General features: G+C 60.3%; 53 protein-coding genes. 27 read left to right on the plus strand and 26 right to left on the minus strand.

The window, feature by feature from the left end; all coding sequences use genetic code 11:
- Positions 1 to 178: 178 nt before the first annotated feature.
- From pepN to PMI32_RS16600, 6 genes are read right to left on the minus strand one after another with little or no spacing between them, the layout of a single operon-like run.
- On the minus strand, positions 179 to 2,836 hold the full coding sequence (pepN, locus tag PMI32_RS16625) for an aminopeptidase N (RefSeq protein ID WP_008028589.1): 2,658 nt from the start codon (positions 2,834 to 2,836) through the stop codon (positions 179 to 181).
- Between the two features lie 10 nt (positions 2,837 to 2,846).
- A complete protein-coding gene (locus PMI32_RS16620; RefSeq protein WP_008028590.1) occupies positions 2,847 to 3,677 on the minus strand; it encodes a DUF2797 domain-containing protein in 831 nt (276 codons plus the stop codon).
- Positions 3,674 to 3,934: a YeaC family protein gene (locus tag PMI32_RS16615; protein ID WP_008028592.1), complete on the minus strand. Its 261-nt coding sequence runs from the start codon at positions 3,932 to 3,934 to the stop codon at positions 3,674 to 3,676. Before PMI32_RS16615 ends, PMI32_RS16620 begins: the two co-directional genes overlap by 4 nt.
- Before the next feature lie 27 nt (positions 3,935 to 3,961).
- The gene (locus tag PMI32_RS16610; RefSeq protein WP_008028595.1) at positions 3,962 to 4,831 is read right to left on the minus strand and encodes a rhomboid family intramembrane serine protease; all 870 of its coding nucleotides are present in this window, start codon (positions 4,829 to 4,831) and stop codon (positions 3,962 to 3,964) included.
- Complete coding sequence (locus tag PMI32_RS16605; protein ID WP_177318882.1) at positions 4,828 to 5,802, minus strand: metallophosphoesterase; 975 nt, start codon at positions 5,800 to 5,802, stop codon at positions 4,828 to 4,830. Before PMI32_RS16605 ends, PMI32_RS16610 begins: the two co-directional genes overlap by 4 nt.
- Entirely contained in the window at positions 5,799 to 6,689 is an 891-nt protein-coding gene (locus PMI32_RS16600) for an NAD(+) kinase (RefSeq protein ID WP_008028599.1), read from the minus strand. The genes PMI32_RS16605 and PMI32_RS16600 overlap by 4 nt, the downstream gene beginning before the upstream one ends.
- A 112-nt stretch (positions 6,690 to 6,801) precedes the next feature.
- Between PMI32_RS16600 and PMI32_RS16595 the strand changes: the two genes are divergently transcribed.
- Positions 6,802 to 7,752 carry a DUF1853 family protein gene (locus PMI32_RS16595; RefSeq protein WP_008028600.1) on the plus strand — a complete coding sequence of 317 codons (951 nt, stop codon included), beginning with the start codon at positions 6,802 to 6,804 and terminating at the stop codon, positions 7,750 to 7,752.
- A gap of 102 nt (positions 7,753 to 7,854) precedes the next feature.
- Here the strand turns inward: PMI32_RS16595 and PMI32_RS16590 are convergent, their stop codons facing one another.
- From PMI32_RS16590 to PMI32_RS16580, 3 genes are all read right to left on the minus strand, one after another.
- Positions 7,855 to 9,138 carry an arsenic transporter gene (locus PMI32_RS16590; RefSeq protein WP_008028602.1) on the minus strand — a complete coding sequence of 428 codons (1,284 nt, stop codon included), beginning with the start codon at positions 9,136 to 9,138 and terminating at the stop codon, positions 7,855 to 7,857.
- A 29-nt stretch (positions 9,139 to 9,167) separates the two neighbouring features.
- Positions 9,168 to 9,515 (minus strand): metalloregulator ArsR/SmtB family transcription factor, encoded by a 348-nt coding sequence (locus PMI32_RS16585; protein ID WP_008028603.1) that lies wholly within the window; start codon positions 9,513 to 9,515, stop codon positions 9,168 to 9,170.
- Positions 9,516 to 9,649: 134 nt separating this feature from the next.
- A complete protein-coding gene (locus PMI32_RS16580; protein ID WP_008028605.1) occupies positions 9,650 to 10,210 on the minus strand; it encodes an NADPH-dependent FMN reductase in 561 nt (186 codons plus the stop codon).
- Between the two features lie 176 nt (positions 10,211 to 10,386).
- On the opposite strand from PMI32_RS16580, the gene PMI32_RS16575 reads away from it, so the two are divergent.
- Together PMI32_RS16575 and PMI32_RS16570 are read left to right on the plus strand one after the other, a co-directional pair.
- The gene (locus tag PMI32_RS16575; protein WP_008028606.1) at positions 10,387 to 10,614 is read left to right on the plus strand and encodes a hypothetical protein; all 228 of its coding nucleotides are present in this window, start codon (positions 10,387 to 10,389) and stop codon (positions 10,612 to 10,614) included.
- Positions 10,615 to 10,702: 88 nt separating this feature from the next.
- Positions 10,703 to 11,596: a LysR family transcriptional regulator gene (locus tag PMI32_RS16570; RefSeq protein ID WP_008028608.1), complete on the plus strand. Its 894-nt coding sequence runs from the start codon at positions 10,703 to 10,705 to the stop codon at positions 11,594 to 11,596.
- Here PMI32_RS16570 and PMI32_RS16565 read toward each other — a convergent pair.
- The 3 genes from PMI32_RS16565 to dnaQ all read right to left on the minus strand — a co-directional run bounded on the left by PMI32_RS16565 (position 11,562) and on the right by dnaQ (position 15,443).
- Positions 11,562 to 12,176, minus strand: a complete 615-nt coding sequence (locus PMI32_RS16565) for a GNAT family N-acetyltransferase (RefSeq protein WP_008028610.1) — start codon at positions 12,174 to 12,176, stop codon at positions 11,562 to 11,564. The two genes, PMI32_RS16570 and PMI32_RS16565, sit on opposite strands and share 35 nt — an antisense overlap.
- 14 nt (positions 12,177 to 12,190) lie before the next feature.
- Entirely contained in the window at positions 12,191 to 14,446 is a 2,256-nt protein-coding gene (ldcA, locus tag PMI32_RS16560; protein WP_008028612.1) for an Orn/Lys/Arg family decarboxylase, read from the minus strand.
- A 238-nt stretch (positions 14,447 to 14,684) separates the two neighbouring features.
- Complete coding sequence (gene dnaQ / locus PMI32_RS16555; RefSeq protein WP_008028614.1) at positions 14,685 to 15,443, minus strand: DNA polymerase III subunit epsilon; 759 nt, start codon at positions 15,441 to 15,443, stop codon at positions 14,685 to 14,687.
- A gap of 190 nt (positions 15,444 to 15,633) precedes the next feature.
- Here dnaQ and PMI32_RS16550 point away from each other — a divergent pair, with 190 nt between their 5' ends.
- A complete protein-coding gene (locus tag PMI32_RS16550) occupies positions 15,634 to 15,945 on the plus strand; it encodes a DUF2388 domain-containing protein (protein ID WP_008028616.1) in 312 nt (103 codons plus the stop codon).
- Positions 15,946 to 16,051: 106 nt separating this feature from the next.
- Here the strand turns inward: PMI32_RS16550 and rnhA are convergent, their stop codons facing one another.
- Both rnhA and PMI32_RS16540 read right to left on the minus strand, forming a co-directional pair.
- Positions 16,052 to 16,504: a ribonuclease HI gene (gene rnhA / locus PMI32_RS16545; RefSeq protein ID WP_008028618.1), complete on the minus strand. Its 453-nt coding sequence runs from the start codon at positions 16,502 to 16,504 to the stop codon at positions 16,052 to 16,054.
- Between the two features lie 90 nt (positions 16,505 to 16,594).
- On the minus strand, positions 16,595 to 17,353 hold the full coding sequence (locus PMI32_RS16540) for a methyltransferase domain-containing protein (protein WP_008028619.1): 759 nt from the start codon (positions 17,351 to 17,353) through the stop codon (positions 16,595 to 16,597).
- Positions 17,354 to 17,418: 65 nt separating this feature from the next.
- Here PMI32_RS16540 and gloB point away from each other — a divergent pair, with 65 nt between their 5' ends.
- The 8 genes from gloB to fabI all read left to right on the plus strand — a co-directional run bounded on the left by gloB (position 17,419) and on the right by fabI (position 28,263).
- On the plus strand, positions 17,419 to 18,186 hold the full coding sequence (gene gloB, locus PMI32_RS16535; protein ID WP_008028631.1) for a hydroxyacylglutathione hydrolase: 768 nt from the start codon (positions 17,419 to 17,421) through the stop codon (positions 18,184 to 18,186).
- Positions 18,187 to 18,285: 99 nt separating this feature from the next.
- Positions 18,286 to 19,743: a transglycosylase SLT domain-containing protein gene (locus PMI32_RS16530; RefSeq protein WP_008028633.1), complete on the plus strand. Its 1,458-nt coding sequence runs from the start codon at positions 18,286 to 18,288 to the stop codon at positions 19,741 to 19,743.
- Positions 19,744 to 20,084: 341 nt separating this feature from the next.
- A complete protein-coding gene (locus PMI32_RS16525; protein ID WP_443216513.1) occupies positions 20,085 to 21,899 on the plus strand; it encodes an extracellular solute-binding protein in 1,815 nt (604 codons plus the stop codon).
- On the plus strand, positions 21,896 to 23,737 hold the full coding sequence (locus tag PMI32_RS16520; RefSeq protein ID WP_008028635.1) for an extracellular solute-binding protein: 1,842 nt from the start codon (positions 21,896 to 21,898) through the stop codon (positions 23,735 to 23,737). Before PMI32_RS16525 ends, PMI32_RS16520 begins: the two co-directional genes overlap by 4 nt.
- A 3-nt stretch (positions 23,738 to 23,740) precedes the next feature.
- The gene (locus PMI32_RS16515; protein WP_008028636.1) at positions 23,741 to 24,814 is read left to right on the plus strand and encodes a microcin C ABC transporter permease YejB; all 1,074 of its coding nucleotides are present in this window, start codon (positions 23,741 to 23,743) and stop codon (positions 24,812 to 24,814) included.
- 1 nt (position 24,815) lies between these two features.
- Positions 24,816 to 25,835 (plus strand): ABC transporter permease, encoded by a 1,020-nt coding sequence (locus tag PMI32_RS16510; RefSeq protein WP_008028637.1) that lies wholly within the window; start codon positions 24,816 to 24,818, stop codon positions 25,833 to 25,835.
- Position 25,836: 1 nt separating this feature from the next.
- The gene (locus tag PMI32_RS16505) at positions 25,837 to 27,447 is read left to right on the plus strand and encodes an ABC transporter ATP-binding protein (RefSeq protein WP_008028638.1); all 1,611 of its coding nucleotides are present in this window, start codon (positions 25,837 to 25,839) and stop codon (positions 27,445 to 27,447) included.
- A gap of 21 nt (positions 27,448 to 27,468) precedes the next feature.
- Positions 27,469 to 28,263, plus strand: a complete 795-nt coding sequence (fabI, locus tag PMI32_RS16500; protein WP_008028639.1) for an enoyl-ACP reductase FabI — start codon at positions 27,469 to 27,471, stop codon at positions 28,261 to 28,263.
- A 175-nt stretch (positions 28,264 to 28,438) separates the two neighbouring features.
- Here fabI and PMI32_RS16495 read toward each other — a convergent pair whose 3' ends face one another.
- Positions 28,439 to 29,296, minus strand: a complete 858-nt coding sequence (locus PMI32_RS16495) for a LysR family transcriptional regulator (protein ID WP_008028640.1) — start codon at positions 29,294 to 29,296, stop codon at positions 28,439 to 28,441.
- Between the two features lie 114 nt (positions 29,297 to 29,410).
- On the opposite strand from PMI32_RS16495, the gene PMI32_RS16490 reads away from it, so the two are divergent.
- The gene (locus PMI32_RS16490) at positions 29,411 to 29,836 is read left to right on the plus strand and encodes a VOC family protein (RefSeq protein ID WP_008028641.1); all 426 of its coding nucleotides are present in this window, start codon (positions 29,411 to 29,413) and stop codon (positions 29,834 to 29,836) included.
- A 149-nt stretch (positions 29,837 to 29,985) separates the two neighbouring features.
- Here the strand turns inward: PMI32_RS16490 and PMI32_RS16485 are convergent, their stop codons facing one another.
- The 5 genes from PMI32_RS16485 to PMI32_RS16470 form a co-directional block, all read right to left on the minus strand.
- Positions 29,986 to 30,567 carry a GGDEF domain-containing protein gene (locus PMI32_RS16485; RefSeq protein WP_008028642.1) on the minus strand — a complete coding sequence of 194 codons (582 nt, stop codon included), beginning with the start codon at positions 30,565 to 30,567 and terminating at the stop codon, positions 29,986 to 29,988.
- Between the two features lie 74 nt (positions 30,568 to 30,641).
- Positions 30,642 to 31,220 (minus strand): hypothetical protein, encoded by a 579-nt coding sequence (locus PMI32_RS16480; protein WP_008028643.1) that lies wholly within the window; start codon positions 31,218 to 31,220, stop codon positions 30,642 to 30,644.
- 1 nt (position 31,221) lies between these two features.
- Positions 31,222 to 33,390: a xanthine dehydrogenase family protein molybdopterin-binding subunit gene (locus tag PMI32_RS16475; protein WP_008028644.1), complete on the minus strand. Its 2,169-nt coding sequence runs from the start codon at positions 33,388 to 33,390 to the stop codon at positions 31,222 to 31,224.
- Between the two features lie 15 nt (positions 33,391 to 33,405).
- A complete protein-coding gene (locus PMI32_RS0128820; protein WP_008038243.1) occupies positions 33,406 to 33,861 on the minus strand; it encodes a (2Fe-2S)-binding protein in 456 nt (151 codons plus the stop codon).
- Between the two features lie 296 nt (positions 33,862 to 34,157).
- Positions 34,158 to 35,003, minus strand: a complete 846-nt coding sequence (locus PMI32_RS16470) for an oxidoreductase (protein ID WP_008028646.1) — start codon at positions 35,001 to 35,003, stop codon at positions 34,158 to 34,160.
- 113 nt (positions 35,004 to 35,116) lie between these two features.
- On the opposite strand from PMI32_RS16470, the gene PMI32_RS16465 reads away from it, so the two are divergent.
- Positions 35,117 to 36,037: a LysR family transcriptional regulator gene (locus tag PMI32_RS16465; protein WP_032828735.1), complete on the plus strand. Its 921-nt coding sequence runs from the start codon at positions 35,117 to 35,119 to the stop codon at positions 36,035 to 36,037.
- A 34-nt stretch (positions 36,038 to 36,071) separates the two neighbouring features.
- On the opposite strand, the gene PMI32_RS16460 is transcribed toward PMI32_RS16465, so the two are convergent.
- A complete protein-coding gene (locus PMI32_RS16460; protein WP_008028650.1) occupies positions 36,072 to 36,320 on the minus strand; it encodes a hypothetical protein in 249 nt (82 codons plus the stop codon).
- Positions 36,321 to 36,613: 293 nt separating this feature from the next.
- On the opposite strand from PMI32_RS16460, the gene PMI32_RS16455 reads away from it, so the two are divergent.
- From PMI32_RS16455 to PMI32_RS16440, 4 genes are all read left to right on the plus strand, one after another.
- Positions 36,614 to 37,138: a sigma-70 family RNA polymerase sigma factor gene (locus PMI32_RS16455; RefSeq protein WP_008028652.1), complete on the plus strand. Its 525-nt coding sequence runs from the start codon at positions 36,614 to 36,616 to the stop codon at positions 37,136 to 37,138.
- A gap of 4 nt (positions 37,139 to 37,142) precedes the next feature.
- On the plus strand, positions 37,143 to 38,126 hold the full coding sequence (locus PMI32_RS16450; protein ID WP_008028655.1) for a FecR domain-containing protein: 984 nt from the start codon (positions 37,143 to 37,145) through the stop codon (positions 38,124 to 38,126).
- A gap of 103 nt (positions 38,127 to 38,229) precedes the next feature.
- Positions 38,230 to 40,716 (plus strand): TonB-dependent siderophore receptor, encoded by a 2,487-nt coding sequence (locus PMI32_RS16445; RefSeq protein WP_008028656.1) that lies wholly within the window; start codon positions 38,230 to 38,232, stop codon positions 40,714 to 40,716.
- A gap of 155 nt (positions 40,717 to 40,871) precedes the next feature.
- The gene (locus PMI32_RS16440; protein ID WP_008028657.1) at positions 40,872 to 41,705 is read left to right on the plus strand and encodes an AraC family transcriptional regulator; all 834 of its coding nucleotides are present in this window, start codon (positions 40,872 to 40,874) and stop codon (positions 41,703 to 41,705) included.
- Positions 41,706 to 41,713: 8 nt separating this feature from the next.
- On the opposite strand, the gene PMI32_RS16435 is transcribed toward PMI32_RS16440, so the two are convergent.
- Positions 41,714 to 42,301, minus strand: a complete 588-nt coding sequence (locus PMI32_RS16435) for a LysE family translocator (protein ID WP_008028660.1) — start codon at positions 42,299 to 42,301, stop codon at positions 41,714 to 41,716.
- Between the two features lie 223 nt (positions 42,302 to 42,524).
- Complete coding sequence (locus PMI32_RS16430) at positions 42,525 to 43,856, minus strand: aminotransferase-like domain-containing protein (RefSeq protein ID WP_008028662.1); 1,332 nt, start codon at positions 43,854 to 43,856, stop codon at positions 42,525 to 42,527.
- Positions 43,857 to 43,959: 103 nt separating this feature from the next.
- Here PMI32_RS16430 and PMI32_RS16425 point away from each other — a divergent pair, with 103 nt between their 5' ends.
- From PMI32_RS16425 to PMI32_RS16400, 6 genes are all read left to right on the plus strand, one after another.
- The gene (locus PMI32_RS16425) at positions 43,960 to 44,856 is read left to right on the plus strand and encodes a DMT family transporter (protein ID WP_008028663.1); all 897 of its coding nucleotides are present in this window, start codon (positions 43,960 to 43,962) and stop codon (positions 44,854 to 44,856) included.
- A 92-nt stretch (positions 44,857 to 44,948) separates the two neighbouring features.
- Positions 44,949 to 45,569, plus strand: coding sequence for a LysE family translocator (locus PMI32_RS16420; protein ID WP_008028666.1), 621 nt, complete (start codon positions 44,949 to 44,951; stop codon positions 45,567 to 45,569).
- Between the two features lie 193 nt (positions 45,570 to 45,762).
- Entirely contained in the window at positions 45,763 to 46,845 is a 1,083-nt protein-coding gene (locus PMI32_RS16415; RefSeq protein WP_032828731.1) for a bifunctional transcriptional activator/DNA repair enzyme AdaA, read from the plus strand.
- Between the two features lie 33 nt (positions 46,846 to 46,878).
- The gene (locus PMI32_RS16410; RefSeq protein WP_008028670.1) at positions 46,879 to 47,691 is read left to right on the plus strand and encodes an isocitrate lyase/PEP mutase family protein; all 813 of its coding nucleotides are present in this window, start codon (positions 46,879 to 46,881) and stop codon (positions 47,689 to 47,691) included.
- Positions 47,688 to 48,305 carry a DNA-3-methyladenine glycosylase family protein gene (locus PMI32_RS16405; protein WP_008028672.1) on the plus strand — a complete coding sequence of 206 codons (618 nt, stop codon included), beginning with the start codon at positions 47,688 to 47,690 and terminating at the stop codon, positions 48,303 to 48,305. Before PMI32_RS16410 ends, PMI32_RS16405 begins: the two co-directional genes overlap by 4 nt.
- 207 nt (positions 48,306 to 48,512) lie before the next feature.
- Positions 48,513 to 50,102: a hypothetical protein gene (locus PMI32_RS16400; protein WP_008028674.1), complete on the plus strand. Its 1,590-nt coding sequence runs from the start codon at positions 48,513 to 48,515 to the stop codon at positions 50,100 to 50,102.
- A 193-nt stretch (positions 50,103 to 50,295) separates the two neighbouring features.
- Here the strand turns inward: PMI32_RS16400 and PMI32_RS16395 are convergent, their stop codons facing one another.
- From PMI32_RS16395 to PMI32_RS16385, 3 genes are all read right to left on the minus strand, one after another.
- A complete protein-coding gene (locus tag PMI32_RS16395) occupies positions 50,296 to 51,393 on the minus strand; it encodes an extracellular solute-binding protein (RefSeq protein WP_008028676.1) in 1,098 nt (365 codons plus the stop codon).
- Between the two features lie 2 nt (positions 51,394 to 51,395).
- Complete coding sequence (aguA, locus tag PMI32_RS16390) at positions 51,396 to 52,505, minus strand: agmatine deiminase (protein ID WP_008028677.1); 1,110 nt, start codon at positions 52,503 to 52,505, stop codon at positions 51,396 to 51,398.
- 100 nt (positions 52,506 to 52,605) lie between these two features.
- A complete protein-coding gene (locus PMI32_RS16385; RefSeq protein WP_008028679.1) occupies positions 52,606 to 53,490 on the minus strand; it encodes a LysR substrate-binding domain-containing protein in 885 nt (294 codons plus the stop codon).
- A 258-nt stretch (positions 53,491 to 53,748) separates the two neighbouring features.
- On the opposite strand from PMI32_RS16385, the gene PMI32_RS16380 reads away from it, so the two are divergent.
- From PMI32_RS16380 to PMI32_RS16370, 3 genes are all read left to right on the plus strand, one after another.
- Complete coding sequence (locus PMI32_RS16380; protein WP_008028682.1) at positions 53,749 to 54,150, plus strand: PaaI family thioesterase; 402 nt, start codon at positions 53,749 to 53,751, stop codon at positions 54,148 to 54,150.
- Between the two features lie 57 nt (positions 54,151 to 54,207).
- Complete coding sequence (locus PMI32_RS16375) at positions 54,208 to 54,696, plus strand: GFA family protein (RefSeq protein ID WP_008028684.1); 489 nt, start codon at positions 54,208 to 54,210, stop codon at positions 54,694 to 54,696.
- 106 nt (positions 54,697 to 54,802) lie between these two features.
- On the plus strand, positions 54,803 to 57,052 hold the full coding sequence (locus PMI32_RS16370; RefSeq protein ID WP_008028686.1) for a TonB-dependent siderophore receptor: 2,250 nt from the start codon (positions 54,803 to 54,805) through the stop codon (positions 57,050 to 57,052).
- Positions 57,053 to 57,162: the final 110 nt, after the last annotated feature.

Below are 57,162 nucleotides of genomic sequence, written 5' to 3' on the forward strand. Positions count from 1 at the left end.
CCGTACGTCAGGGGCAAAGCCTTTTGGTTCCTTTTCGGCGTTTGGAAAAGGGACTCGCCGTAAGGGCGAAACCATAAGCAGCCGTTACCGCAGCAATGGATATGCACACCATCAAAAAACGCGCCCGACACACAACCTTCGCGGGCAAGCCTCGCTCCTACAGGTTCCAAAGCCACACTCAGGCCAGGCTTTTGCTGACCACTTCAAACACATCGCTAGACAGTTGACCCGAAGCACGAATCCGCTCCAGCTCCCCTTTCATCAACGCCTGACGAGCATCGTCGTATTTGCGCCAGCGCGTCAGCGGCGCCAGTTGGCGAGAAGCAATCTGCGGGTTGAACCCGTTCAGTTCGATGACCAGATCCGCCAGGAAGCGATACCCCGAACCATCCGCCGCATGGAAGTTGATCAGGTTCTGCCCGGCAAACGCACCGACCAACGCCCGCACCTTGTTCGGGTTCTTGATGTTGAACGCCGGATGCTGCATCAACTGACGCACCCGCTCCAGCCCACCCGGCAGCGTGCTGCCCGCCTGAACGCTGAACCACTGATCCATGACCAGCGGATTGTCCTTGAAGTGCTCGGCAAAACCGGCCAGCGCCAGGGCTTTTTCTTCTTCGAACGGCGAATTCACCAACACCGCCAATGCCGTCAGGCGCTCGGTCATGTTGTCGCTGGTCTCGAACTGCTCAAGCGTCGCCGCCATTACTTGCGATTGACCACTGAGCATCAGGTACGACAGCGCAATGTTCTGCAAGGCGCGACGGGCAAAGTGCTCGGCTTCGGCAATGTACGGGGTTTGTTTCGACAGATCGCGGTTGGCCTGGTAACGCGACCACAACGCATCGAACAAACCGTCTGCCAATGCCTTGCGGGCAAACTCGCGAGCGATGTGGATGGCGTCGACGTCAGCCACTTCGCTGATCTCGGTCAGATACGCCTCACCCGGCAGCGAGAGCATTTCGGCGACCATTGCCTGATCCAGCGACTCGTCCGACAGCACGGTACGCAAGGCCGAAATCAGGCGCTGATCCAGCACCAGTTTCTCGCCCTTCTGCTGCTGGGCGATCAGCTCTTGCAGCACTTGCACCGACAATTGCTGACCGGCATCCCAGCGATTGAAACCGTCGCTGTCGTGCTGCATCAGGAACATCAGTTGGTCGCGGTTGTATGGGAAGCTCAGTTTCACCGGCGCCGAGAAGCCGCGCAGCAACGAAGGCAGCGGTTGCTCAGCGATATCGACGAAGGTGAAGGTCTGTTCGGCTTCGGTCACCGAAATGACGCGCGAGGTGCCCTGGGCGCTGGCTTCGCCGGACAGGCGCAAGGCAACAGGCGCGCCTTTGGCGTCCAGCAGGCCCAATTCAACCGGGATCACAAACGGCAGTTTTTCAACCTTGTCCGGGGTCGCCGGGCAGCTTTGACGGAACGTCAGGCTGTAGGTTTTCGCTGCTGCGTCGTAGGACTCGCTCACCGCCAGACGCGGCGTGCCAGCCTGGCTGTACCAGCGTTTGAACTGGGTCAGGTCGACACCGTTGGCATCTTCCATGGCCTTGATGAAGTCATCGCAGGTCACGGCCTGGCCGTCATGGCGCTCGAAATACAGGTCGCTGCCTTTACGGAAACCGTCGGCGCCGAGCAAGGTGTGGATCATGCCGACCACTTCCGAGCCCTTTTCGTACACGGTCAGGGTGTAGAAGTTGGAAATCTCGATGAAGCTGTCCGGGCGCACGGCGTGAGCCATGGGACCTGCGTCTTCGGCGAACTGGTGAGTACGCAGGTAAGCCACGTCCTGGATGCGCTTCACGGTGGCCGAGTTCATGTCGGCGGAGAAACCGGAATCGCGGAACACGGTGAAGCCTTCCTTCAGCGACAACTGGAACCAGTCCCGGCAGGTCACGCGGTTGCCCGACCAGTTGTGGAAGTATTCGTGAGCGACGATCGCTTCCACACGCTGGTGCGCGGCGTCGGTCGCGGTTTCGGCGCGAGCCAGCACGGCGCTGGAGTTGAAGATGTTGAGGCCCTTGTTCTCCATGGCGCCCATGTTGAAGTCGTTGACCGCAACGATCATGAAGATGTCCAGGTCGTATTCACGACCGTAGACTTCTTCGTCCCAGCGCATGGATTTCTTCAGGCTGTTCATGGCGTGCTGGCACTTGTCGATGTTTTCCGGTTCGACGTAGATGCGCAGCGCCACGTTGCGCTCGGTCATGGTGGTGAAGGTGTCTTCGACGCACCACAAATCACCGGCCACCAATGCGAACAGGTAGGCCGGTTTCTTGAACGGGTCTTCCCAGGTTGCCCAATGACGGCCGTCTTCGCCAGGACCGCTGGCAATCGGGTTGCCGTTGGACAGCAGCACCGGGTAGCTGTGCTGTTCCGCGACAACCGTGGTGGTGAACGTGCTCATCACGTCCGGGCGGTCGAGGTAATAGGTGATCTTGCGGAAGCCTTCGGCCTCGCACTGGGTGCAGAACATCGTGCCGGACTTGTACAGGCCTTCCAGCGCGGTGTTGGTTTCCGGGTGAATGCGTACGCTGGTGTCGACCGTGAAGCTGGTGCTGGCCGGATGCAGCGTCAAATGGTTCTCGGTCAACTGATAGTCGGCAGCGGTAAGTTCGCGGTCGGCCAGGGTCACCGACAGCAGATCGAGTTGCTGACCGTCCAGCACCAGCGGTGGCAGGCCCGGGCCACGCTCAGGGTTGCGGCGCATCACCAGTTGCGCATGGACCAGGCTGTGGTCCTCGAACAACTCGAAGGTCAGGTGCGTCTCGTCGATCAGGTACTCAGGCGCCTGATAGTCTTTCAAATAGATCATCTTCGGTTGTTCGGTGCGCATGCTGGAGTCCTTACTGATGCACGGCGAGCTGATAAGCCGTGTATTTACGAATATTGATCACGCCGGTGTCGAAGATCAGGTACTGGCCCTTGATTCCCAGCAGCGTGCCTTCGGCAATCGGGTTCTTGTCCAGGTTGAAGCTGACGATTTTGGCCGGGTATTGCTCCACCGGATAACGGATTTCCAGCGGCTCGACATCGCTAATAGTCTGGATCGCCTGCAGACCAAATCGTTCCTGCAAGGTTTGCAGGCCTTCGGCGCAGCTTTCAAACAGCTGATCGCGAACTTCGGCCAGGTCCACCGAAACCGCTTCGCCCTTGAGTAAAGCACGCCAGTTGGTCTTGTCCGCCACCTGACTGCGGAACAGGTCTTCGACGAAGCCTGACTGCTGACGGGTCGCAACACGCATGATCGGCAACGCCTGACGAGCGCCCTGGTCGATCCAGCGCGTCGGCAGTTGGGTCGCGCGAGTAATCCCGACTTTGACCCCGGACGAGTTCGACAGATACACGATGTGATCGGTCATGCAGAACTTCTCGCCCCACTCCGGCTCACGGCAGGTGCCGGCGTCGTAGTGGCAGCGCTCCGGGCTCATGATGCAGACATCGCACTGCGCCAGTTTGGTCATGCACGGGTAGCAGTAACCCTGGCTGAAACTGGTTTTGGTCTTGCGTCCGCAATGGCAGCAGTGGATCGCCCCCAGGTATTCCAGACGTACCGTGGTGCCGATCAACGGGTTGACCGGCACTTCGACATCGTCCAGACGAAACGCGTACTGCACGTCGGACCCGTCCAGGCGGGCCGACATTTTACTGATTGCACCGCGGCCAATCTCGATCAATGGATGGCATCCGACTTGAACAAAATATTTGGCACTTCAATCGACTTCGAGCCGCATTCCTGCACGCCCATGTAACCGGTGCGCTGGTCTTCGGGCAGGTTCTGGATTTCCCAGGCGATCATCGCTTGCAGCGACAGTTCGCGTTGCTCGGCGGTGAGTTTGCCACCGTCGGACCATTTGCCGATTTCCACCGCCAGTTTCAGGCTCTGGTAGATATCGGGGGTGATGTTTTTGATCATTTCGTTAAAAGAGGACATCAAGGTCTCCGAACTTACATAACTTTTTTAGGCGGCCAGTTTACGGCGGTTGTACAAACCACCCAACAAACCGGTGAAGCATCCGATGAGTAACCCGCCGACGTGGGCGGCGTTGGCGATTTCACCGAAGCCGATCATCGAGACCAGCCCGGACAGGCACAGCAGCAGCCACACCAGCATCATCACCAGCACCCCGCGAGGCAGTCGATAAGCGCGGCTTGGCGACAGGAGCTGAAAGATCCAGCAATGCCCGAGCAGGCCATACAGCACGCCGGACAACCCGCCAAACAAGGTCGGGCCGCTGAAATAAAACTGCGCGTAGTTCGACACCAGGGCGAACAGCAGGGTCAGGCCGATCAGGTTGATGCCGCCTTGACGCGACTCAATGCGTCGCCCCAGTTCCCAATACCACATGCCGTTCATGGCCAGGTGGAGGATGCCGAAGTGGATCAGCATCGGCGTCACCAGACGCCACCACTGCCCCGCTGCCAGGCTTTCGGCCAATGGCGTGAAATGGATGTATTCGCCGACCACCCGAAAATCGAGGAAGGTCAACCAGCGCATCGTGTCGAGGTTTTCGCCCAACAGCGTCACCGCACCGACGATCAGGCTCAGCAGCAGCACCGCCGCCGTCGCTTTGGCGTGGCGCAATTGCTCGACGAAACCGGGACGCTTCGTGGTTATCGCCACCGGGATGTCCAGTTGCTGATCGGGATCACCCGCCGGAAAACGCTCGTACAACGCACGCACGTCTTCACTGATATTGGCGGGCACCCACAGCACCTGCTCGCCCTGCTCTTCGCTGACCCGATGCGGCACCTGCATGCGTTGCAGCAGTTTGACGAACCCGCTCAGATCCACCGCCAGTGGCAGGCGTAAAACGGCCACGGCGCTCATCGCAGTGCCTCCGGCCGTTCGACGTCGACCCAGACGAATTTGTGCGGATCGAGCCGGGTTTCCTGGTCCAGTCGATAGGCGACCAGCTTGCCGTAAAGCACCGCGCTGTAATCCAGGCAGGCCAGGTTCGGGCGGATCGGCGCCGGTTTGCCGCTGCGCCAGTAGTGGCCGACGAACAACAAGGGCTCGTCAACGCCATAGCGCAGCAAGGTGTTTTTCTCGGTGGACGACAGCGGCGTCCGGGCCACGGGTTCCGGTAAAGCGTCAGGCTGGAACACGATGTCTCCGTAGGTTTGCGGGTCGTCTTCCCAGAATTTGGTGCGGAAGAACGAGCGCGTCAGGCCATCGCCGCTGGTCATGGTCAACCCGTCAGGCAAACGCATGTCGGTGCCGCGCAGCAAACGGTCGAACACGGTGCAGGCAAAACTGCCCGGCACGGCCGAGGCCTGGAGGAAATGTTCATCGACGCAGCCATCGGAAAACAGCGCGCGCAGCGGCTCGATCAGGCCCGAATCCCAGCAGGCATGGACCACGCGAAAACGCCCGGCATCCACAAACAGCGGCAGTTCGTAGAACCATTGCTGGAAGTCATGCCAGTCGGCGGGATGGTCTTCAAACTGGGTCAGGGTTTCACCCAGCAGGCGCGCATGACGCGGCGTGTGTTCACGGACGAATTGCTTGCCGCTGCCCGGCGGCGCTGGCGTGCTCCAGCCGAGTGCGTTGAATTCATGGTTGCCCATGATGCACAACGCCTGGCCGGCCTCGACCATGTCGTGGACGATGTGCAGCGCCTCGCGAATCCGCGGGCCGCGGTCGATGATGTCACCGACGAACACCGCCATGCGCGACGGATGCCGCCAGACGCCGGCCTGTTTGTGATAACCGAGCAGGTCGAGCAAGTGCTCAAGGGTCAGGGCGCAACCGTGCACGTCACCGATAAGGTCATAACTTCGCGCGGGATCGAGCATCAGTCGCCTCCACCCCCCAACTTGCTGCCCCAGCCGAGCTTGGTCCGGCAGACTTCGTAGTAATTGTGGTCAAGCGGATGAATCAGCCGCAGCTTCTGCGCTTTCTTGCTCACGGTGATGGTGTCACCCGGCGCGCAGGTGAAGTGGTTCTGCCCGTCACAGGAGACTTGCGGGTAGATCTGCATATCCTTGGACACGACGATTTTCAGCTCACTGTTGCCATCGACCACAATCGGTCTACCCGACAAGGTATGGGGGTACATCGGCACAATCACAATAGCGTCAAGTTTGGGGTGCATGATCGGGCCGCCCGCCGACAGCGCGTACGCGGTCGAGCCGGTCGGCGTGGAGACGATCAGGCCGTCGGCCTTCTGGCTGCAGACAAACTGGCCATCGATGTACAACTCGAACTCGATCATGCGCGTCGATTTGCCGGGGTGCAGCACCACATCGTTCAGCGCATCGCCCTGGCCAATGGCCTCGGCGTGGCGGCGGACTTCGGCTTGCAGCAGGAAGCGGTTTTCCACCAGATAGTGGCCGTCGAGTACTTCGGCGACTTTGACTTCCAGTTCATCGGGGCGAATATCGGTCAGGAAACCGAGGCTGCCACGGTTGATGCCGAGCACCGGAATATTGTGTCGGGCCAGTGCGCGTGCGGCGCCAAGCAGGCTGCCGTCACCGCCGACCACAATCACCATGTCACAGACTTCACCGAGCATCTTGCGCGACGAAGTTTGCAGGCCATGACCTGGCAGGACTTCAGCGATGGTGTCTTCGAGGATCACGTGCAGGTGACGATCGAGCAGAAACCGTTTCAGTCGGCGGACGGTATCCAGCACCTGCGAACTGCCCAGGCGACCGATGATGCCGATATTACGAAATTGCTCCATGGTGCCCCTACGGTTTGCGACGGCGAAAACCACGATTATGGGCGAAAGCGCGGGATAGACAAAATCCTTTCAGCCACAAGGGCGCACTCAGGTTTAGGGCTATGCTCGCAAGATGATCCTATTTCCCGATTTGCTGCAGTTACCCCACCAGTTGCGCCACCCCGAGGTCCGCGACCTGGCCTGGGTCATCCTCGCGCCGCCGATGCTGGAGGTCACGCCGTGGCCGCAACGCCATCCACTGGCCGGCAGTGACTGGGTGCAGGCGCCGGAACGGCTGGAACTCTGGCTACGGCAACTGGATCACGACAGCTACGACTTGCTGCACTGGCTGGCCCAGGCCCGGACCCGGCGCCTGGGTCTGTATTACGAACGGCTGTGGCAATACGCGGTGCGCCATGCACCGGGCATCGATCTGATTGCCGCGAACATGCCAATCCGTCGCGAAGGCCACACGCTGGGCGAACTGGACATGCTGCTGCGCGATCGCGACGGCGTGCATCACCTGGAATTGGCGATCAAACTTTACCTCGGCCCGCAAAATGGCGCGGGGCATAACACCGCGCAATGGCTGGGGCCGGGCTGCCATGATCGGCTGGACCGCAAACTGGCGCACCTGAGCCAGCATCAGCTGCCGATTTCCGCGCGACCGGAGAGCCGCGAGGTCCTGGCGGCGCTGGACATCCAGCAGTTCAGTGCGCATTTGTGGCTGGGCGGCTATCTGCTTTATCCGTGGCCGGGGCAATCCGAAGCCCCAAGCGGTGCGCACCCGCAGCATTTGCGCGGTAGCTGGCTGCATCAAAAGGACTGGAATGATTTTGTCACGCAGCGCCCGTTCGGTCGCTGGCAACCCCTGCCCCGCCATGCCTGGCTGGCACCGGCGCACTACCCGGCCGAGCAGACGTGGAGCACGCAACAGCTGCAAGCGTGGCTGAGCGATCTGGAACCGCTGGCGCCGGCGCAGTTGCTGGTGCGGTTGATCGAGAATGCCAATGGGGAGTGGGAGGAAGCGGAGCGGTTGTTTCTGGTGGCGGACCTTTGGCCGAATGTGCCGGGTGGGGGTTGAGATTTGCGGTATCCGGGAGGACGTCATCGCCGGCAAGCCGGCTCCTACAGTTGCTCACAAGTCCTGTAGGAGCCGGCTTGCCGGCGATAGGGTCGATGCGGTCTAAACGGACAACCGCACAGCCAACGCCGCCAACGTCACCAACAACACCGGCACCGTCAACACAATCCCGACCTTGAAGTAATACCCCCAGCCGATCCGAATGCTCTTGCGCTCCAGCACATGCAGCCACAACAACGTCGCCAGACTGCCAATCGGCGTAATCTTCGGCCCCAGGTCACTGCCGATCACGTTGGCGTAGATCATCGCCTCCTTCACCACTCCGCTCGCCTGACTCGCGTCAATCGACAGCAGACCAATCAGCACCGTCGGCAGGTTATTCATGATCGACGACAACAGCGCCGTCAGCACACCCGTGCCCATGGCCGCGCCCCAGACGCCGTAACCGGCAAAACCGTCCAGCCAACCCGCCAGATACCCGGTGAGCCCGGCGTTACGCAGGCCGTAGACCACCAGATACATGCCCAGCGAGAAAATCACGATCTGCCACGGCGCTTCTTTCAGCACCTTGCGCGTGGAAATCTTGTGGCCTCGGGCAGCAATGGCCAGCAGCAACGCCGCGCACACCGCCGAAATGGCGCTGATGGGAATACCCAGCGGTTCCAGCGCAAAACACCCGATCAGCAGGATCAGCAACACCGCCCAACCGGCATAAAACGTCGCCTTGTCGTGGATCGCACTGGACGGATGCTCCAGTTGCTCAGGATCGTAATCCTTGGGAATGTCGCGCCGGAAAAACCACATCAACACCGCCAGTGTCGCCGCAACGCTCACCAGGTTGACCGGAACCATCACCGCCGCGTAGCGATTGAAGCCAATGTGGAAGAAGTCGGCGGAAACGATGTTCACCAGATTCGACACCACCAATGGCAGGCTGGCAGTGTCGGCAATAAACCCGGCGCCCATCACGAACGCCAGGGTCGCCGCCGGGGAAAAGCGCAACGCCAGCAGCATGGAAATCACGATGGGCGTGAGAATCAGCGCCGCCCCGTCGTTGGCAAACAAAGCCGAGACCAGCGCGCCGAGCAGCACCATATAGGCAAACAACTTGCGCCCACTGCCCCGTCCCCACCGCGCGACATGCAGTGCCGCCCAGGCAAAGAACCCCGCCTCATCCAGCAACAGGCTGATGATGATCAGCGCGACAAAAGTGCCGGTGGCGTTCCAGATGATCTGCCACACCAGCGGAATATCACTGAGGTGCACCACACCGAAAATCAGCGCCAGCACGGCGCCGAACACCGCACTCCAACCGACACCGAGGCCTTTGGGTTGCCAGATCACCAGGGTGATGGTCAGCAGGAAAATCAACGACGCAATGAGCATGCAAAGCAGCCTTCAACAGAAATCAGGGATTAACAGCAACGTACAGGTCGATCGGTCATGGCTTGAAGGCGTGCGACATCGGCAGCCAGCCAGCCTTGATGTTCAGCCAGCGCGCCGTGCAGCAGAGTGACGACCCAAGGCGCCAGGTCCGGGTGCAGGCGATAGAACACCCATTGTCCCTGACGGCGGTCCGCCAACAGGCCATTACTGCGCAAGAGCGCCAGGTGACGGGAAATTTTCGGCTGACTCAAGTCCAGCCCGGCCGTCAACTCGCACACGCACAACTCGCCTTCGCGGGCGATCAACAGCGCGATACGGCTGCGCGTGTCATCGGCCAGGGCCTTGAAAACATCGACGGGACTGTAAGAGTCGGACATACAGGGAAACGCCTCCGGACAAACGAGGCGTGAATATATGGAATTTCGAATATCCAGTAAAGCAAAGTCTGGAAACGATTGTTTGATGCCGCCGCTGCCGAGCCTGCATTCGGCAGCGGCTATCAAAGTGATATTCAGACTTTCTTATGCTGCTCGACCCACTGCCCGTAAGCATTGATGAAACTCTGCAAAAACGGCTTCACCGTCTCGGACAATCTGCCCGCTTCATCGAAGGCCGAACCGGCACCGCTCAAGTAGGCTTCCGGTTGTTGCATGCAAGGCACATTGAGAAACACCATGGACTGGCGCAAATGATGGTTGGCGCCAAACCCGCCGATAGCCCCCGGTGAACAGCTGATGACCGCACCCGGCTTGCCACCCCAGGCGCTCTTGCCATACGGACGCGAACCGACGTCGATTGCGTTCTTCAACGGCGCAGGAACCGAACGGTTGTATTCCGGGGTGACGAACAGCAACGCGTCGGATGAACTCACTTGTTGCCGGAAAGTGCTGTAGGCTGCCGGCGGTGATTCGCCATCGATGTCTTCGTTGTAGAGCGGCAAGTCGCCAATTTCGACGATGTTGAGCTTGAGATTTGCAGGTGCCAGATCGGCCAGGGCCAACGCCACCTTGCGGTTGATCGATTCCTTTCTCAAGCTGCCGACCAGAACGGCGATCGTGTAGACATTGCTCATGGAAGATTCTCGACTGTCCGATGGAAAGAGCTTGTAGTTATAGATGACGATTCAAGCAGTGGGCGACTGAAAAACGCCGCCCCTGACTATTTTTTTCCTGTAGGAAAACTTACCTCGCCCAACCACGGTCTACAGAACCGCAAATTGAGTGATTTATCTCCAGAGGTTCTAAGCAGATGGCAGCAGTACTCGTCAGTCAGTTCCATGCAAGAGACGCGGAAGGCCGTGTCTATTCCGTGCATGAGTTCCAGGAATCCACCCCTTCGGCAGACGGCCTCACCGCTGTCACCACTTACAAGCTGGCCATTGGCGATCGCGTCAACAAGCTTGATGAGAACGAGTTTCTGCTGGTGCAATCGGGCGTCACCCTCATTCGTGAACCCGAAGCCAGCGTCGCCTCATAACCTCGCGTTATGAGCAGAAGTCTTATGCGCGGACTTGGGTTAGGATTCAGCCACTGACTCCCTCACCTGCTGAACATGGACTTCACGCATGCGTTTACGTCATATCGAAGTGATCCAGGCGCTCCTGCAGACCGGTCACCTTGGCACCGCCGCCGAATGGCTGCAGCTGCCAGTGGCCGAGGTCGAAGGTATTCTGCGTGACGCCGAGAGTCAGTTGGGTTTCATGCTGTTTTCCAGCGTGCGTGGACGCTTGCAAGCCACGCGCGAGGCGCGGGAGCTACAAGTCGAAATCGCCCACGTCTACGATGCGCTCGAGCCGGTCCTGCGACTGGCCAGCAGCCTCAAGCAATACCAGGCCCCACCCCTTCGCATCATTTGCACGCCGCCCCTGGCACAACAGTTGTTGCCACAGAGCATCGCGGCGTTGCGTCGGCGTCTCCCCGACGTGCCTTGCAGCCTCCTGAGCCAACCCACCCGCGACATCGTCAGAAGCCTGCTGCTGCGCGAAAGCGATCTGGGCCTGAGCCTGCACGACCCCGACCACGCCGATATTCATTGCCAGGTGATTGCCCAGGGCAAACTCCAGCTGCTCGCCCCCCATGGCTGGCTGCAACCGAAGCAGAAGTACATTTCGCTGCAAGACCTGGCGGGGCAGTCGATGGTCGGCCTGGAAGGTCATGATCCGCTGAGCCCGGCACTCGACAACAAACTGCACGCCCTGCGCCCTGCCCCGGTGATTCACACCCGGGTTCAGACTCACCAGATGATGCGCAGCATGGTCGAAGCCGGTGAAGGCCTGGCGATTGTCGACCCGTTCACCGCGCTCGGGGCCAAATCCGCCGGCCTGGATGCCTGCCCGCTGGCGCCCGCCGTGCCGATCAGCGTCTACGCCCTGACCCTGAAGAACGGCGAGCCTTCCCCTGCTCTTCAGGCTCTGCTGGACATCGTCACGGAACAAGCCGTGGCGATGTTGGCGAACTGATCGGGCTTTCCAGCGGATTGTCGAATAATCGATACCAGAACAATGCGATTTCGGCGGTGTTCGGGTCGATGCCGCGATAGCGCAGATGATCGACACCCCCCATCACATAACCGCAGCGCTCATACAGCCGACACGCGCCCAGATTGTTGTTCTGGGTTTCTAGCATGATGCCCGGCAGTTTTTTCTTGCGGCTCCAGAACTGCGCCACATCCAGCAGCGCCTTGGCCACGCCATGCCGACGGGCCGGCGCGTGGACCGCCAACTCATCGATATGGGCAAAGCCGTTCCAGTTGGTGCTGACCACCAGGTGGCCCACCGGCTCATCATCGAGATAAGCCATGAAAATCGCGCTGTCGGCGGCGTCGCGGAAACTGCTGAATTCCTCGGGATCGATGCCATAGCACTTGCGGTAAGGGGTGATTGACGTGACCGCCCATTGCTCCATCGGTTTGCCGATTTCGGCGGCGACATAGGCCGTGACTTCAAAACTGAAATCACTGCCCCAGATGTAAGCCGCAAAGCCGTCGTCGGCAACGCGAACCGACAGCCCTGGGTATTTCGGATTCATGACCGGTTGCATACTGGGAAAGGTCCTCACTCCTTGATGCAATCGACGGTGTAATGCCGTCCATTGCCCTCGTCTTCGTGTTGCAAGCCGTGCACATCAACGACAAATCCCGGGAAACTGCTATCGAACGTGCGGGCAAACGCCAGGTAATCGATGATCGAGTGGGTCGACTCGGTGAAACGTTCGCCGGGCATGATCAACGGGATCCCCGGCGGATACGGCACCAACATCACCGCGGCGATGCGGCCGTCCAGTGCATCGATGGACACTGCTTCCACCTCGCCACGCACCAGATGATCATAAGCGTCAGCCGGCTTCATGGCGATTTCCGGCAACACGGTGTACATGCGTTTGAGATGTTTGGCCGTGGCATTGCTGCGGTAACAGGCGTGCAGTTGATCGCACAAATCGCGCAGCCCCATGCCCTTGTAACGCGCGCCTTCCTGTTGCGCCACGCAGGGCAGGCAGGTCACGAGACTGACGTTGGCGTCATAACTGCGCTTGAACTCCAGCAACTCGGTCAGCAACGTGCTCCATTTGCCCTTGGTGATGCCCATGGAGAACAGCACCAGAAATGAATAGAGCCCGGTCTTCTCGACCACCAGCCCGCGCTCCCAGAGGAATTTGCTGACCACCGCCGCCGGAATCCCGCGCTCGCTCAACGCACCGCCGGCGGTGAGGCCCGGCATCACCAGCGTGACTTTGACCGGATCGAGCAGCACATAGTCATCGGTCACGCCGCCAAAGCCGTGCCAGTCGGCATCGGGTTGCAGCAGCCAGTCTTCCGTCACCACGCGCTCGATGCCTTCCACCGACGGTGGCTGCCAGATGGAGAACCACCAGTCATCAGCGGCAATGTGCTGACGCAAATTCGCCAGTGCCCGACGGAAACTCAGGGCTTCGTCGAACATCTCCTGCAACAGCGAGCGACCTGCCGGGCCTTCCATCATCGCCGACGCCACATCCAGAGAGGCGATGATGCTGTACTGCGGCGACGTGGAGATGTGCATCATGAACGCTTCGTTGAAGCGGTCGCGATCCAGTTGCCGCGCACCGCCGTCCTGGACGTGAATCATCGAGGCCTGACTGAACGCCGCCAACAGTTTGTGGGTGGAATGGGTGGTGAATACCAGCGGGCTGTCCGCGCTGCGCGCAGTGCCCATGCCGTAACGTCCGGCAAAAAACTCGTGAAACGCCGCATAGGCATACCAGGCCTCATCGAAATGCAGCACCTCGACGCTGTTGCCCAGGCTTTGCTTGATCAGTTCGGCGTTGTAACAGAGCCCGTCGTAGGTCGAATTGGTCACCACCGCCAGTTTGACCTTGGGCGCACGGCCCTTGGTCAACGGGCTGGCGTCGATCTTGGCCTGAATCGATTCGCGGCTGAATTCACTCAGCGGAATCGGGCCGATGATCCCCAGCTCGTTGCGTTCCGGGCACAGGTACAACGGAATCGCGCCAGTCATGATGATCGAGTGCAGCACTGACTTGTGGCAGTTGCGGTCTACCAGCACCAGGTCATCGCGGGCGACCATCGAATGCCAGACGATCTTGTTGGCCGTCGAGGTGCCATTGATCACGAAAAAGGTGTGATCGGCGCCAAAGTTGCGCGCCGCTCGCGCTTCCGCCTCGGCCAGAGGGCCGGTGTGGTCGAGCAGCGAACCGAGTTCCGGCACCGACACCGACAAGTCCGAACGCAGGGTGTTTTCCCCGAAAAACTGGTGAAACGCCTGCCCCACCGGGCTCTTGTGATAGGCCACGCCGCCACCGTGGCCGGGCGTGTGCCAGGAATAATTGGAGTCGGCGGTGTGTTGCACCAACGCCTTGAAGAACGGTGGCAGCAGGCCATCCAGGTATTTGCGCGCGGCTCGCGCGACCTGCCGCGCCAGAAACGGCACGGTGTCTTCGAACAAATAGAGAATGCCGCGCAGCTGATTGAGCTCGTCCATTGCATCGGCCGGGGCGTTTTCCAGCGTCACCTGCTCGCCCAGCGCGAAAATCGGCAAATCCGGCGCACGCACCCGCGCCAGACCGATCAGTTCGGCCATGTTCTGCAACAGATGGGAGTTGGCGCTGGGGTCTTCGGCGGCGATCAACATGCACGAGAGGCCATGATGGGTCGACGCGACCAACCGCCCCTCGGTGTAATCCATTGCCGAGACAATGCTGAAACCTTCCTGCTCCAGCTCCCGGGCGATGCCACGCACCCGATCACCGGCAACCGTGTCGGCCTTGATGTCGCGATGGACGATCAAGACCGGGAATCTCAAATCTTTATACATGGGGCTCAGAGTCCTGAGGCGGCAGTCCGTAGCCTGCCAATAACCTCAGGGTAGAGGGTTGAGGCGCTTGTGGCGAGTGCAATGCCCCGAAATGGGTCATCGATATCATTGGTGGATCGCATGCCCCTGTAGGAGCCGGCTTGCTGGCGATGGCGTCCGTTCAGGCGATGAACGTATCGACTGCCCCACCGCAATCGCCAGCAAGCCGGCTCCTACAGGTTAGTGTCTATCTCGAGATTTACGCCTGAGCTTCAGCCTCGGCCAGTTGCTGCCACAGCGATGGCGCACCAGCGGATTTGGCGATGACTTCCAGACGGGCCATGTGCTGCGCCAAATCATCTTCACTGGCGCGGATGATACGGGTTGGCTGGCGATCGGCCGGCAAACGGCGGATTTCCGTAGCGGAGTTGTCCGCCCCTTCACCAGACCCGTTGCCGTCGGACGCATTGCCGGCCAGCGACAGGCTGGTCTGGCCGCCGGTCATGGTCAGGTAAACGTCGGCGAGAATCTCGGAGTCGAGCAAGGCGCCGTGGAGTTCACGACCGGAGTTGTCGACGCCATAACGTTTGCACAAGGCGTCGAGGCTGTTGCGCTGCCCCGGGTGACGTTCCCGGGCCATCATCAGGGTGTCGAGGATCGAGCAGTGTTGCGTGATGTCCGCACGATCGTGCTGGCCCATCAGGGCGAATTCGTTGTTGATGAAGCCAACGTCGAACGCCGCGTTATGGATGATCAGCTGCGCGCCCTTGATGAATTCGAAAAACTCATCAGCCACTTCAGTGAAGCGCGGCTTGCCCACCAGGAATTCGTTGGTGATGCCGTGAACGCCGATGGCGCCTTCATCACTCTCGCGGTCCGGTTGCAGGTAAACGTGAAAATGCCGGCCGGTCAGGCGTCGACCGATCAACTCGACACAACCGATTTCGATAATCCGGTGGCCGTCGGTCACCGGCATGCCGGTGGTTTCGGTATCGAGTACAACGGATCTGGTGGCCATCAGTGCTCAGCTCTCAACGGGTCAATCGTGCAAAAGTGGCGATGTTAACACGCCCACGAGATCAGGCGTGCGCACAGGCAAATGACTGAAGCTCATGCAGTTTTTAACAATCATTAGCAATGTTCATAAAGTCTGGCAAAGAACGGCTTGATAGCGTGCGCGGCTTGTTTCCGATGGATTTGAGTTCGTCATGACCACCACACAAACGCTTCGCCTGCTGGTTCTGAGCAGTTGCCTGATCGCAACCACCGCCCAGGCCACCAGTTTTGTAATCAGCACCGATATCACGTTGAGCCTGACCTTGAGTTCGTCCAAGGGCACGAGCGGATCATTCAAGGACGACAAGATTGTGCTGGCGGCCAAGGATGATGCGGCAGCGTTTGTGGCGAGTGACGGGGAGATTCGCGGGGCGCGGATTGAAGCGGCATTTGAGAGGATTCGGGGTGGACTGAGCGATCAGTATTCAGACCAACAACTGGCCAACGCCATTTTGATGCTGTGAACACCGACTTTGTAGGAGCCGGCTTGCCGGCGATAGCGCCCCCGAGATCAATACAAGTCTCGGGACCTATCGCCAGTAAGCTGGCTCCTACAGAGGTCGGGGCGGGTCAGGCTTGTTTGTAACCGCGCACTTCATCCACGCCACGGTTAGCCAACTGGTCGGCCCGCTCGTTGCCGTGATGCCCGATGTGCCCGCGCACCCACTTCCAGGTGACGTTGTGGCGGTTGACCTGCTCGTCCAGCAATTTCCACAGGTCAGCGTTTTTTACCGGCTCTTTCGCCGCCGTTTTCCAGCCGCGTTTCTTCCAGTTGTCCATCCATTCGTTGATGCCTTTCATCACATACTGCGAGTCCGTCACCAACAGCACGTCGCAGGAACGCTTCAGTTCTTCCAGCCCGCGAATCGCGCCCATCAGCTCCATGCGGTTGTTGGTGGTGTTGGCTTCGCCACCCCAGAGTTCTTTTTCAACGCCCTTGCACACCAGCAATGCGCCCCAGCCGCCTGGGCCAGGATTGCCCTTGCAGGCGCCGTCGGTGAAGAGTTCTACGCTATCGCTCATGCCAATCTATCCAGAAAATGCGGTGGCCCGCCGATCGTTGATCGACGATGCCCGAGGCCGGGACGCGCCCGGCCGGGAATATAAAAAGTGTTACGGCTCGATGTTGCGGCGGTTGACCTTGGCCATCGGCAATGGAATCAACTTGCCCATCGGCTCGCGACGTTCCTGACGAACCGGCCGCAGGCCGACCACAATTTTGCGCGCGACCAATAAATAGAAGCCGCCACCCGACAGTTGCCAGTCACCGGCCTTGCGCTCCCAACCGGCCAAACGGGCTTGCCAGGCGGGGGACGCAAGCGGCGGACGATAGCACCCGAAGCGGCGTTTCTCCAGCGCGAAGCCCAGCAGGTTCAGCCAGTCGGCGACCCGCGACGGCGAAATGCATCGAGCCTTGCGCAAGGCGTCATGGGCGAATACGTGGCGTAAGCCCCAACTGCTCCAGGGGTTGATCCCGATGATCAGCAAATGCCCGCCGGGACGCACGCTGCTCGCCGCTTCGCGCAGCAAACCATGGGGCGACAGGCAGAAATCCAGGCCGTGCTGCAACACCACCACATCGGCAGCATGCTCGCTCAACGGCCAGGCCTGCTCTTCACACACAATCTCGACACCCGGCAATGGCGCACCCAGCCGCACATTGCGCTGGACCTGCGGCGCCGACGGCGGTGTCTCGGCCGAAGGACCGTAATGCACCAGATAGCCACCGAAGAAGCGCCCCAGCTCGTCTTCGAGCATGCGTCGTTCTTCGTCCAGCAGAAACTGCCCGAGGGGGCCGGACAGCCATTCACGGGCCGCGCTGATCAGGGCCAGCCAGTCAGGATCAGCCTGAGCGAACGCTTTATCAGTCATTGCATTCTCCAACGCGCCAGGAAGTTCTAAGATGCGCCATTGTTTTCCGCTTGGCGAATCCGACGATGATACAGATCAGTGCCCTGCCCGCCTTCACCGACAACTACATCTGGTTGTTGCAAGACCCCGACACGCGACGCTGTGCGGTGGTCGATCCCGGCGATGCCGCGCCGGTCCAGGCCTGGCTCGCGGCGAATCCGGGTTGGGCACTGAGTGATATTTTGATCACTCATCATCATCACGACCATGTCGGCGGCGTCGAGCAGCTGAAAAAAGCGACGGACGCGAAGGTCTACGGCCCGGCCAGTGAAACCATCCCGGCGCGGGATGTCGCGCTCAAGGACAACGACCGTATCAGCGTGCTGGGTTGGGACTTCGAGGTGATCTCCGTTCCCGGCCATACCCTGGGGCACATTGCCTACTACCATCAGGGCCTGCTGTTTTGCGGCGACACCCTGTTCGCCGCCGGTTGCGGGCGGTTGTTCGAAGGCACGCCCGAGCAAATGCACACCTCGCTGACACGCCTCGCCTCCCTTCCCGAGGATACGCAGGTGTATTGCACGCATGAATACACCCTGAGCAACCTGCGTTTCGCCGCAGCGGTCGAACCGGGTAATCCGCACACTGCCGCACGGCTGGCAAAAGTCACCGAACAACGTGCAGTAGGCATCATCACGCTGCCTTCGTCGATCGCTCTGGAAAAGCTGACAAACCCGTTTTTGCGTACCGGCGAAACATCCGTTAAAGAAAAAGTGGACGAACGGAATGGCACCTATAACCGGGCTCCGAGTGCGGTTTTTGCTGCTCTGCGCGCTTGGAAGGATAAGTTCTGAGAGGGCTTGCCGTTGGTGCGAAAAATCTGAATGGTTGACCGCAGAGGGTGCGCTTTCTAGAATCGCCCGACATTTTTGCCCGGAACTTACTTCCAGCCAATGTCGTCATCTATTCGTAAAGCCATCAATTCAGACGCATTGACCCGCTTGGCTCAAGCCATAGCGGTGGCTGTGTCCGCCACTCTGGCGGGCTGTTCCAGCCATGTGCCGCAGACCGACGCGGCACATACCCCGAATATCGCCGCGCGAGCCAAACAGAAGCCCATCTGGCTCAGCGAAAAGCCTAGCCCGCAAATTCCACAGGACGTCTGGGAGCGCATGCGCCAGGGCTTCCAGTTGCAGGAAGGCCTGGGCGTCAACCCGCGCATCGAGCAACAGCGCCTGTGGTTCGCCAGCAACCCTTCCTTCCTCGAAAACGCCGGCGAACGCGGCAGTCTCTACATTCACTACATCGTCGAACGCCTTGAAGAACGCAACATGCCGCTGGAACTGGCACTCCTGCCAGTGATTGAAAGCGCCTACAACCCAATGGCCTATTCCCGGGCCGACGCGGTTGGCCTGTGGCAGTTCATTCCTTCCACCGGGCGTTACTTCAACCTGCGCCAGACCCGTTTCTACGATGGCCGTCGCGACATTACCGCGTCGACCACCGCCGCGATGGATTACCTGACCCGTCTGCACGACATGTTCAACGGCGACTGGCTGCTGGCCCTCGCGGCTTACAACGCGGGTGAAGGCACGGTCAGCCGGGCCATCGAACGTAACGAAAGACTTGGCCTGCCTACCGATTACTGGAACCTGCCACTGCCGTCCGAAACCCAGGCCTATGTGCCGAAGTTGCTGGCCCTGTCGCAAGTGGTCCTGGCACCCGAAGCCTACGGGGTAAACCTCAACCCGATCGCCAACGAACCGTATTTCCAGGCCGTCGAAATCAACCAGCGCATGGACCTGTCCAAGGTTGCAGCGGTGGCCAATATCGACGAAGACGAGTTGTTCCAGCTCAACCCGGCCTTCAAGCAGCGCACCACCACTCTGGACGGCCCTCAGCATTTGCTGGTGCCGACGTCCAAGGCGCAATTGCTGACCGCCAGCCTGTCGACCATGCGCCCCGAAGAGCTGATTAGCAAGAAGTCGCTCAAACCGGTGTTCGAAGGCGCAGACGATACCCAGATCGCCAGCCTCAAACGCGCCTACCGCGTGAAACGTGGTGACAACCTCGGCACCATCGCCAAGGCCAACAAGGTCGACGTAAAAGACCTGCAACGCTGGAACAAGCTGACTGGCAAGGACCTCAAGGTTGGCCAGACGCTGGTGATGCAGGACAAGACCAAGCGCAGCTCCGGACGCGTCAACACCGTAGTGGCCGCCAACACCAAGACGAATAGCAAGACGGACACCAAGAAACCACAGACCCAATACAAGGTCCAGCAAGGTGACTCGCTGTACATCGTGGCCAAGCGTTTCAACGTTGAAATGCAGCACCTCAAGCGCTGGAACCCGCGTGTCGGCCAGGCGCTGAAGCCGGGTCAGATGTTGACGGTTGCTTCGCCGCACTAAAAAAATGCCCCTGACTTCAGGGGCTTTTTTTTGCCCAAATACCATAAACAGGTTCACACAAACCCTGTAGGAGCCAGCTTGCTGGCGATGGTCGTTAACGATAACGCGTGAAATCTGGTTAAACGCGGCGCACTTGAGACCATCGCCAGCAAGCTGGCTCCTACAGGGGTTGTGTACGACGAGCGATCAAATAGGTTTCCAGGCCTCCACAAGGGATCTGCCCCGGCAATTAAGGGGTCGTTAAATCCCCGTCTTTTTCCTGTCCATACAAGCTGTTACTGTACGGCCCACAAAGCCCAAGCCGCCTGGATCGGATCTCTGACTTGAAGCGTCCCCTCCTCCTGCTCCTCATCAGCCTGGCCTTGAGCTCCTCCGCAAGTGCGACGATCAGCGAAAGCCATGGTTATGCGCAGTTCGGCACGCTCAAGTACCCGGCCAGATTTACCCATTTCGACTGGGTCAACCCGCAAGCGCCCAAGGGCGGTACGTTGCGGGTGATGGCGTTTGGCACCTTCGATACGCTCAACCCGTACACCTTCAAGGGCTCAAGCCCGGTTTCCACCGCGAATTTCCTGCAGTACGGCATCAACGAGCTCAACGAGCCGCTGATGGTCGGCACCGGCCAATACGCGCCGTCCGGCGACGAACCCACCTCCAGTTATGGCCTGATCGCCCAATCGGTGGAATACAGCGAAGACCGCAGCTGGGTGGTGTTCAACCTGCGCCCCGAAGCCCGCTTTCACGATGGCACGCCGATCACCGCGTATGACGTCGCGTTCTCTTATCGATTGCTGCTCAAGGAAGGCCATCCGCAATACCGCACCAATCTCCAGGAAGTGTTGCGGGTCGACGTGCTCAACCCGCAGCGCATCCGTTTCGTCTTCAAGCGCGCTGGCAACCCACTGCTGATCTTGCGCCTGGGTGAGTTGCCGGTGCTGCCGCAGCATTACTGGAAAGGTCGCGACTTCAAGGCCACCACCTTCGAGCCGCCGCTGGGAAGTGGCCCTTATCGCATGACCTCGGTCACGCCCGGGCGCCAGATTGTGTTTGAACGGGTCAAGGATTACTGGGGCAAAGATCTTCCGGTCAATCGCGGCAAGTACAACGTCGACCGCATGGAAGTCGAGTTCTACCGCGACAGCGACGTCGCGTTCGAGGCCTTCAAGGCCGGCGAGTTCGACATCTACATCGAGCATCAGGCGAAGAACTGGGTTAACGGTTACAACTTCCCGGCCGTGCGACGAGGCGATGTCATCAAGGCGCAGATCCCGCACCAGATCCCGACCCAGAGCCAGGGCCTGTTCATGAACACCCGGCGCCCGGCTTTCTCCGACGCGAAGCTGCGCGAAGCGCTGGGGCTGATGTTCGATTTCGAGTGGACCAATCGCACGCTGTTCAGCGGCGCTTACAAACGCGCCATGAGTTACTACCCCAACAGCGAATTCTCGGCCACCGGTCTGCCGGTCGGTCATGAGTGGTTGATGCTCAAGCCGTACCGCGAGCAATTGCCCGCCAAACTGCTCACCGAGCCGTTCAGCCTGCCGCAGACCCAAGGGCGCGGCATTCCGCGGGACACCATGCGCCAGGCCTTGAGCCTGCTCGCGGAGGCCGGCTGGAAGCTCAACGGTCAGCGGGTCGAAAACGCCAAGGGCCAGCCGCTCTCGCTTGAGATCCTGCTGGTCAACCCGAACCTGGAGCGCATCCTCCAGCCTTATGTCGAGAACCTCGCCAGTATCGGCATCGACGCCCGGTTGCGCACAGTGGATCGCGCCCAGTACAAACAGCGCCTCGACCAGTTCGATTTCGACATGATTCTGATGACCCTGAACCAGACCCTCAGCCCCGGTCTGGAACAATGGCAGTATTTCCATTCCAGCCAGGTCGGGGTCAAGGGCAGCAAAAATTACGCGGGCATCGCCAACCCGGTGGTTGACCATTTACTCGAGCAACTGCTCGCCGCCCAGACCCGCGATGAACAGGTTGCCGCCGGCAAAGCCCTGGACCGCGTGTTGTTATGGCAACACTACATCATTCCCAACTGGTACCTCAATTATCACCGCCTGGCCTACCGCAACCGGTTCGCCTTCGTCACCACGCCGCCCTATACGCTGGGCCTGAGCGCGTGGTGGCTGAAATCTTCGGAGAAAGATCGATGAAACCCGTACGCGCCCTGCTCTTGCAGGCCAGCGGCCTGTTGTTCGCCGGGCTGGCCTGCGCCGCGCCGCAACACGCCCTGACCTTGTACAACGAGCCGCCGAAATACCCGGCCGACTTCAAACATTTCGACTACGTGAATCCGGACGCGCCCAAGGGCGGGGTCTTCCGTCAGGCCGGCTTCGGCGGCTTCGACAGCCTCAACCCGTTCATCAGCAAAGGCGTGTCGGCCGGCGACATCGAGCTGATCTACGACACCCTGGCCAAACAGGGACTCGATGAACCGTTCACCGAATATGGATTGGTTGCCGGCAAGATCGAAAAGGCCCCGGACAACAGCTGGGTGCGTTTCTACCTGCGCCCCGAAGCGCGCTTCCACGACGGTCATCCGATCCGTGCCGAAGACGTGGTGTTCAGCTTCGAAACCCTGATCAAGGACGGCGCGCCGATGTATCGCGGTTACTACAGCGACGTCGCTGAAGCAGTCGCCGAAGACCCGCTGACCGTGCTGTTCAAGTTCAAGCACACCAACAACCGCGAACTGCCGTTGATCCTCGGCCAGTTGCCGGTACTGCCCAAACACTGGTGGGCGACCCGGGACTTCAACAAGGGCAACCTGGAAATGCCGTTGGGCAGCGGCCCGTACAAGGTCAGCGAGGTGAAGGCCGGGCGCTCGATTCGCTACGAGCGGGTCAAGGATTACTGGGGCAAGGACCTGCCGGCCAACCGTGGTTTCTACAACTTCGACGTGATGACCACCGATTACTACCGCGACAACACCGTGGCCCTGGAAGCACTCAAGGCCGGACAGTTCGATTACTGGCTGGAGATGAGCGCGAAGAACTGGGCCAACGCCTACAACATTCCGGCGGTTGCCGAAGGTCGGCTGAACAAGGAACAGATCCCCAACGGCAACCCGACCGGCATGCAGGGTTTTGTCTTCAACCTGCGCCGTCCGGTGTTCCAGGACGTGCGCGTGCGCCAGGCGCTGACGTTGTTGCTGGACTTTGAATGGACCAACAAGCAACTGTTCAACGGCGCCTACGTGCGCACCCGCAGTTTCTTTGAAAACTCGGAAATGGCCGCCACCGGTTTGCCGGATGCCGATCAGTTGGCCATTCTCGACCCGTTCCGCGGCAAGATCCCCGAACAGGTATTCATCGAGGCCTTCCAGAACCCGGTGACCGACGCCAGCGGCATGATCCGCACGCAGCAGCGCAAGGCTTATCAGCTGTTGCAGGAAGCCGGCTGGCGGATTGTCGACGACAAGATGGTCGACGCCAACGGCAAACCGGTGAACATCGAATTCCTGCTGGCCCAGACCGAGTTCGAACGGGTGCTGCTGCCGTTCAAGCGCAATCTCAGCGACCTGGGGATCGACCTGGTGATTCGCCGGGTCGACGTCTCGCAGTACATCAATCGCGTGCGTTCGCGGGACTTCGACATGATTGTCGGCAGTTTCCCGCAATCCAACTCGCCGGGTAACGAACAGCGCGAATTCTGGATGTCTGCCGCCGCCGACAAACCCGGCAGCCGCAACTCCATGGGCCTGAAAGACCCGGTGGTGGACCAACTGGTCGAGCAACTGATCAACGCCGATTCGCGCAAAAGCCTGGTGGCTCACGCCCGTGCACTGGACCGCGTGCTGCAATGGGGTTATTACGTGATCCCCAACTGGCACATCAAGACTTGGCGCGTGGCTTACTGGAACCATATCGGCCACCCTAAAATTTCACCCAAGTACGACATCGGTACGGCCACCTGGTGGATCAAGCCCAACGTGACACCGGCGATAGAAGTCGAAACCAAACTGCAAGCCGACCCTGCGGGCACGGAGTAATAGATGCTGGCGTATATTTTTCGGCGACTGCTGCTGATCATCCCGACGTTGCTCGGCATTTTGCTGATCAACTTCGTGATCATCCAGGCCGCCCCCGGCGGGCCGGTGGAACAGATGATCGCCAAGCTAGAAGGTTTCGAAGGCGCCACCAGCCGCATTGCCGGCGGTGGTGCCGAGGTGTCGGTGGCCGGCTCGGCCTATCGTGGCGCCCAGGGTCTGGACCCGGCGCTGGTGAAAGAAATCGAGCACATGTACGGCTTCGACAAATCGGCGCCGGAACGTTTGTGGATCATGGTCAAGAACTACGCCACCCTGGATTTCGGCGACAGTTTCTTTCGCGACGCCAAGGTCATCGACCTGATCAAGGAAAAGATGCCGGTGTCGATCTCCCTCGGGCTGTGGAGCACGCTGATCATGTACCTGGTGTCGATCCCGCTGGGGATCGCCAAGGCCACGCGGCACGGCAGCCACTTCGACGTCTGGACCAGCTCGGCGATCATCGTCGGTTACGCGATCCCGGCGTTCCTGTTCGCCATTTTGCTGATCGTGGTATTTGCTGGCGGCAGCTATTTCGACTGGTTCCCGCTACGGGGCCTGACCTCGAACAACTTCGATGAACTGAGCATGGGCGGCAAGATTCTCGATTACTTCTGGCACCTGGCGTTGCCGGTGACGGCGCTGGTGATCGGCAACTTCGCGACCATGACCCTGCTGACCAAAAACAGCTTCCTCGATGAAATCAACAAGCAGTACGTGGTCACCGCCAAGGCCAAGGGCCTGACCAATCACCGTGTGCTCTACGGCCACGTGTTCCGCAACGCCATGCTGCTGGTGATTGCCGGTTTCCCGTCGGCGTTCATCGGGATTTTCTTCACCGGTTCGTTGCTGGTGGAGGTGATCTTCTCCCTCGACGGACTGGGGCTGATGAGTTTCGAAGCGGCGATCAACCGTGATTACCCGGTGGTCTTCGGCACGTTGTTCATCTTCACCCTGCTGGGATTGGTGGTGAAACTGATCGGCGATCTGACCTACACCTTTGTCGATCCGCGCATCGACTTCGAAAGCCGGGAGCATTGAGATGAACCTGTCCCCTCTCAATCGCCGGCGTTTCGAACTGTTCAAGGCCAACAAACGCGGCTGGTGGTCGCTGTGGCTGTTTCTCGTGCTGTTCGGCCTGAGCCTCGGCGCCGAGCTGATCGCCAACGACAAACCCTTGGTGGTGCATTACGACAACAGCTGGTACTTCCCGGCGCTCAAGCGTTACCCGGAGACTACGTTCGGCGGCGAGTTCCCGCTGGAAGCCAACTACAAGAGCCCGTATATCCGCGAACTGCTCAAGGCCAAGGATGCGTGGGTGCTATGGGCGCCGATTCCCTACAGCTACCAAAGCATCAACTACGACCTGAAAGTCCCGGCACCGGCGCCGCCGTCGACCGACAACCTGCTGGGCACGGACGATCAGGGGCGCGATGTGTTGGCGCGGGTGATTTACGGCTTCCGGATTTCGGTGCTGTTCGCGCTGACGTTGACCATTCTCAGCTCGATCATCGGCGTGATTGCCGGTGCCTTGCAGGGTTTCTATGGCGGCTGGGTCGACCTGGCCGGGCAGCGGTTCCTGGAGATCTGGTCCGGGTTGCCGGTGCTGTATCTGCTGATCATTCTCGCCAGCTTCGTCCAGCCGAACTTCTGGTGGCTGCTGGGGATCATGCTGCTGTTTTCGTGGATGAGCCTGGTGGACGTGGTCCGCGCCGAGTTCCTGCGCGGACGCAACCTCGAATACGTGCGCGCGGCCCGGGCGCTGGGGATGCAGAATGGTGCGATCATGTTCCGCCACATCTTGCCCAACGCGATGGTTTCGACCATGACCTTCATGCCGTTCATCCTGACCGGCGCCATCGGCACGCTGACGGCGCTGGACTTCCTGGGTTTCGGCCTGCCGCCGGGCGCGCCGTCGCTCGGTGAACTGGTGGCCCAGGGCAAATCCAACCTGCAAGCGCCGTGGCTGGGCATGAGCGCGTTTGCGGTGCTGGCGTTGATGTTGAGTCTGCTGGTGTTCATCGGCGAGTCCGCTCGCGATGCCTTCGACCCGAGGAAGTGAAATGAATCAGGACAATCTGATCGAAGTGCGCGACCTGGCCGTCGAATTCGTCGTTGGCGAGCGCTGCCAGCGGGTGGTCGAAGGTGTCAGCTTCGACATCAAGCGCGGCGAAACCCTGGCGTTGGTGGGTGAAAGCGGTTCTGGTAAATCGGTCACCGCACACTCGATCCTGCGCCTGCTGCCCTACCCGCTCGCCCGGCATCCGTCCGGCACCATCGAGTACTCCGGGCAAGACCTGCTGAGCCTGAAAGAGAAAACCATCCGCCACATCCGTGGCAACCGGATCGCGATGATCTTTCAGGAGCCGATGACTTCGCTCAATCCGCTGCACTCGATCGAGAAGCAGATCAACGAAGTTCTCAGCATCCACAAAGGTTTGATCGGCAAAGTCGCGACCAAACGCACGCTGGAACTGCTGGAAATGGTCGGCATTCCGGAGCCCGAGAAGCGCCTGAAAGCCCTGCCCCACGAATTGTCCGGCGGCCAGCGCCAGCGGGTGATGATCGCCATGGCCCTGGCCAACGAGCCGGAGCTGCTGATCGCAGACGAACCGACCACCGCGCTGGACGTGACCGTCCAGCTGAAAATCCTCGAATTGCTCAAGGAATTGCAGACCCGTCTGGGCATGGCATTGTTACTGATCAGTCACGATTTGAACCTTGTGCGAAGAATTGCGCATCGCGTATGTGTCATGCAGCGCGGTTGCATCGTCGAACAGGCATCGTGCGAAGAGTTGTTCCGCGCGCCGCAGCATCCGTACACTCGGGAACTGCTGGCAGCGGAGCCCAGCGGCAAGCCGGCGACCAACGTGATTGGCCCGCCGTTGCTACAGGTCGAGGACCTGAAAGTCTGGTTCCCGATCAAGAAAGGCTTGCTGAAAAAGACCGTCGATCACATCAAAGCGGTGGACGGGATCAATTTCAGCCTGCCTCAGGGACAGACCCTGGGGATTGTGGGGGAAAGCGGTTCCGGCAAGTCGACACTCGGTTTGGCGATTTTGCGGCTGATTGGCAGCAAAGGTGCGATCCGTTTTGAAGGCAAGCAGCTAGACTGCCTGACGCAACAACAGGTTCGGCCGCTGCGTCGGGAGATGCAGGTGGTGTTTCAGGACCCGTTCGGCAGCCTGAGCCCGCGGATGTGCGTGAGCCAGATCGTTGGCGAAGGCCTGCGGATTCACAAGATGGGCACCGAGGCGGAACAGGAACAAGCGATTATTGCGGCACTCAGGGAGGTAGGTCTGGATCCGGAAACCCGGCACCGCTACCCCCACGAATTTTCCGGCGGGCAGCGGCAGAGAATCGCCATTGCCCGGGCATTAGTGCTAAAACCGGCGCTGATTCTGCTGGACGAGCCGACTTCGGCCCTCGACCGGACAGTGCAGCGCCAAGTGGTGGAGCTTTTGCGTTCACTGCAAACCAAGTACAACCTGACGTATCTGTTTATCAGCCATGACCTGGCTGTCGTCAAAGCGCTGAGCCACCAGCTGATGGTGGTCAAGCATGGCCAAGTGGTCGAACAGGGAGACGCGCAAAGTATCTTTGCCGCCCCCCAACATCCGTATACACAGCAGTTGCTGGAAGCCGCTTTCCTGGCACCAGCCACTGCGCAATAACCTGAAAGAGAGGAGCAACACATGGGTTTTCTCGCCGGTAAGCGCGTACTGATCGTCGGTGTCGCCAGCAAGCTGTCCATCGCATCCGGCATCGCTGCCGCCATGCATCGCGAGGGCGCTGAGCTTGCCTTCACTTATCAGAACGACAAACTCAAGGGTCGTGTCGAAGAGTTCGCACAAAGCTGGGGTTCCAACCCGGACCTTTGCTTCCCGTGCGACGTGGCCAGCGATGAAGAAATCGCCAAGGTCTTCGTTGAGCTGGGCAAGAAGTGGGATGGCCTGGACTGCATCGTGCACTCCGTTGGCTTCGCCCCGGGCGACCAACTGGACGGCGACTTCACCGAAGCCACCACCCGTGAAGGATTCCGCATTGCTCACGACATCAGCGCCTACAGCTTCGTGGCTTTGGCCAAAGCTGGCCGCGAAATGATGAAAGGCCGCAATGGCAGCCTGCTGACCCTGTCGTACCTGGGTGCCGAGCGCACCATGCCTAACTACAACGTAATGGGCATGGCCAAGGCTTCGCTGGAAGCCGGCGTACGTTACCTGGCCGGTTCCCTGGGCCCGGACGGCACTCGCGTCAACTGCGTATCGGCTGGCCCGATCCGCACCCTCGCCGCTTCCGGCATCAAGAACTTCCGCAAGATGCTGGCCGCCAACGAAGCGCAAACCCCGCTGCGTCGCAACGTCACCATCGAAGAAGTCGGCAACGCCGGCGCCTTCCTGTGCTCGGACCTGGCGTCCGGCATCAGCGGTGAAATCATGTACGTGGACGGTGGTTTCAACACCACGGCCATGGGCAGCCTCGAAGAGTAATCTTCAGGTAGCCATAAAAAACCCGCCTGGTCAGGCGGGTTTTTTTGTGCCAAAAATTCCAGACCCCACGCAATCCTTGTAGGAGCTGGCTTGCCAGCGATAGCGGTCGTACAGCCAACATTTATAGTGAGACGGACATCGCCATCGCTGGCAAGCCAGCTCCTACAGGGATCATCTATTGGCTCAAGCAGTTGGCAAATAATTGCTGGATCGGCTGCATTCTCTGGCTGTAGCGCTGCAACAGCACAATCTCGCGGTAGAACGTCAGTTCGCCCAACCGGATGATCCGAACCTTCGCGCCATACTCAAGCCACAACCCGGCCTCGGGAAGCAGCGACACACCCAATCCGCATTCAACCATTTTGACGATGGCTTCCAGTTCATCCAGTTCCAAAGCCACCTGCACATCAATCTGCTGCTCACGCAGGAACCGCGTCACCAGGCGCCCACCGAAGGAATTGCGGTCGTAACGCACATGGGGATGGTTCGCGAGGATCTGCAACGGGTCATCACCTTCAAGCTCCGGCGGCACGATCAGCACAAACGGTTCCTTGCGAATGACCTGCGCCGACAACTCCTTGGGCAACTCGAACGGCGGCTTGATCAGGATGGCCAGATCAACCTCCCCGGTATCGACCTGGCTCAGCAGATTCAGCGAAACGCCCGGCACCAGTTTCGGTTCCAGCAACGGCGCTTGCTGGCGTAAGCGCAACAACGCCTGGGGCAGCAACCCGGTCTGGGCCGTGGCCACTGCGCCAATCTTCAACTCGCCGCGGTATTCGCTGACGTCATCGCTGAACGCCATGCGACTGAAGGTTTCCAACATCTCCCGGGCCATCGGCAACGCCCGTTGCCCTGCCGCATTGAGAATCGCCTGACGCCCGGTGCGATCGAACAAACGAATGCCCAGCGCCTGTTCCAGATTGCGCATCTGCGCGCTGACCGCCGACTGCGTCAGGCCGATGTGCATGCCGGCGGCGGCGAATGTGCCGTAGCGTGTAACAGCGATGAAGGTTTTCAGTTCACGCAGCATGACGGTCTCGATTGATCGAAATAATTTGAGCTCGATGCAAAAACTATCGTCTTTCAATCGAAAAGCACAGCGCTAAACTCCACCTCAACCACCGTCAATCTGCGAGGCACAGCGATGCAACTCTCCCCTTTTCACTTGGCCATACCGGTATATGACCTCGCGGCAGCCCGGACTTTTTACCGTGACGTCTTCAGCCTGGAGGAAGGCCGGTCCAGCGACCATTGGGTTGACTTCAACTTCTTCGGCCACCAACTGGTGATTCACCTGGCGCCCAAAAACGCCTCACAGGAAGCGGCGCATACCAACGCCGTGGACGGGCATGACGTGCCGGTGCCGCATTTTGGCGTGGTGCTGGGGATGGATGAGTGGGAGGGTTTGGCTGAACGGCTGAAGGCGCGTGAAACACGATTCGTGATTGAACCGGGCATTCGGTTTCAGGGGTTGGTCGGTGAACAGGCGACGATGTTTTTGTTTGATCCTTGCGGTAATGCGCTGGAGTTCAAAGCGTTCAAAGATATCGGGCAATTGTTTGCCAAGTGAAGATATGGGTGATTTTGAGGGCCTCATCGCGAGCAGGCTCGCTCCCACAGTGGATCTTCGCAGAATACAAAACTTGCATTCGGCACAAATCCTTGTGGGAGTGAGCCTGCTCGCGATGAGGCCCGCTCATACACCACCGAAATTCCAGCCTACTGGTGTAACGCCCTCTCCGCCTCAATCAGCAGTTCATCGATCGAGTGATGCAGATTAATGTCGTACTCGACCTGGCCAATGCTGAAACGAATGTCATAGCCGCGACGCATCGTGGCATTGCGCTCGTCGAGGATTTCTTCGAGTCGCGCCTTGATGGCGCCAATGTCCACGGCGCTTGAACCGGTCAACAAGGCCACAAACTCGTCGTCGCCGAGCCGGCCAATCACATCGTTTTCGCGAAAGGCGATGCGCAGCACGTCGGCAAAGGTTTTCAGGGCGTCATCACCCTCGGCGCGGCCGTACAAATAGTTGATGTGCTTGAAATTATCGAGGTCGAAAAACAGCAGCGTGGCCGGTTTTTCCAGTTGCTGACAGGCGTCCAGCCCCAGTTGGGCCAGTGTCGTGAAGCCGTGACGGTTGGACAGCAGCGTCAACTCATCCATGCTCGCCATCTGCACACCAATCACTTCCTGCTCGGCTTTACGGGCCTGATCACGCAGTAATTGACGCGCTTGCTGGGGCGACAGCAACGGGTCTGCGTTAGCGCCGTGTTTTACCGGTTTGCCTGGGATCAGCATGACTCACTCCATTGGCGGGTATGTTCTTTAGAGTGGTCCATACCCGGTTTGACTCCCGGTTAACGGACCGTCGGTCAACTGCCCACCACCGGACAAGGCCCTCCGGCCTCGGCCCAGCGCTTGAATTGAGTGACGAAGATATCGTGCGGCACCGGCACCGGCGCTCGCCCTTCACCCGGATTCCAGCCCCACAGCACCAATTTGTCGTCGCTGACATGCTTGATCAGCGCGGCGAAATCCCGGTCGCCATTACTGGAGCGGTCCTTGATCATTGCGCACAATTTGTCGGCCGGCAGCCCGATCCAGGCCATTTTGTGCGCCGCAGGCGGCAGGCTCCAGTGCGGTGCACCCGGCGGCGCATGCGGGCCGTAACTGGCCGGCGGATTGCTGTCGGCGTGGCAGGTGGCGCACGGCAAACCGGCTGCGCCCTTGCCGTCCATACCGCGTACGACGTTCATCGCGTGGGGCGTTCCGGCATCGAACTGCAACGGTGAATCACCGGGAATATGGCAGTTCTGGCAGCGCGGGCTCTGAAACACTATCTGCACGGTATCGAAAGCCTTCAACGCTTCTCTATCCTCAGAGAACAGGTCCGTGGCGTAGATCGTCAGGAGGATCAGCACCACTGCGCCCAGAATCAGATGTCGCCTCATCTCACACCCCCGACAGTTGCAAGGGCAGTTCGCGCAACCGTTGCCCGGTCAGGGCAAACACTGCGTTGGCCACCGCCGGCGCCGTGGGCGGCACGCCCGCTTCACCGATGCCGCCGGGTTTGTCGGTGCTGGGCACGATATGCACTTCAACCACCGGCATTTCGTTCAGGCGCAGCACCTGATAGTCGTGGTAATTGGACTGCACCACCTGCCCATTCTTGAAGGTCAGTTTGCTGTGCAGGGTAAAGCCGAGGCCGAAGGTGATGGCCGACTCCATTTGCGCCGCGATGCTCATCGGGTTGACCGCAATTCCGCAGTCCACCGCGCACACCACCCGGTGCACGCGGATCTTCAGGTTGTCCTGGGACACCTCGGCAACCTGCGCGACGTAGCTGCCGAACGACTCATGCACAGCGACACCCAGTGCATGCCCATCCGGTAATGGCGCTGTCCAATTGGCCTTCTCGACCGCCAGGTTCAACACACCCAGATGCCGCGCATGGTCCTTGAGCAAGGTTCGCCGGTACTCCACCGGATCCTTGCCAACCGCCTCGGCCAGCTCATCGATCAACGACTCCATCACGAACGCCGTGTGGGTGTGCCCGACCGAACGCAACCACAACACGGTGATGCCGGTTTTCGGCGAATGCAGTTCCACCTGATGATTGGCCAAGCCCTCGATGTAAGGGCTGTCGACAACGCCTTCGACCGACGTTTTGTCGATACCGTCCTTGACCATGGTGGCCGCAAACGCTGTGCCGTCCATGATCGACTGCCCGACCATCACGTGCTTCCACGCAATCGGCATTCCACTGGCATCCAGGCCGATACGCGCCTGATGCAGGAACGCCGAGCGGTAATAGCCGCCACGAATGTCGTCCTCACGCGACCACACCGTTTTCACCGGGTCGCCCGCCGCCTTCGCAACCTCCACGGCCTCAGCGACAAAGTCCGAAGTCGGGTTGGCCCGCCGGCCGAAACCGCCGCCCAGAAACTCGGTATGAATCTCGACCTGCTCGGGTTTGAGCCCGGTTATTTTTCCCGCGATCATCTGATCCAGCGTCTGGAACTGCGTACCGGTCCAGATTTCGCATTTGTCCTGGGTGATTTTCACCGTGCAATTGAGCGGTTCCATCGGTGCATGAGCCAGGTACGGCACGCTGTACTCGACGTCAATCGCCTTTGCGGCCTTGCGCAAAGCACCCTGCGCATCCCCGGCCTTGCTGGCCGACGTGCCTGGCGTGGCGGCGAGTTTGCGAAAGCTCTCCAACAGGTGTTGGCTGTCGAGCCCGGTGTTCGGCCCCAGATCCCAATCGACCTTCAGCGCATCGCGCCCCAGTTTCGCCGCCCAGTAATGATCGGCAATCACCGCGACGCCCGTCGGCACCTGCACCACTTTGTGCACGCCCGGGATCTCCAGCGCTTGCGCGCCTTCAAAGGATTTGACGCTGCCGCCGAACACCGGCGCACGGGCAACCATCGCGGTCATGAGTCCGTCGAACTGCACGTCCATCCCGAATTTGGCTCGCCCGGTGATTTTCTCAGGAGTGTCCAGGCGCTTGGTCGGTTTGCCGATGACCTTCCAGTCTTTCGCCTCCTTGAACTTGATCGATGCCGGGTCCGGTGCCGGCAGTTTGCCCGCGTCATCGGCCAGTTCGCCGTACGTGGCGCGGTTGTCGCCGGCAATGACCACACCCGACTCGGTGCGAATATCCGAAGGCGCGACATTGAAGCGCTTGGCGGCGGCTTCGATCAGCATCAACCGCGCCGCTGCGCCCGCCTGACGGTAGCGATCGAATTCCATCCAGGTCGAGGTCGAACCGCCAGTGATTTGCATCCCGCCAAACCCGGCCAGACCATAGTCGGGGGCCGACGCCGGGGCGTGTTCGACGCGGATTTTCGACCAGTCGGCGTCCAGTTCTTCGGCGATCAGCATGGTCAGGCCGGTCCAGATGCCCTGGCCCATTTCAGAATGGCCGAGCAGCACGGTGACGCTGTTGTCGTTACCGATTCGTAAAAATGCATTGGGCGCGAAGACGTTGCCCTGATTCTCGGCGCCCATGGCAAAACGGTGGGCGCCGGGGATGACAAAGGCGATCACCAGCCCACCGCCCAGCACTGCGCTGCCCTTGAGAAAACCACGGCGCGATAACGGATTGATGCTGTTCATGACGCATGCCTCCCATCAACCGATGTCGGCGGCGCGTTTGACCGCGGCACGAATCCTCGGGTAGGTGCCGCAGCGGCAGATGTTGCCGGAGAGCGCCTGGTCGATGTCGCTGTCGGTGGGTTTGGGGATCTTCGCCAGCAGCGCCGCCGCCGACATGATCTGCCCGGACTGGCAGTAGCCGCACTGGACCACATCGAGTTCGGCCCAGGCTTGTTGCACCGGGTGCGAACCGTCGGTGGACAGGCCTTCAATGGTGAGGATTTTTTGCCCATGGGCCACTGCCGTGGCGGGCGTGATGCAGGAGCGCAGCGGCGCCCCGTCGACATGCACGGTGCAAGCGCCGCACTGAGCCATGCCGCAACCGAATTTGGTGCCGGTCAGGTGCGCGACATCGCGCAGGACCCAAAGCAGCGGCATGTCCGCAGGGACATCCAGTGCCTGATCCTTGCCATTGATGTTGAGGGTCAGCATGGCGAATTCCTCAGACTCACGGCCCATGCAGGAGCGCTGTTTGCTCGCGAAGGCGGTGTGACAGACGACTTCCATGTCAAATGACACGGCCCCTTCGCGAGCAAGCTTCGCTCCTACAGGTAGCGCTGTTTGGGTTATCCCTATAGCTAAGCGCAAATTGCCGGGCGAGACCGGTTCATCGACCGCCGGTACTCTCAAAACCACCTCAAACCTGTAGGAGCCAGCTTGTTGGCGAAGCGGTTTTATGGCCGCAGCCGCTTCGCCAGCAAGCTGGCTCCTACAGGTTGCGTCGGGGCTTAGAAATCGGTGGACACCGACACTTCGCGCCAGGCCTGCAACTCACCGGCGACAAAGGCGTTCTTGGCTTCGATCGCCTCGACGCAGTCACTGCCCAGCGGCAGGCGCAGCGGTGCTTTTTGCGCTTCCACCAGGGTGATCATGACCTGGGCCAGTTTGTCCGGATCACCGGGCTGATTCAGGGTCACGGCCTTGGCAATCTTGCGTACTTCGCCCGCAGTGCCGTCGTAGTCGGCAATCGAGGACGGCGATTCGACCAGCGAATTGCCTTCGAGAAACTCCGTGCGGAAATAGCCCGGTTCAACGATGGTGACCTTGACGCCCAGCGGCTCCAGCTCGGCATACAGCGCTTCACTCAAGCCTTCGACGGCGAATTTGGTCGAGCAGTAAACACCGAATCCCGCCCCGGACCTGTAACCCCCCACCGATGACAGGTTGATCACATGCCCGCTGCGAGCGGCGCGCATGTACGGCAGGACGGCACGAGTGACGTTCAACAAACCGAAGACATTGGTTTCGTACACGCGGCGTACTTCATCGGCAGTGGCTTCTTCTACTGCACCGAGCAAACCGAAACCGGCGTTGTTGACCAGCACGTCGATGCGTCCGAAGTGCTCGATGGCGGCTTTTGCGACCGCAACGCTTTGCGCTTCGTCAGTGACATCGAGGGTGACGGCCAGCAAACCGGGTTGATCGCCAAAACGCTGAGTGATGCTGTTGGCATCGCGGGCGGTGGCAACCACCGCGTCACCGTTGGCCAGCGCAGCGGCGGCGATTTTTGCGCCGATACCGCGAGAAGCGCCCGTGATGAGCCAGATACGTTTGAAGTTATTGGAGGTAGTCATGAGTGTGTTCCTTGTGTGCAGTGGGGGTAGGCACAAGGTACGCAGGAAGATTGCCCGGAAAAATGCCCTCGTGTTACAAGCACTATGAAACGCTCTTTCATAATGGCACCGCGATGAATCACGATCCTTTCGATGGCTTGACCGAGTTTCTGGCGGTGGCCGAGCACAAGAGTTTCACCCTCGCCGCGACGCGGTTGGCGGTCACCCCCACCGCTGTCAGCCATGCGATCAAATTGCTCGAGCGCCGTACGGGCGTGTTGCTATTCCAGCGCACCACACGCCGGGTGGCGTTGACTGAAGCCGGGGCCAGCCTGTTTGCGCGGTTGCGTCCTGCGGCCAGTGAAATCGATGAAGCGCTGGCGGTACTCAGCGGCTTTCGCGATCAGCCCATGGGCACGCTGCGCCTCACTGCACCGAGGCTGTCCGGGGCCTTGTTGATGGAGCCGCTGATTCCGCTGTTTCGCGAGGCTTATCCGCAAGTCACCCTCGACATCTCCCTCGATGACGCCACGGTGGACCTGATGGCTGGCGGTTTTGATGCCGGTATCCGCCTGGGCGAATCCATCGAAAAAGACATGGTCGCGGTGCGCCTCACGCCGGATCTGCAATGGTCGGTGGTGGGTGCGCCGGAGTACTTCGCCAAGGCAGGCAAACCGGCCAGCCCTGAGGACCTGACCCGTCATCAATGCATCGGCTTTCGCTTTTCGACCTCGGGGAGCGCACACCGCTGGGAGTTTCGCCGCGAGGGGCGCGATTTTACGGTGGGTGTCGAGGGCGGCGTGATCGTCAATGACCGAAGGCTGCTGGTGGCGGCCGCCCGTAGCGGTTCGGTCCTGGCGTATGCCTGCGATCTGGAAATCGCCGATGAGTTGGCGGACGGCCGACTGGAGCGGGTGCTGCAGCCGTTCGTGCCACTGAGTTCGGCGCTGTACCTGTATTTCCCCAGCAGAACCCAGACTCAACCGAAGTTGCGCGCCTTTATCGACCTGGCCACCCGCTGGATCGCCGAACAGGGTGGTCTGGGACGAGGCTAGAGCCTCGGTACAAACAAAATGCCGGTCTGATGCCTCAAACCGCTGCGATGACCAAACCCTTGCCCATCCGATGCTGGGCCAGCAGGCGCATGACATAGCCAATCTTGATCAGGGTCGGCCCGATGATGGTCATGGCATGCATCGCGACCAACACCACGATTGGCAGGTGTCCGGCGTAGAGATAAGCGCCGTAGATGCCTGCCAGCAACAGCGCCAGGCCCGCGCCCAACATGTTGCTAGACAGGTGCAAGACATTCTGAGGATTGCTGAAGTAAGCGAACATATTTCCGTACTCCCGAATCAGACCAGTTGTACGTTTATTACTTCAGGTTTCGTGCCAGCTTTTTAAGCTATAAAAATCAACACGCTACGACGAACGCAGTCAATTTGACCTGACGCCATAACAGTCAATACGACTACGGCAAGAGTCAATTTGACTTCACCAAGGCCTTCGGCCTGTCCATACACCCTAAAAGCAAACCAATATCATTTGCACGCAGCTGAACCTTTTGTTTTAATCGCGACCAATTCTTATTTGCACCAACGGCGCCTGTCGCCCATGGATATCTGTTCACGATGATGGTCGCCGATTCTTCCAGCGTTCAGAACCTCTACGTCGCTCATCACCGCTGGCTGCATGAGCTGCTGCGTCGGCGCTTGAGCAATGCGTTCGATGCTGCCGACCTGGCCCATGACACCTTTATCCGCGTGCTCAAACGCCCTCAAGTGTTCGATTGCGAAAGTCGCGAGCGCTCCTACCTGGCGACCATTGCCCGTGGCTTATGCATCGATCACTGGCGCCGTCGGCAGCTGGAACAGGCGTGGCTGGAAACGCTGGCTGCACGCCCGCAGGCGGTTCAACCGTCGCCGGAACAACGGGCAATCATCGTCGAGACCTTGTATGAAGTGGACGCCATGCTGCTGCGCCTGCCAAAGAATGTGCGCGACGCGTTCATCCTCGCCCAGTTGCATGGCCTGCCCTACCGCGCCATCGCCGAAGAAATCGGCGTGTGCGAACGCATGGTGAAAAAGTACCTGGCACAGGCGCTGATGCACTGCGCGATGCTTGAGGCCGAACTCGATGGCCTGTTGATCGAGTAGCGCCATGCCCGCCGCCTCTTCCAACTCGATCAGCCATGCCAGCCTCGAACAAGCGGCGCAATGGTATGTGCAACTCAACGATCAGCACGTCGGCGATCAGGAACGTCAGCGCTGGCAAGCCTGGCTGGCGCAAAGTGGCGATCATCAAGCGGCCTGGCGCTATGTCGAGCGTGTTGGCCAGCGCTTCGCCGCGCTGCAAGATGATCACCCGCAGGCCGCCGGTCTTGTGCTGCGTAATACCGCGCGCTCGCCGATCAGCCGTCGGCAGACAGTCAAGAGCCTGCTCATTCTCGCATCGGGCGGGCTACTGGGCTGGAACGCCTGGCGGGAATCTTCGCTGCCGGACGCTCTGGGTCGATGGACCGCCGATCTTTCTACGGGCACCGGCGAAACCCGGGAAAGCCTCCTGAGCGATGGCAGCCGCATCTGGCTCAACGCCCTCAGCGCGCTGAATGTGCGTTTCGACACCACGCAACGCCTGTTGCTGTTGAGTGCCGGGGAAGTGTTGATCGATACCGCCAAGGACAGCAGCCGAGCCTTTCTGGTGCAAACCACCGAAGGCCGGATGCGCGCGCTCGGCACTCGTTTCAGCGTGCGCCAGGAACAACAGCGGACATTGCTGAACGTCTATGAAGGCGCGGTCGAAGTTCGAACCACGGCGGGCCAGGTGCAGGTGGTCGAGGCCGGACGACAATTGGCGTTCACGCAAAACCACACGCCGCCTTCCACCGAAGCAGCGGCGGGCCGCGAAGCCTGGCGCCGTGGTCTGTTGCTGGCGGACAACCTGCCGCTGGGGCAGTTGATCGAAGAATTGAGCCGCTACCGACCGGGGCATCTGGCGTGCGACCCGGCCATCGCCGGTTTGCCGGTGATGGGTTCATTTCCGCTCAAGGACACCGATCAAGCCTTGCGCCTGCTGGAAGCGGCGCTACCAATACGCGTCGAAAAAACCATGAACTGGTGGGTCAACGTCGCGCCAAAAGCGTGAACCAAAGATATTTCAACGCCACAGTTCCCTTTTTGGTTTTTCGTTCGGTTAACCCTGTGAAGCACTTCAATTGCCGCTCGATCTGATTCCAGGGAACACCCTTTTGCGCGACTCCTTCGCTCGCACTCGTTTTGCCTTGCGTCCGTTGGCACTGGCCCTTCCGGTCGCGCTACTGAGTCTTGCCCCGGCCCTCGCCCACGCCAAAACAGCCAGCACCAGTGAACAGCCCACCCGCCAGAAGCGTTATTACACGATCGCTGCCGGCTCGTTGGTCAGCGCACTCAACCGTTTCGCCGAACAGGCGGGGATATTCCTCGCCGGCCGCAACGATCTGACGAGTGATAAATACAGCCCGGGGCTTGAAGGCGAATTCACCGTGCAACAGGGCTTGCAGCGACTGTTGCAAGGCAGTGGCTTGCAAGCCCAGCCTCAGGGCGACCGCGGCTATGTCCTGCAGGTTGCCCCCGCAGCGGATGGGCCGCTGGAACTGGACACCACCAACGTTTCCGGCCGGGCGCTCGGCGCCATCACCGAAGACAGCCACGCCTACACCCTCGGATCGACCTCTTCAGCCACCGGGCTGTCGCTGTCCTTGCGTGAAACCCCGCAGTCGGTGTCGGTCATCACCCGCCAGCAATTGGACGACCAAGGCTCCACCAGCATCGCCGACGCCCTGCGCCGTGTGCCCGGCGTCAGTGTGCAGAACTACGACAGCGAGCGGTGGGAGTTTTCCAGCCGTGGCCTGCCGATCACCAACTTCCAGTACGACGGTGTCAACACCGACTACGACGGCGTCTACGATTACGGCACCACCAGCACCGACATGGCGACCTTCGATCGCGTCGAGATCATCAAGGGCGCCACCGGGTTGATGACCGGCTCAGGGGATCCTTCGGCCACCGTCAACCTGATCCGCAAGCGCCCGACCAAAGCATTCACGGCCTCGATCACCGGTGCTGTCGGCTCCTGGGACAACTATCGCAGCACCGGCGACATTGCCGGCCCGCTGACCGAGAGTGGCAACGTGCGCGGGCGTTTCGTCGGGGCGTATCAAGACCGCAGCGCGTACCTGGACAACTACCGCAACACCCGCGACATCGCCTACGGAATCCTCGAAGCCGACCTGACGCCGGGCACTCTCGTGACCTTCGGTATCGACCAGCAAAATACCCGCTCCCGTGGCGCCAGCTGGACCGGTTTCCCGATGTACAACAGCGACGGTTCGCGCACGCATTTTTCCCGTTCGTTCAACCCGGCTACCGACTGGAGCCGCCGCGACTTCACCAACCAGACGATCTTTGCCTCGGTGGAACAGCAACTGGTGAATGACTGGAAGCTGAAGGTCAGCTACGACCGCAAGCATCGCCAGCACGACACCTTCCTCGCCTCGGCCAGCGGCGGCAATCCGGACCCGCTCACTGGTAACGGCATGTTCATGTACATGGGCCGGTTCAAGGGCGATCAGTTGCAGGACAACCTCGACGTCAATTTCACCGGCCCGTTCAGCCTGCTGGGTCGCGAGCATGAGTTGATCGCCGGTTTCATGTCGATGCACACGCGCCAGGACATTCCGGTGCACGGTTCGGTCTATCCGCCCCTCGACGGCAGCATCTTCGACTGGCGCGGCGAGTTCGCGAAACCGGACATTGCCAGGGTCGGCGACAACGACATCGACCAGCGCCAGACCGGTGCCTACCTGGCCACCCGGCTCAAGCCAACCGACGACCTGGCGGTGATCCTCGGCGCCCGGGTCAGCCGCTTCACTGCCAGCGATGAGCTGGACTACAGCGCCCCGACCACCAAGGATGTGCGCGACAGCTATCGCCAGACCGGCGTGGTCACCCCGTATGCCGGGCTGGTCTACGACCTCGACGATATCTGGTCGGTGTACACCAGCTACACCAGCATCTATCAGCCGCAGATGAGCAAGGATGCCGAGCGCAAACTGCTCGACCCGGTGGAAGGCGACAGCTACGAGGCCGGGCTCAAGGCCGAATTCCTTGACGGGCGCCTGAATGCCAGCTTCGCGGTGTTCCGCATCGAGCAAGACAACGTTCCCGAGTACGTCAGCGGTGTCGATACCGAATCGGTGTACCGCCCGGTGCAAGGCGCGACGACCAAAGGCTTTGAAGTCGAAGTGGCGGGTGAAGTGATGGAAGGCTGGAATCTGTCGGCCGGCTACAGCTACAACCACACCCGCGATGCCAAGGGCGATTACGTCTACGGCTCGATCCTGCAAACCACCGCGCCGGAACAAGTGGTTCGGGTGTTCAGTACCTACCGGCTGTCAGGGGCACTGGAAAAACTCACCGTCGGCGGCGGGGTGAACTGGCAGAGCGAGTTCTTCGGCAATGTGTTCCAGCCCAACCCCAACGACCCGGTCAACTTCGGCCAGTCTTCGACAATCACCCAGCAAAGCTATGCCCTGGTGGACGTCATGGCGCGTTACCGCTTCAACGATCACCTGAGCACCACGCTGAACGTGAAGAACCTCTTCGACCAGACCTATTACACCGGGCTCGGTAACTTTGGTACCGGGTTCTACGGTGAGCCTCGCAACGTGCAACTGACCACCCGCTGGGATTTCTGATTGGTAACTTGTCGATCTGCGGTATTCCCGGACCACTACAGGCTGTCTACGCTGAACGTTCAGCACATCAAAAAACTCGACATCACTGCACTGCAACGAGCCTTTGACGGCGAGAGCTAATACACTCCGGTGCTGACCTGCCGAGGACACCGACGATGAAGCCCACCGCTGGCAAAGACGCTGACAAGGCCCCCCGCTTCTGGCGCGACGATGCCCTGCCCTTCATTGAGGCCCGCTCCATCGCCGATGGGCGCGAGGTCTGTTACACCCGGCATGCCCACGAGCACTTTTCCATCGGTGCGATTACCGCTGGGCGCAGTACCTATATCCATGAACAATCGGAATTTGAGGTCAGCGCCGGCACTGTGGTGCTGATGAATCCCGGCGACGTCCACGCCTGCAATCCGATCGACGACCAGCCGTGGTCGTACTTGATGTTGTACGTCGATACGCCGTGGCTCACCGACTTGCAGCATCAGCTCGGGTTCGGCAGCGACTTGGCGTTTCGGCGGTTTTCCATCACCCATACGTCTGACGCCAGCCTGTTTGCCGGCCTGAAGGCGTTGTTCGAAACACTGGTCGACAGCGAGCAGGACGTGTTGAGCAAACACAGCGCGGCGGTCGAGTTTTTCACCGAAGTGCAGCAACGACTCAACCCCGGCGATCAACCGCTACGCGAGCCCAATTTCAAACTGGAGCGCGCAGCTGACTACATCCGCGACAACTGCACGCAAATGCTCAAGCTCGAAGACATTTGCGACGCTGCGCAACTGTCGCCGTCCTACCTGATCCGCGCCTTCAAACAGCATTACGGCATGACGCCCCACGCGTTCCTGGTCAACCGACGCATCCAGTTTGCCCAGGATCGACTGCGCAGCGGCAAGCTGATCGCCGACGTGGCGCTGGAAGCCGGGTTTGCCGATCAGGCGCATTTTCAGCGGGCGTTCAAACAGCATCTGGCGGCGACACCGGGGCAGTATCGCGGCTGAATGATCGATCAGGGCAGCAACAGGTAAATCGCACTCATCGCCAGCAACAACGCCATGATCCGGTTGAACACGCGCATCCCCGCCGGATTGTTCAGATAGCCGCGCAGAAAAGTCCCGGCGTACGCCCAGCATCCGATGGACAGGTAGCAGATCACCAGATACACCGCGGCAAACTGCCAGACCAGCCGCGCCTCGCCATCGGCGACAAACGCGCCCATGCCGGCGACGCAGGCCAGCCAGGCTTTCGGATTGAGCCACTGCATGACCGCGCCGTACACCATCGACGGCGCCCGCCCCGACTCCTTCGCGTCGAGTTGCCCGTTGTCCGCCGCCAGTTTCCACGCCATGAACAACAGAAACGCCACGCCGGCCAGTTGCACGACCCGCGTCAGCGCCGGCCATGCCTGCAACAGTTCATGCAGCCCCAACCCCATCAACACCAACAGCAACACAAAACCCAGCGTTGCGCCGGCCACGTGGCGCTGACTGGCGCGAAAACCGAACTGCGCGCCGGAACTCAACGCAACAATGTTGACCGGCCCCGGCGTAATCGAAGCCACCAGCGCAAACGCCGCCATCGAAATAATCAGACTCATTGCATACCTTCTTCAATTCAGTTGAACCAGGCCTCACGGTAAGGCGCGGGCTGGTCCGCGTATTGAAGAAAACTGCCCACTGACGGGCATGGTTAAACACGTCCCCTTGTGGGAGCGGGCTCGCCCGCAATGAACCTGAGGGCGACGCGATTAGCCAGGAAGTCCGCGTTATCGTTAACGTTCATCGCGAGCAAGCTCGCTGCCACAGGAGGTCGTGGTTGTCTCAGGAATACGCGCCGACCACCCGCTTCACTTTGATCAACGCTTGTCGAAGCGAATCCATGTCCACCGACCCCAGCGCCAACCGGATCGCATGCGGCACGTGGACAGAGGTTGCAAAAGGTTCGGCGGTGGAGACGGCGACTTGCTCGTGCATCAGCTCGACGGCGATCTGGTCCGCTCTGGCATCTTCCGCCAGAGGCAACCAAAGAAAGTACGAAGAGGGATGAGTCATGCAGCGCAGTCCTTTCAACAGCTCGGCGGCCATGGCTTGCCGGGCCTGTGCGTCTGCACGCTTTTGCGCTTCCAGCTGGCTTACGGTTCCATCGTCGAGCCATGCGCAGGCAATCGCCGTCATCACGCCGGGAGTGTTCCAGGTGGTTGCCCTGATTGCGCGCTCCAGTGCAGGCACCTTTTCCAATGGTGCGGCAACGAAGCCAACGCGCAGACCCGTCGCGACATTCTTGGAGAACCCCGACACGTAGACGGTCCGTTCCGGCGCCAACTCGGCTAACGGTGCCGGGGCATCTTCGACGAGGAAGGCATACGCGGCGTCTTCAATGATCAACAGGTCATGCTGGCGCGCAATCGACACAAACTGGTTGCGCCACTGAGCGTCCATCACCCATCCCAGCGGATTGTGCAACGTTGGCATGGCGTAGACGGCCCGCACCGACCGTCGCCGGCAAAGCGCTTCCAACGCATCGAGATCAGGCCCGGTGTCCGTGGCGGGAATAGGCACGATTTCCAGGTGCAGCGATTCGGCCAGCACCTTGAAACCGGTGTAGGTCAACGCATCCGCCGCGATCACATCGCCCGGCTTGAGCAACGCCATCATCGTCACCGCCAATCCGTGTTGAGCACCGCTGACGATCAACACCTGCTCAGCCTGCACGCTCAACCCGCGCGACGCCAGATGGTTCGCAATCGATGCCCGCTCATGCAGGCGCCCGGCATGGGGCTGATAGCGTAGATGGGATTCAAGGTCGCCGGATAACGCCAACTGACGCAAGGCAGTTCGCAACAAGTCAGCCTGACCGGGTAATGACGGGTAGTTGAAATTGAGATCGGCCATGCCCACGGCCACCACGTGCTGACTGACGCCCTGACCGGGCGGAAGCGACGTCTCCCTGACAAACGTGCCCCGCCCCGTTTCGCCACTGACCAGGCCCATCGCCTCAAGCTCCGCGTAAACGCGGCTGGCGGTGACCAGCGCCAAACCGTGCTCGGCGGCGAGCTGACGATGAGTTGGCAGACGCGTACCGGGCGGCAAATGTCCTGAACGGATGTCTGCGGCAAAGGAGTCGACCAGCGACTTGTAGCGCAAGCGAGGCATAGGGTGATGTATCCATGACAATTCTTTGATTGTCTTAATACTCGGTCATACGATGCGTTCAAGGCAACCCGCCGTTTAAACCATCAGTCGAGTGTGACCCTCAATGGAACGAGTATCGAACCTGAACACCCAGCACCGGGAAACTACCACCAGCGGCTGGCTCAACGGACTGATCGGCGTGGTGATCTTCAGCGGCTCGCTGCCCGCCACGCGGGTCGCGGTGCTGGAATTCGATCCGGTGTTCCTGACCGTCGCCCGGGCCACCATCGCCGGGGTGCTGGCGCTGTGCCTGTTGTGGTTGTTCAAGGAAAAACGTCCGGAGCGCAGCCAGCTATTGCCGCTGGTCATCGTGAGCCTGGGCGTGGTGGTCGGGTTTCCACTGTTGACCGCGCTGGCGTTGCAATACGTGACCTCGGCGCATTCGATAGTCTTCGTGGGTCTGTTGCCGCTCGCGACCGCCGTGTTCGGCGTGATCCGCGGTGGTGAGCGTCCCCGGCCGGTATTCTGGTTTTTCTCGGTTCTGGGCAGTCTGCTGGTGGTGGGATTTGCCGCGTCGCAAGGCCTGACCGCTTCGCCAGAAGGTGACCTCTTGATGCTGGCAGCCATCCTGGCCTGCGGCCTCGGTTATGCCGAGGGGGCGAAGCTGTCCAGAACACTGGGCGGCTGGCAGGTGATTTGCTGGGCGCTGGTGTTGTCATTGCCGGTGATGGCGGTGATGACCTGGTGGCTCACGCCCGTTTCGTTTTCGGGGATCAGCACGCCAGCGTGGTTCAGCCTCGGTTATGTGTCGCTGTTCAGCATGCTGATCGGTTTTGTGTTCTGGTATCGCGGGCTGGCGCAAGGCGGGATTGCTGCTGTGGGGCAGCTGCAATTGCTACAGCCATTTTTTGGACTGGCGCTGGCGGCGACGTTGCTTCATGAGCAGGTCAGCATTGGCATGCTGGCGGTCACCGTGGCGGTGATTCTGTGCGTGGCGGGGGCGAAGAAGTTCGCGAAGTAAGCGATTGTACGGGGCGTGCCGTTCGCCACTGTACGGGTCAAGCCGCACGGCACCTGTGGTAAAAATATCGCTCTCGCTTCTGGAGCCGAATCATGGACCTCGCCACCCTCTCCCTCTTTCTCCCGGCCTGTTTCGCCCTGAACATGGCCCCCGGCCCGAACAACCTGCTATCGGTCAGCAACTCGACGCGCTACGGCTATCGCACGGCGTGTGTCGCGGGTATCGGTCGACTGTTGGCGTTCGCCGGGATGATCGCCCTCGCCTCGGCAGGCCTGGCGGTGGTGCTGCAAACGTCGGAGTTGTTGTTCTACGGGATCAAGATTATCGGCGCGGCGTACCTGTTCTACCTCGCGTGGCAATTGTGGCGCGCGGATCCGGGGACGGAAAACGTGGTGACGGGCGCTCCGGCGGGGATGCTGACATTGGCACGACAGGAGTTTCTGGTGGCGGCCGGCAACCCGAAAGCGATCCTGATCTTCACCGCCTTCCTGCCCCAGTTTGTCGACCCGGGTCAGGCCGTGACGCCACAGTTCGCGGTGCTGGGCGCGTTGTTCCTGATGCTGGAATGGATCGCCATCGGCGCCTACGCCTACATGGGCCTGCACATGCGTCGCTGGTTCGCCAAGCCTCGGGGCAAGCGGATTTTCAACCGGTGCTGCGCGGGGTTGTTGTCGGCGGCGGCTTCGGTGTTGCTGATGGCGCGTCGTGCCTGAATAGACGGCGACCTAACTGTGGGAGCGGGCTTGCTCGCGAAGAGGGAGTGTCAGTCGAAACATATGTTTGATGACACACCGACTTCGCGAGCAAGCCCGCTCCCACAATGTCCGACCAGCAATAGACCAACAGTAGTAATTCGCTGTCGATTTTCCGGTGGAGGCCTGAGGCCCCGAGCCCTATGCTCAACCCATGAACCTACAAAACGCGATGCTTCCGCCCCACGCCGAGATGGTTCGCGCCATGCTCGAACGAGACACCACCTACGAGGGGGTGTTTTTTACTGCGGTCAAAACCACCGGCATCTTCTGCCGCCCCAGCTGCACGGCGCGCAAGCCGAAACCGGAGAACGTCGAGTTCTTCGCCCATGCCGATGACTGCCTGTCTGCCGGCTACCGCGCCTGCCTGCGATGCAAGCCGCTGGACGCGGCTGCCATCGCGCCGGACTGGGTGCAGAAGTTGCTCAAATCGGTGGACGCCGACCCCGAGCTGCGCTGGACCGATGCCCAGTTGCTGGCTGAAGGCATCGAGCCACTGAAACTGCGGCGCTGGTTCAAGCAGCATTTCGGCATGACGTTCCACGCGTGGCTGCGCACCCGACGCCTCGGCATGGCGCTGGGCGGGATCAGACAGGGCGATTCCATCGACAGCGCGGCGTTCGATTCCGGCTACGAATCCCTGAGCGGGTTCCGCGATGCCTTTCAAAAATCCTTTCACATTACCCCTGGTCGTGCGGCCAACAGCGAGCCCCTGCTGTTCACGCGCCTGACCACGCCGCTAGGGCCAATGATCGCCATGGCCGAACGGCGCGGTCTGGTGCTGCTGGAATTTCTCGACCGGCCGGCACTGACCCGGGAAGTCGAAGCCCTGCAGAACCGTCATGGCTATGCCGTAGCACCGGGGCACAACGCACACCTGCAGCAAATCGAAACAGAACTGGCGCAGTACTTCGCTGGCAAATTGACTGAATTCAAGGTGCCGTTGCATCTGCCCGGCACTGAATTCTCCCGACAGGTCTGGGCCGAACTGGCGAAAATCCCCTATGGCCAGACCAGTACCTACGGCACCATTGCCGCGTTGTTGGGCAAACCCGGTGCCAGCCGCGCCGTGGGCCTGGCCAATGGGCACAACCGGATTTCGATTGTCTTGCCTTGCCATCGGGTGATCGGCGCGGACGGCTCATTGACGGGCTATGGTGGAGGACAACCGCGCAAGGCGTTTCTGCTCAGGCTGGAAAACGCTGCGGTGCAGGTCACACGACAACTCGCGTTCTGACGATTCGCTGTTTTTCAAAAGGAAGGAAATTCGATGAACACGTTCGACCAGCAATTCCACAGGCTGCATCAGGACGGCCTGCTGATTCTCACCAACGTCGCCGATGCCGCCGGGGCGCGCATCGTCGAGCAACTGGGCTGCAAAGCCGTGGCCACCAGCAGTGCGGCAGTCGCCTGGACTCACGGTTATGCGGACGGCAATGCCCTGCCCCTCGAACGCCTGGTCTCGAGCGTCGAGTCCATCGCCCGGGTGATTTCGCTGCCACTGACCGTGGACGTCGAGGCCGGCTATTCCGATGACCTGACACGGGTTGCCGAAGTGATTGACGCGGTGATCGCCGCCGGTGCTGTCGGGATCAATATCGAAGACGGTGCATCCCCGCCCGAGCTGCTGGCGCGCAAGATCGACATCGCCCGTCAGGTTGCGGAACGCCGTAATGTGAAGCTGTTCATCAACGCCCGCACCGATGTGTATCTCAAGGGCCTGGTGCCGGCCGAAGACCGCGTCGCGGAAACGCTCAAACGTGCGGCGCTGTATCAGTCGGCCGGTGCTGACGGGCTGTTCGCGGCCGGCGTTTCGGCGGAGTACGAGATTGCTGCGCTGTGCCATGGCACTCCGCTGCCGTTGAATGTGCTTGGGCTGCCGGGGCTGCCATCGCCTGAAGCGTTGCAAGCGCTGGGCGTTCGCCGTTTGAGCGCCGGTTCCGGTATCGCCGAGTTTCTTTACGGTGCGATGGCCGGCCTGGCCAAAAGCTTTCTGGAAACCGGCAAACTCGATAGCAGCCACCTCAAGGCGTTCACCTACGGGGAAGTGAACGCGCTGTTCAAACCTGCGGTGAACGCTTGACCGATCCTTATTTGCCCGCGACGGCGTTTCTCGCGTCCATTGATGAAGACTGGGCGCGCCACATCGCCGCCATCGGCCCGTGCCTGCACCAACCGCATGCGGCGCGCGATCCGTATGAGTCGCTGGTGCGGGCGATTGCCTATCAGCAACTGCACGCCAAAGCCGGGGATGCGATTGTCGGCCGGCTTCTGGCGCTGTTTCCTTCGACGGCGTTTCCGCGACCTGAACAGATTCTGGCGACCGGGTTTGATCAACTGCGTGGGTGCGGTTTTTCCGCGAGCAAGATCGCGACCATTCAGGGCATCGCTCAGGCGGCGCTGGATGGCGTGGTGCCGGATTATGCGACGGCGTTGGCGATGGACGATGAAGCGTTGATTGAACGGTTGATCACTTTGCGCGGGGTTGGGCGCTGGACGGTTGAGATGCTGTTGATCTACAGCCTGGAGCGGCCGGATATTTTGCCAGCGGATGACTTTGGGGTGCGCGAGGGGTATCGGCGGTTGAAAGGGTTGGAAGTGCAGCCGACGCGCAAGCAGATGGTGGAGATCGGGTTGGGGTGGCGTCCTTATCGGACGGTAGCTTCCTGGTATTTGTGGCGAGTGCCCAACAGGTAGACCGAGTCATCGTTCATCGCCGGAACGCCGCCCGGAGCAAGCCCGCTCCCACATTTGAAATGCATTCCCCTGTGGGAGCAGGCTTGCCCGCGAAGGCGTCAGCCCATTCACCACACTTCCAGAGCCACCGGCACTCGCACCTCAAGTTATGAAGCCCCCTGCCGACAAGCCCTGTAGGAAACTACTGGTACTCAGCATGGAGCAGCAATGACCGTCATCTCTTCAATCTCTTCCTTGCCGCCACTGGCGGTCGCCAGGCTTGCTGCCACCCAGCCCGCCGTTGGCACGACCACCGAATCAACAGCCGCCCTGTCCTCCCCCGCATCGATTGTCACCTTGCATCAAGATAGCAACACCATCGATGCGCAGACTTACACCTCCCGGGGTGTCATTGCGGTGCCTGATGCCCCGCTTGCCTGGGAATACACGCAGCCTGACAAAGTGTCGTTTCGCATGGGAGGCAACTTCGCAAGCACTACAGCCAGCAGCCGGTTCCGGGGACTGGGTGAGACTCTGCTTCTGCAGCTGGCGCAATCCAACAAGAACATCTCCCAGTCGGTCATTCGCTCATCAACCGGACGGGAGCTTGAGCCTGCAGAGTTGGCGGCTGCCCAAGCCAGGCTCCACAGTGGCGTTGCAGACAACAGCATCAACCTGACCCTGAAAACGGCAAGCGGCAAAACCGTCCAGATCACGCTGTCCAGTCAGGATAACGCGCTGGCGGTGCAGGCTCAGGTCCAGGGCGGCGATCTCAGCGAGGAAGAACTTGCTGCGCTTGGGGCAATGGCCAAAGGATTTGAATCGGCCATTCAAGGCCTCACCGCCGTTCCACCGCAACTCAAGCTGGAGGCGCTGGCTCAGTTCGACACTGACGTGTTCTCCTCGGTCGACCTGATCACACGGTTCAAGCTCGACGATGACAGTACGCAGAGCCTTGAGCTGCACGCCGACGCAAGCCAGCGCCAGGTACGCATGAGCGGCGCGGCGGGTGATTTCGACATGTCCGTGGACCTGAAAAATGCCGCCATCCTCGGCGACAGCAATCAGAAAGCCAAGGCGCTCGCAGGGTATCTGCGTCAAATAGAAGCGGCGCGTGTACGAGGCGACGGCGACCAGAATCTGCTGTCGATGTTCGAGAGTGCATTCAAGACTGTGCACAGCAACTACCCGGAAAGCCGCGCTGCTACCGGACCGCAGGCGCTAACGGCGATCAAGCTGACAGACACCGACCGCCGCGTGCTCACCGGACTCGCCGACTTTAGCGCGACGGTCACCGAGAAGACTGTGAACGGCAATCCTGCACGGCCTCTTGAACTCGACTCGTTCACCTATGGCTTATCGCAGGCCACGCAATCCACAGGTCAGGATCAGTTCAATCGCAAGGTCGTCCAGAATCAGCAATCGCATCTGACGGCCCACTACCATAAGCCTCTGTATGCCGGACAAAAGCTGAAACTGACGGATGACCCACAATCTCAGAACTATCAGTACTACCAGATCGACGATAAGGCCAGCAGCACGAGCAGCATCGGCTATGTCAAAGGTAAGTTGGTCGAAGCGTCCGTCAGCCATTCGGCGAGCCAGTCCACGCGTATTTCCAAATATGTAATGGGGCGCCTGGAAGAAGATAACGTGACACCTGTCTCGTCCTCGAAGACGCAAAATCTCCTCGGTCTTCTGCAACAGGCACTAAAAGAGGACAAACTGGCGCAACAGGGACGGGGTACGTCAAACGCCTTGGCCGCTATCCAGGACGAGGTGCTGTTGGTTGGCAGCCCGATGGAGATTAAGGGCTGACCGGAAAACCGATGCTGGTTCGGGAATTCTCCATTAGCGGTGCCCCGGGGTATTGATGGCGTTCAGTGGGACCGCTTTATCGTTCTTCGCGAGCAAGCCCGCTCCCACATTGGATTTGTGAACGACATAGATCCAATGTGGGAGCGGGCTTGCTCGCGAAGGCGGTGCCACTGTCACTACAATCCACAACTTGTCACAACCCGGATTTCAACCGACTGAATGCCCGAATCAACGCCCGGTTGAACGCCTTGCCATTGTCATTCTTGCTATACAACGAAGCCCGCACCTGCGCCGACGGATACGTCCCCGGATCATTACGAATCGCCGGGGCGATCAAGTCATCCGCCGCCGTGATCGCATTGGCGTAGTGAATGGTGTCGGTGATTGGCGCAATCACTTGCGGCGTCATGAGGTAATCCATCAACGCCAGCCCGGCCTCGGGATGCGGCGCATCCTTGGGAATGACCATGGCGTCGAACCAGATCAACGTGCCCTCCTTCGGTATCCGGTAGGTCAACGTGAACGGTTTTTTCGCGGCTTCTGCCTGGCCCGCCGCAATGGCCACGTTGCCATTCCACGACATCGCCACGCAGGTGTTGCCATTGGCCAGGTCGCTGATGTTCAGGTCATTGTCGAAGTAACGGATGTACGGCCGGATCTTCGCCAGTTGCTGCTCGGCCAGCTTCAGGTCATCGAGGTTCTGGCGGTTGATGTCCAGCCCCATGTACTTCATCACCGCGGCGAACACCTCGTTGGGATCGTTGAGCAAACTCACACCGCAATCGGCAAATTTCGAGACCACCGCCGGATCGAACAGCATCGCCCAACTGTCCGTTGGCGCCTCCGGCAGGCGCTTTTTGACGGCCTCTTCCTGATAACCCACACCGGTCGTGCCCCAGGCATAAATCCCGGCGTAACGATTGCCCGGATCGAACACCGCCATGTGCTGGCGGAACTCGTCACCGACGCCGGCAAAGTGCGGCAACCGTTGCAGGTTCAAGGTTTGAATGGCACCGCTCTGGATCGCCCTGGACAAATGCTGCCCCGCCGTCAGCACCAGGTCATAACCACTGCGGCCGGTGAGCAGTTTGGTCTCGACGGTTTCCAGGGAATCGAAATGATCGGCGACCACATGGATGCCGGTCTTTTTCTCGAAATTGGTCAGGGTATCCGGGGCCAGGTATTCGCCCCAGATGTACAGGTTCACCACCGGTCTGACGCTGTCGGCGGCCTGCACACACAAGGGTGCAAGCACCAGCAATAACGCTTGAGTCAGTTTGTGCAGGCCCATGATTACACTCCTTTACCAGCGTATTGAGGCATGGTGATGCACGCGACGTTACCGCCGCCGAGCAGGATTTCCCGGGAGTTTTCGATGCCGACGATCTTGTGCTGCGGGAACAGCTCAGCCAGTGTCGCCAGTGCCGCCTGATCGTTACGATCACCAAACAACGGCACCACGATCGAGGTGTTGCCGGCGTAGTAGTTGATATACGACGCGCAGATTCTGGTGCCGGCCTGACGGGTGTGGGTGCTGTCTTGCTGGTCCAGACCTTCGGCTTCTTCTGCAGTCCATTCCAGCACGTCGGGTTGTGGCAGTTTGTGTACGATCAACTCGCGGCCACGGCTGTCACGGGTGCTGCGCAGGACGTCGTAGGCTTCCTGATAGATTTCCCATTGCGGGTCATCGCGGTTGTCGGTCCATTGCAGCACCACTTCACCGGGACGCACGAAGCACGCGAGGTCGTCGACGTGACCGTCGGTTTCGTCGAACTTGCAACCGCGCGGCAGCCAGATGACTTGCTCGGCGCCGAGGTAGTCCGTCAGCCGCCGGGTGACTTCTTCCTTGCCCAGGTGCTGGTTGCGATTGCGGTTGAGCAGGCATTGTTCGGTGGTGAGGATGCTGCCCTGGCCGTCACTCTGAATGCCGCCGAGTTCGGCGATCAGCGGTGCGCGGTAACGGTCGAAACGTTCGATTTCGAGGATCTTGCTGGCGATCTGGTCGTCCTTGTCCCACGGGTAGTACAAGCCGCCATCGAGGCCGCCGTACGCGTTGAATTCGAAGTCGACGCCGCGTACTTCGCCGCTGGCATCATTCACCACAAAGCACGGACCGCTGTCCCGAAACCAGGTGTCGTTGCAGGTCATTTCCACCACGCGAACTTGCGGCGGTAACTGACGGCGCGCCGTGGCGAATTGCGCGGCGGAGGCACACACGGTGACCGGTTCACTTTGAGAGATGGCGGTGACGATCTGCACCCAGACTTTCTGCGCCGGCTTGGCCCCGTTGCGCCAGACATCGGTGCGCTCCGGCCAGCCGAGCCAGCAACCGGCCTTGGTTTCGAATTCGCCGGGCAGGCGAAAGCCGTCTTGTTTTGGGGTGGTGTCGAGCGAACGTGCCATGGTCAAACCTCGTTGACGGGGATTGGAATGACCACAGGCTAAGGTCGTCGGCACCCTCCTCGCCAACGATGATAATTGCGGAACAGTTGAATAAAACTCATCAATCGATCAGTTGATCATTGAACCATTCGAGCATCTGCGCCACAGCCGGACGCTCCAGGCGCACTCGTTCACACACCAGCGCGTATTGGCCCAGCGCAGTCATGCTTGAGGTAAACGGCCGGACCAGTCGACCGCTGAGCAAGTCTTCCTGCGCCGTGAGGTTATCGCCCATGGCCACGCCCTGTCCTTGGGCCGCGGCTTCCAGCGCCAGGCCGGCATGGGCGAAATACAACTGTCGTTCGGGGCGTTGATCGCCGGCATGACTGGTGAGCCACGCGGTCCAGGTCTTGCCGTCCTGATCGTCGTGCAGCAGGCAGTGGCGCGCCAGGTCCTTCGGGGTTTTCAAGGCGCCCTGGTTGAACAGGCCGGGACTGCACACCGGGAAGAACTGCAATGCCGGCAATGGCCGAACGAAGTACGCGCTGCTGTCCACCGGGCCGGTGCCGTAGGTGATCGCAAGGTCGATGTCTTCCCCCGGCGCGGTGGCGTCGATTGGCTGTTCGTAGAGATGCAAGGTGATATGCGGATAGCGCGCATAGAAATCCGTGAGGCGACGCATCAACCACTTTTGCGCCAGCTCGGCTGTCACCGCCAGGCGCAACACCGCCAGCGACGACGGATCGCGCAGTTCATCGCAGGCTTCACCAATCAGTTCGAAGGCTTGCTGCAGGCTTTGCATCAGGCGCCCGGCGGCCATGGTCGGACGGATTTGCCGGCCTTCGCGGATGAACAGCGACACGCCCAGTTGCTCTTCGAGCTGGCGGATCTGATGGCTGACGGCGCTGTCGGTGACGCACAACTCTGCGGCGGCCCGACCGAAGTGGGCGTGGCGGGCGGCGCATTCGAAGGTTTTGAGGGCTGCAAGGGAAGGTAGTCGTCGCATGGGTCGGTTCCCGATTCGAGGTGCTCATGCTGACTTGGCGGGCGGTGGGCGTCCAGTGGGACCGTGTTTTCGTTCATCGCCAGCAGGCTAGCTCCCACAGTGATCTCATGAAGACTGGAGATCCAATGTGAGAGCTAGCCTGCTAGCGATAAGGCCTGATTATTCACCACCAAGCCACCCGCCCATCACCCTTCTTTATCCACCATGACATCCCCCAAAACCCGGCGCATGTTGATGCCTCAACCGGAGGGATTCGCCATGCTTGATGCACTCAAAAAGATCAATTCAACGTCCGCCTTCAACCGTTGGGCCGGTTTCGAGGTCACTCGCACCGAGCCGGGCGAGGTGGAACTGACCCTGGCTTTTCGCGAGGCGGACATGGCGCAATACGCAGGCTTCCTGCATGCCGGCCTGATTGGCGCGCTGCTCGATACCGCCTGTGGGTTTGCGGCCGGAACGGTCGCTGGCAATGTCCTGGCATCGCATTTTTCGGTGAATTGCCTTGCACCCGCCGTCGGTGAAGTGTTCATTGCGCGCGGCCAGGTGGTGAAGTCCGGCAAGAAGCAGGTGTTTGCCCGTGCCGAACTGTTCGCGCAAACAGGGGATCAGTTGAAGCTGGTGGCAACCGGCGATGCGATCCTGGTGCCGATCCAGCAGTGAACCACCGGTTTTCGGGGCGGTCAGGGAAGTAACAGCCAATCATTTGGAGGTTCTGCCATGCAGCTCGAAGGCTCCTGCCACTGCGGCGCCGTGTCGTTCAGTCTGACCAGCGCCCACCCCTATCCTTACCAACGTTGCTATTGCTCGATCTGCCGCAAGACCCAGGGCGGTGGCGGTTACTCGGTCAACATCACGGGCGATGCCGCAAGCCTCAAGGTGCGCGGTCGCAAATCCATCGCGATCTATCACGCGCGACTCAAGGACGAAGGCGATAAACGCGCCCACCGCAGCACGGCAGAGCGGCACTTCTGCTCGATGTGTGGCTCGGGCTTGTGGCTGTTCAGCCCTGAATGGCCGGAACTGATTCACCCGTTCGCCTCGGCCATTGATACGGCGTTGCCGGTGCCACCCGAGTACACGCACGTGATGCTCAATTCGAAAGCGCCGTGGGTGGAGGTTGCGGCACATGCCGGTGATCGGCAGTGCGAGATCTGGCCCGAGGAGTCCATCGCACAGTGGCACGAGCGACTGGGCCTGGCTCGCTAATCAAAACTTCAATTTTTTTCACACGGCAGTTCCCCTTTGCGTTTTTCGTTCGGTTAACCCTCAGAAGCCTTTCACTTACCGATCGATTCGATACAAAGGGATCTCCATGTCGCACCCAATTGCTGCGCGTTTTCGTTTTGCCCTGTGCCCCTTGGCACTGGCCCTTCCGGCCGCTCTGCTGAGCCTTGCCTCCACCGCCCATGCCGCCGAAACGGCCACCGGCAAAACGGCAGCCAAGGACGATGGCGTGCTGCAACTGGGTGCGACGAACATCAATGGTGTCGCCTTGGGCGCGACCACCGAGGACACCCATTCCTACACCACCGGCTCAACGTCTTCGGCCACTGGCCTGCCGTTGTCGCTGCGTGAAACACCGCAATCGGTCACAGTGATTACCCGCCAGCAAATGGACGATCGCGGTGTGCAAAGCATCAGCGATGCGTTGCGTAACACCCCCGGTGTTTCGACGCAGAAATATGACAGCGACCGTACCGAGTTTTCCGCCCGCGGCTTTGCCATCACCAACTTCCAGTACGACGGGGTCAACCAGCCTTACGACGGTGTTTATGGGGAAAACCCGAACAACAGCGACGACTCGGCCAGCCTTGACCGCATCGAGGTCGTCAAGGGCGCGACCGGCCTGATGACCGGCGCTGGCGACCCGTCCGCCACCGTCAACCTGATCCGCAAGAAGCCGACCAAAGAGTTCAAGGCCTCGATCAGCGGCACCGTCGGTTCCTGGGACAGTTACCGCACCACCGGTGATATTTCCGGTTCGCTGACTGACTCGGGCAACGTGCGCGGGCGTTTTGTCGGCGTGTACCAGGACAAGGATTCCTACATTGACCATTACAGCCAAAAGAAAGACCTGTATTACGGCATCCTTGAAGCCGACCTGACCGACGAGACCCTGCTGACATTCGGCATCGACAAGTCCAGCGCCACACCTCGCGGCAGTTCCTGGACCGGTAACACGACGTACTTCTCTGACGGCGGCCGTACCGACTTCTCCCGCAGCTTCAACCCGGCAGCTGACTGGAGCCGTCGCGATTTCGACGAAATCACCTACTTTGCAACACTGGAACAAGCGTTGGCCAACGACTGGAAATTCAAAGCCAGCCTCAGCGAGAAAACCACCGATCACGACACCCAACTGGCCTCGGCCAGCTACGGCAATCCGGACCGTGCTACCGGCGAAGGCATGTCCTTCTTCTGGGGTCGTTTCGAAGGTCATCGCGTGCAGGACACGGCCGACGTGAACGTCTCAGGCCCCTTCACGCTGGGCGGTCGCGAGCATGAACTGGTGGCCGGCGTCATGGCGTCCCACTCCCGTCAGACCGGTTCCACCTACGACATCAGCGCCTTCGAAAGTGTCCCTGGGAGCATCTACGATTGGGAAGGTCATCTGCCGAAACAGGAATTCCCGGTAAACGGCAAGTACGAACGCACCCAGAGCCAGAACGGTGTGTACCTCGCCACCCGCCTGCGCCCGACCGATGATCTGTCGGTCATCCTCGGCAGCCGCCTGAGCACCTTCAAGTACAACGAAGACTACCGCTACAACGTGGGTTCACCGCTGGACGACACCCACGCGAGCTACAAGGAACACGGCGTCGTCACGCCTTACGCCGGCGTGGTCTATGACCTGAACGACGTGTACTCGGTATACGCCAGCTACACCTCGATCTATCAGCCACAGACCTACAAGGATGCCAGTGGCGTGACCCTGGCACCGGTTGAGGGCGACAGCTATGAAACCGGCCTGAAAGCCGCTTACTTCGATGGCCGGCTGAATGCCAGCCTGGCGTTGTTCCGCATCGAGCAGGACGGCGTCGCGGAGCAGACCGGCACCAACGCAATCACCAACGAAGGCATCTTCAAAGCCGTCGACGGCACCACCACCAAAGGTGTGGAACTGGAACTGGCCGGCGAGCTGACCGAGGGCTGGAACCTGACGGCCGGTTACACCTACGCACGCACCCGTGATAAAGACGAACAGCGGATCTTTGGTTACCCGCTGTCCACCACAAAGCCTGAGCACGTGGTACGGACGTTTACCACCTATCGCCTGCCTGGCGCCCTGGACAAAGTGACCGTCGGCGGCGGCATCAGTTGGCAGAGTGCCTCCTACGGCAAAATCTACAGCGCTCCCGCTGGCGACTACACCCGGATCAAACAGGGTGGCTACACCCTCGTGGACCTGATGACCCGTTACCAGTACAACGAGCACCTGAGCTTCACCGCCAACGCCAACAACGTCTTCGACAAGAAGTACCTGGCCGGCCTGGGCAACTTCGACACCACGTTCTACGGTGAGCCGCGCAACCTGATGCTGACCACCAAGTGGGACTTCTAAGCTGAACTTGTAGCGAGGGATTTACGCCCTCGCCACAGGCGACTCACTGCTCGCCAAACCCGTTCACAGTCTTTGACAGTTTTGCGACAAAGCTGCCAAAGATTGCCGGG

Source organism: Pseudomonas sp. GM60 (genome assembly GCF_000282415.1).
In the GTDB taxonomy this organism is placed as follows: domain Bacteria; phylum Pseudomonadota; class Gammaproteobacteria; order Pseudomonadales; family Pseudomonadaceae; genus Aquipseudomonas; species Aquipseudomonas migulae.

Bases quoted from the DNA above. Each gene is read 5' to 3' on its own strand.
- PMI32_RS16375 (WP_008028684.1), top strand. From the start codon at position 54,208: ATGCAGCTCGAAGGCTCCTGCCACTGCGGCGCCGTGTCGTTCAGTCTG.
- PMI32_RS16575 (WP_008028606.1), top strand. From the start codon at position 10,387: ATGGCAGCAGTACTCGTCAGTCAGTTCCATGCAAGAGACGCGGAAGGC.
- PMI32_RS16515 (WP_008028636.1), top strand. From the start codon at position 23,741: ATGCTGGCGTATATTTTTCGGCGACTGCTGCTGATCATCCCGACGTTG.
- PMI32_RS16595 (WP_008028600.1), top strand. From the start codon at position 6,802: ATGATCCTATTTCCCGATTTGCTGCAGTTACCCCACCAGTTGCGCCAC.
- PMI32_RS16415 (WP_032828731.1), top strand. From the start codon at position 45,763: ATGAACCTACAAAACGCGATGCTTCCGCCCCACGCCGAGATGGTTCGC.
- gloB (WP_008028631.1), top strand. From the start codon at position 17,419: ATGATACAGATCAGTGCCCTGCCCGCCTTCACCGACAACTACATCTGG.
- PMI32_RS16385 (WP_008028679.1), bottom strand. From the start codon at position 53,490: ATGCGACGACTACCTTCCCTTGCAGCCCTCAAAACCTTCGAATGCGCC.
- pepN (WP_008028589.1), bottom strand. From the start codon at position 2,836: ATGCGCACCGAACAACCGAAGATGATCTATTTGAAAGACTATCAGGCG.
- PMI32_RS16615 (WP_008028592.1), bottom strand. From the start codon at position 3,934: ATGTCCTCTTTTAACGAAATGATCAAAAACATCACCCCCGATATCTAC.
- PMI32_RS16610 (WP_008028595.1), bottom strand. From the start codon at position 4,831: ATGAGCGCCGTGGCCGTTTTACGCCTGCCACTGGCGGTGGATCTGAGC.
- ldcA (WP_008028612.1), bottom strand. From the start codon at position 14,446: ATGTATAAAGATTTGAGATTCCCGGTCTTGATCGTCCATCGCGACATC.
- PMI32_RS16480 (WP_008028643.1), bottom strand. From the start codon at position 31,220: ATGAGGCGACATCTGATTCTGGGCGCAGTGGTGCTGATCCTCCTGACG.
- aguA (WP_008028677.1), bottom strand. From the start codon at position 52,505: ATGGCACGTTCGCTCGACACCACCCCAAAACAAGACGGCTTTCGCCTG.
- PMI32_RS16530 (WP_008028633.1), top strand. From the start codon at position 18,286: ATGTCGTCATCTATTCGTAAAGCCATCAATTCAGACGCATTGACCCGC.
- PMI32_RS16585 (WP_008028603.1), bottom strand. From the start codon at position 9,515: ATGTCCGACTCTTACAGTCCCGTCGATGTTTTCAAGGCCCTGGCCGAT.
- PMI32_RS16460 (WP_008028650.1), bottom strand. From the start codon at position 36,320: ATGTTCGCTTACTTCAGCAATCCTCAGAATGTCTTGCACCTGTCTAGC.
- PMI32_RS16420 (WP_008028666.1), top strand. From the start codon at position 44,949: ATGGACCTCGCCACCCTCTCCCTCTTTCTCCCGGCCTGTTTCGCCCTG.
- PMI32_RS16570 (WP_008028608.1), top strand. From the start codon at position 10,703: ATGCGTTTACGTCATATCGAAGTGATCCAGGCGCTCCTGCAGACCGGT.
- PMI32_RS16455 (WP_008028652.1), top strand. From the start codon at position 36,614: ATGATGGTCGCCGATTCTTCCAGCGTTCAGAACCTCTACGTCGCTCAT.
- PMI32_RS16550 (WP_008028616.1), top strand. From the start codon at position 15,634: ATGACCACCACACAAACGCTTCGCCTGCTGGTTCTGAGCAGTTGCCTG.
- PMI32_RS16380 (WP_008028682.1), top strand. From the start codon at position 53,749: ATGCTTGATGCACTCAAAAAGATCAATTCAACGTCCGCCTTCAACCGT.
- PMI32_RS16485 (WP_008028642.1), bottom strand. From the start codon at position 30,567: ATGCTGATCCCAGGCAAACCGGTAAAACACGGCGCTAACGCAGACCCG.
- PMI32_RS16465 (WP_032828735.1), top strand. From the start codon at position 35,117: ATGAATCACGATCCTTTCGATGGCTTGACCGAGTTTCTGGCGGTGGCC.
- PMI32_RS16400 (WP_008028674.1), top strand. From the start codon at position 48,513: ATGACCGTCATCTCTTCAATCTCTTCCTTGCCGCCACTGGCGGTCGCC.
- PMI32_RS16435 (WP_008028660.1), bottom strand. From the start codon at position 42,301: ATGAGTCTGATTATTTCGATGGCGGCGTTTGCGCTGGTGGCTTCGATT.
- fabI (WP_008028639.1), top strand. From the start codon at position 27,469: ATGGGTTTTCTCGCCGGTAAGCGCGTACTGATCGTCGGTGTCGCCAGC.
- PMI32_RS16440 (WP_008028657.1), top strand. From the start codon at position 40,872: ATGAAGCCCACCGCTGGCAAAGACGCTGACAAGGCCCCCCGCTTCTGG.
- PMI32_RS0128820 (WP_008038243.1), bottom strand. From the start codon at position 33,861: ATGCTGACCCTCAACATCAATGGCAAGGATCAGGCACTGGATGTCCCT.
- PMI32_RS16470 (WP_008028646.1), bottom strand. From the start codon at position 35,003: ATGACTACCTCCAATAACTTCAAACGTATCTGGCTCATCACGGGCGCT.
- PMI32_RS16450 (WP_008028655.1), top strand. From the start codon at position 37,143: ATGCCCGCCGCCTCTTCCAACTCGATCAGCCATGCCAGCCTCGAACAA.
- PMI32_RS16395 (WP_008028676.1), bottom strand. From the start codon at position 51,393: ATGGGCCTGCACAAACTGACTCAAGCGTTATTGCTGGTGCTTGCACCC.
- PMI32_RS16490 (WP_008028641.1), top strand. From the start codon at position 29,411: ATGCAACTCTCCCCTTTTCACTTGGCCATACCGGTATATGACCTCGCG.
- PMI32_RS16565 (WP_008028610.1), bottom strand. From the start codon at position 12,176: ATGCAACCGGTCATGAATCCGAAATACCCAGGGCTGTCGGTTCGCGTT.
- PMI32_RS16495 (WP_008028640.1), bottom strand. From the start codon at position 29,296: ATGCTGCGTGAACTGAAAACCTTCATCGCTGTTACACGCTACGGCACA.
- PMI32_RS16370 (WP_008028686.1), top strand. From the start codon at position 54,803: ATGTCGCACCCAATTGCTGCGCGTTTTCGTTTTGCCCTGTGCCCCTTG.
- PMI32_RS16580 (WP_008028605.1), bottom strand. From the start codon at position 10,210: ATGAGCAATGTCTACACGATCGCCGTTCTGGTCGGCAGCTTGAGAAAG.
- dnaQ (WP_008028614.1), bottom strand. From the start codon at position 15,443: ATGGCCACCAGATCCGTTGTACTCGATACCGAAACCACCGGCATGCCG.
- rnhA (WP_008028618.1), bottom strand. From the start codon at position 16,504: ATGAGCGATAGCGTAGAACTCTTCACCGACGGCGCCTGCAAGGGCAAT.
- PMI32_RS16475 (WP_008028644.1), bottom strand. From the start codon at position 33,390: ATGAACAGCATCAATCCGTTATCGCGCCGTGGTTTTCTCAAGGGCAGC.
- PMI32_RS16510 (WP_008028637.1), top strand. From the start codon at position 24,816: ATGAACCTGTCCCCTCTCAATCGCCGGCGTTTCGAACTGTTCAAGGCC.
- PMI32_RS16520 (WP_008028635.1), top strand. From the start codon at position 21,896: ATGAAACCCGTACGCGCCCTGCTCTTGCAGGCCAGCGGCCTGTTGTTC.
- PMI32_RS16590 (WP_008028602.1), bottom strand. From the start codon at position 9,138: ATGCTCATTGCGTCGTTGATTTTCCTGCTGACCATCACCCTGGTGATC.
- PMI32_RS16505 (WP_008028638.1), top strand. From the start codon at position 25,837: ATGAATCAGGACAATCTGATCGAAGTGCGCGACCTGGCCGTCGAATTC.
- PMI32_RS16600 (WP_008028599.1), bottom strand. From the start codon at position 6,689: ATGGAGCAATTTCGTAATATCGGCATCATCGGTCGCCTGGGCAGTTCG.
- PMI32_RS16540 (WP_008028619.1), bottom strand. From the start codon at position 17,353: ATGACTGATAAAGCGTTCGCTCAGGCTGATCCTGACTGGCTGGCCCTG.
- PMI32_RS16410 (WP_008028670.1), top strand. From the start codon at position 46,879: ATGAACACGTTCGACCAGCAATTCCACAGGCTGCATCAGGACGGCCTG.
- PMI32_RS16425 (WP_008028663.1), top strand. From the start codon at position 43,960: ATGGAACGAGTATCGAACCTGAACACCCAGCACCGGGAAACTACCACC.
- PMI32_RS16430 (WP_008028662.1), bottom strand. From the start codon at position 43,856: ATGCCTCGCTTGCGCTACAAGTCGCTGGTCGACTCCTTTGCCGCAGAC.